Origin of the sequence: Bacteroides cellulosilyticus (assembly GCF_020091405.1) — a bacterium.
Taxonomy (GTDB): Bacteria; Bacteroidota; Bacteroidia; order Bacteroidales; family Bacteroidaceae; genus Bacteroides.
Window position 1 is genome coordinate 6,518,850 of the sequence record NZ_CP081903.1, and the last position, 57,671, is coordinate 6,576,520.

The 57,671-nt window shown below is 45.6% G+C and carries 37 protein-coding genes (2 of these 37 cut by a window edge); 11 read left to right on the plus strand and 26 right to left on the minus strand.

The features are described from left to right. Both K6V21_RS24955 and K6V21_RS24960 read left to right on the plus strand, forming a co-directional pair. A protein-coding gene (locus tag K6V21_RS24955) for a LytR/AlgR family response regulator transcription factor (RefSeq protein WP_224320258.1) crosses the window boundary here: on the plus strand, window positions 1-515 show its 3' portion. The gene continues 250 nt to the left of window position 1, outside the view; only the last 515 of its 765 coding nucleotides appear in the window; its start codon lies beyond the left edge, outside the window; the stop codon is at window positions 513-515. Window positions 516-724: 209 nt separating this feature from the next. Then, complete coding sequence (locus K6V21_RS24960) at window positions 725-1,447, plus strand: hypothetical protein (RefSeq protein ID WP_224320259.1); 723 nt, start codon at window positions 725-727, stop codon at window positions 1,445-1,447. Between the two features lie 34 nt (window positions 1,448-1,481). Here the strand turns inward: K6V21_RS24960 and K6V21_RS24965 are convergent, their stop codons facing one another. From K6V21_RS24965 to K6V21_RS24990, 6 genes are all read right to left on the minus strand, one after another. After that, window positions 1,482-2,570, minus strand: coding sequence for a WG repeat-containing protein (locus K6V21_RS24965; protein WP_224320260.1), 1,089 nt, complete (start codon window positions 2,568-2,570; stop codon window positions 1,482-1,484). A 33-nt stretch (window positions 2,571-2,603) separates the two neighbouring features. Continuing rightward, complete coding sequence (locus tag K6V21_RS24970) at window positions 2,604-3,212, minus strand: hypothetical protein (protein WP_224320261.1); 609 nt, start codon at window positions 3,210-3,212, stop codon at window positions 2,604-2,606. Between the two features lie 31 nt (window positions 3,213-3,243). Then, window positions 3,244-4,383, minus strand: a complete 1,140-nt coding sequence (locus tag K6V21_RS24975; protein WP_224320262.1) for a carboxypeptidase-like regulatory domain-containing protein — start codon at window positions 4,381-4,383, stop codon at window positions 3,244-3,246. Between the two features lie 208 nt (window positions 4,384-4,591). After that, window positions 4,592-7,237: a leucine-rich repeat domain-containing protein gene (locus K6V21_RS24980; protein ID WP_224320263.1), complete on the minus strand. Its 2,646-nt coding sequence runs from the start codon at window positions 7,235-7,237 to the stop codon at window positions 4,592-4,594. Between the two features lie 118 nt (window positions 7,238-7,355). Next, window positions 7,356-8,252 carry a hypothetical protein gene (locus tag K6V21_RS24985; RefSeq protein WP_224320264.1) on the minus strand — a complete coding sequence of 299 codons (897 nt, stop codon included), beginning with the start codon at window positions 8,250-8,252 and terminating at the stop codon, window positions 7,356-7,358. A 112-nt stretch (window positions 8,253-8,364) separates the two neighbouring features. After that, the gene (locus tag K6V21_RS24990) at window positions 8,365-9,567 is read right to left on the minus strand and encodes a hypothetical protein (RefSeq protein ID WP_224320265.1); all 1,203 of its coding nucleotides are present in this window, start codon (window positions 9,565-9,567) and stop codon (window positions 8,365-8,367) included. Window positions 9,568-9,730: 163 nt separating this feature from the next. Here K6V21_RS24990 and K6V21_RS24995 point away from each other — a divergent pair, with 163 nt between their 5' ends. The 3 genes from K6V21_RS24995 (at window position 9,731) to K6V21_RS25005 (ending at window position 14,791) form a co-directional block, all read left to right on the plus strand. Beyond that, window positions 9,731-10,909 carry an ATP-binding protein gene (locus tag K6V21_RS24995; RefSeq protein WP_007217386.1) on the plus strand — a complete coding sequence of 393 codons (1,179 nt, stop codon included), beginning with the start codon at window positions 9,731-9,733 and terminating at the stop codon, window positions 10,907-10,909. Between the two features lie 33 nt (window positions 10,910-10,942). Next, window positions 10,943-14,500 carry a pyruvate:ferredoxin (flavodoxin) oxidoreductase gene (gene nifJ, locus K6V21_RS25000; protein ID WP_118402448.1) on the plus strand — a complete coding sequence of 1,186 codons (3,558 nt, stop codon included), beginning with the start codon at window positions 10,943-10,945 and terminating at the stop codon, window positions 14,498-14,500. A gap of 102 nt (window positions 14,501-14,602) precedes the next feature. Beyond that, window positions 14,603-14,791: a hypothetical protein gene (locus K6V21_RS25005; RefSeq protein ID WP_007214827.1), complete on the plus strand. Its 189-nt coding sequence runs from the start codon at window positions 14,603-14,605 to the stop codon at window positions 14,789-14,791. Between the two features lie 35 nt (window positions 14,792-14,826). Here K6V21_RS25005 and K6V21_RS25010 read toward each other — a convergent pair whose 3' ends face one another. The 5 genes from K6V21_RS25010 to K6V21_RS25030 all read right to left on the minus strand — a co-directional run bounded on the left by K6V21_RS25010 (window position 14,827) and on the right by K6V21_RS25030 (window position 24,072). Then, window positions 14,827-15,714 carry a PfkB family carbohydrate kinase gene (locus tag K6V21_RS25010; RefSeq protein ID WP_217714392.1) on the minus strand — a complete coding sequence of 296 codons (888 nt, stop codon included), beginning with the start codon at window positions 15,712-15,714 and terminating at the stop codon, window positions 14,827-14,829. A 68-nt stretch (window positions 15,715-15,782) separates the two neighbouring features. Continuing rightward, window positions 15,783-18,548, minus strand: a complete 2,766-nt coding sequence (locus K6V21_RS25015) for a substrate-binding domain-containing protein (RefSeq protein WP_224320266.1) — start codon at window positions 18,546-18,548, stop codon at window positions 15,783-15,785. A gap of 34 nt (window positions 18,549-18,582) precedes the next feature. Then, complete coding sequence (locus K6V21_RS25020) at window positions 18,583-19,425, minus strand: hypothetical protein (RefSeq protein WP_224320267.1); 843 nt, start codon at window positions 19,423-19,425, stop codon at window positions 18,583-18,585. 126 nt (window positions 19,426-19,551) lie between these two features. Next, on the minus strand, window positions 19,552-21,741 hold the full coding sequence (locus K6V21_RS25025; protein ID WP_224320268.1) for an alpha-galactosidase: 2,190 nt from the start codon (window positions 21,739-21,741) through the stop codon (window positions 19,552-19,554). Window positions 21,742-21,783: 42 nt separating this feature from the next. Then, window positions 21,784-24,072 (minus strand): TonB-dependent receptor domain-containing protein, encoded by a 2,289-nt coding sequence (locus tag K6V21_RS25030; RefSeq protein WP_224320269.1) that lies wholly within the window; start codon window positions 24,070-24,072, stop codon window positions 21,784-21,786. Between the two features lie 270 nt (window positions 24,073-24,342). Between K6V21_RS25030 and K6V21_RS25035 the strand changes: the two genes are divergently transcribed. Then, the gene (locus K6V21_RS25035; RefSeq protein WP_224320270.1) at window positions 24,343-25,950 is read left to right on the plus strand and encodes a DUF6377 domain-containing protein; all 1,608 of its coding nucleotides are present in this window, start codon (window positions 24,343-24,345) and stop codon (window positions 25,948-25,950) included. Window positions 25,951-26,124: 174 nt separating this feature from the next. Here the strand turns inward: K6V21_RS25035 and K6V21_RS25040 are convergent, their stop codons facing one another. The 12 genes from K6V21_RS25040 to K6V21_RS25095 all read right to left on the minus strand — a co-directional run bounded on the left by K6V21_RS25040 (window position 26,125) and on the right by K6V21_RS25095 (window position 44,152). Next, window positions 26,125-28,056 carry a fimbrial protein gene (locus K6V21_RS25040; RefSeq protein WP_224320271.1) on the minus strand — a complete coding sequence of 644 codons (1,932 nt, stop codon included), beginning with the start codon at window positions 28,054-28,056 and terminating at the stop codon, window positions 26,125-26,127. A gap of 29 nt (window positions 28,057-28,085) precedes the next feature. Then, complete coding sequence (locus K6V21_RS25045; protein WP_224320272.1) at window positions 28,086-29,555, minus strand: hypothetical protein; 1,470 nt, start codon at window positions 29,553-29,555, stop codon at window positions 28,086-28,088. A gap of 973 nt (window positions 29,556-30,528) precedes the next feature. Continuing rightward, complete coding sequence (locus K6V21_RS25050) at window positions 30,529-31,317, minus strand: DUF4469 domain-containing protein (RefSeq protein WP_408912915.1); 789 nt, start codon at window positions 31,315-31,317, stop codon at window positions 30,529-30,531. Between the two features lie 225 nt (window positions 31,318-31,542). After that, on the minus strand, window positions 31,543-33,096 hold the full coding sequence (locus tag K6V21_RS25055; RefSeq protein WP_224320274.1) for an ATP-binding protein: 1,554 nt from the start codon (window positions 33,094-33,096) through the stop codon (window positions 31,543-31,545). Window positions 33,097-33,309: 213 nt separating this feature from the next. After that, window positions 33,310-36,618 carry a hypothetical protein gene (locus K6V21_RS25060; RefSeq protein ID WP_224320275.1) on the minus strand — a complete coding sequence of 1,103 codons (3,309 nt, stop codon included), beginning with the start codon at window positions 36,616-36,618 and terminating at the stop codon, window positions 33,310-33,312. Window positions 36,619-36,643: 25 nt separating this feature from the next. Continuing rightward, window positions 36,644-38,233, minus strand: coding sequence for a DUF3868 domain-containing protein (locus K6V21_RS25065; RefSeq protein ID WP_224320276.1), 1,590 nt, complete (start codon window positions 38,231-38,233; stop codon window positions 36,644-36,646). 64 nt (window positions 38,234-38,297) lie between these two features. Next, a complete protein-coding gene (locus K6V21_RS25070; RefSeq protein ID WP_224320277.1) occupies window positions 38,298-39,239 on the minus strand; it encodes a FimB/Mfa2 family fimbrial subunit in 942 nt (313 codons plus the stop codon). Then, complete coding sequence (locus K6V21_RS25075) at window positions 39,236-39,793, minus strand: DUF3575 domain-containing protein (protein WP_224320278.1); 558 nt, start codon at window positions 39,791-39,793, stop codon at window positions 39,236-39,238. The genes K6V21_RS25070 and K6V21_RS25075 overlap by 4 nt, the downstream gene beginning before the upstream one ends. A gap of 36 nt (window positions 39,794-39,829) precedes the next feature. Continuing rightward, complete coding sequence (locus tag K6V21_RS25080) at window positions 39,830-40,246, minus strand: hypothetical protein (protein WP_224320279.1); 417 nt, start codon at window positions 40,244-40,246, stop codon at window positions 39,830-39,832. A gap of 440 nt (window positions 40,247-40,686) precedes the next feature. After that, a complete protein-coding gene (locus K6V21_RS25085; protein WP_224320280.1) occupies window positions 40,687-41,757 on the minus strand; it encodes a tyrosine-type recombinase/integrase in 1,071 nt (356 codons plus the stop codon). Between the two features lie 319 nt (window positions 41,758-42,076). Then, on the minus strand, window positions 42,077-42,964 hold the full coding sequence (locus K6V21_RS25090) for a carbohydrate kinase family protein (RefSeq protein ID WP_217715375.1): 888 nt from the start codon (window positions 42,962-42,964) through the stop codon (window positions 42,077-42,079). Window positions 42,965-42,991: 27 nt separating this feature from the next. Further along, the gene (locus tag K6V21_RS25095) at window positions 42,992-44,152 is read right to left on the minus strand and encodes an MFS transporter (RefSeq protein WP_224320281.1); all 1,161 of its coding nucleotides are present in this window, start codon (window positions 44,150-44,152) and stop codon (window positions 42,992-42,994) included. Between the two features lie 205 nt (window positions 44,153-44,357). Here K6V21_RS25095 and K6V21_RS25100 point away from each other — a divergent pair, with 205 nt between their 5' ends. Beyond that, window positions 44,358-45,230, plus strand: a complete 873-nt coding sequence (locus tag K6V21_RS25100; RefSeq protein WP_217715373.1) for an aldose 1-epimerase family protein — start codon at window positions 44,358-44,360, stop codon at window positions 45,228-45,230. A 116-nt stretch (window positions 45,231-45,346) separates the two neighbouring features. On the opposite strand, the gene K6V21_RS25105 is transcribed toward K6V21_RS25100, so the two are convergent. Continuing rightward, the gene (locus tag K6V21_RS25105) at window positions 45,347-47,149 is read right to left on the minus strand and encodes a GH32 C-terminal domain-containing protein (RefSeq protein ID WP_217715372.1); all 1,803 of its coding nucleotides are present in this window, start codon (window positions 47,147-47,149) and stop codon (window positions 45,347-45,349) included. 310 nt (window positions 47,150-47,459) lie between these two features. Between K6V21_RS25105 and K6V21_RS25110 the strand changes: the two genes are divergently transcribed. From K6V21_RS25110 to K6V21_RS25125, 4 genes are read left to right on the plus strand one after another with little or no spacing between them, the layout of a single operon-like run. Next, a complete protein-coding gene (locus K6V21_RS25110; protein ID WP_118402457.1) occupies window positions 47,460-50,585 on the plus strand; it encodes a SusC/RagA family TonB-linked outer membrane protein in 3,126 nt (1,041 codons plus the stop codon). A 22-nt stretch (window positions 50,586-50,607) separates the two neighbouring features. Further along, window positions 50,608-52,341, plus strand: a complete 1,734-nt coding sequence (locus K6V21_RS25115; RefSeq protein ID WP_118402458.1) for a RagB/SusD family nutrient uptake outer membrane protein — start codon at window positions 50,608-50,610, stop codon at window positions 52,339-52,341. Between the two features lie 26 nt (window positions 52,342-52,367). After that, window positions 52,368-53,870 (plus strand): DUF4960 domain-containing protein, encoded by a 1,503-nt coding sequence (locus K6V21_RS25120; RefSeq protein WP_118402499.1) that lies wholly within the window; start codon window positions 52,368-52,370, stop codon window positions 53,868-53,870. A 10-nt stretch (window positions 53,871-53,880) separates the two neighbouring features. Further along, window positions 53,881-55,404, plus strand: a complete 1,524-nt coding sequence (locus K6V21_RS25125) for a glycoside hydrolase family 32 protein (protein ID WP_118402459.1) — start codon at window positions 53,881-53,883, stop codon at window positions 55,402-55,404. Between the two features lie 195 nt (window positions 55,405-55,599). Here K6V21_RS25125 and K6V21_RS25130 read toward each other — a convergent pair whose 3' ends face one another. Both K6V21_RS25130 and K6V21_RS25135 read right to left on the minus strand, forming a co-directional pair. Next, window positions 55,600-56,724, minus strand: coding sequence for an AAA family ATPase (locus K6V21_RS25130; RefSeq protein ID WP_181991762.1), 1,125 nt, complete (start codon window positions 56,722-56,724; stop codon window positions 55,600-55,602). A 120-nt stretch (window positions 56,725-56,844) separates the two neighbouring features. Next, window positions 56,845-57,671, minus strand: the 3' portion of a protein-coding gene (locus tag K6V21_RS25135) for a patatin family protein (RefSeq protein WP_044263435.1). 22 nt of this gene lie beyond the right edge of the window; the window shows 827 of its 849 coding nt (coding positions 23-849); its start codon lies off the right edge, out of view — the gene reads right to left on this strand; it ends in the stop codon at window positions 56,845-56,847.

The following is a 57,671-nucleotide window of genomic DNA, read 5'->3' on the forward strand; positions in this document are numbered from 1 at the left end:
TTTTCTACAGTGCTTTCGATCAGTATATGATTGATGCACTCCGTGCCGCTGCCTTCGACTTCCTACTGAAACCCTATCAACCGGAAGAGTTGGCATTCATCATCAACCGCGTGAAGCGTGAATTGGAACTGAACCCGCTGAACTTCGAGCAATCTATGCGCCGCCTGCTCTCCGACGACCGCAAATTCGCCATTCAGACAGTCACCGGCCTGCTGCTACTCAAGCGCTCAGATGTACTCTGTTTCCGCTTCCTCGGCGATACCCACTGCTGGCAAATGATACTGACAGACCGCAACCATTACAAATTACGCAACAGTACCACCGCAAAGGAACTGCTGAACATCAGCAACTCCTTCGCTCAAACCGGGCAAGATTGTATCCTGAACCTCGATTATCTATTGAATATAGAAAACAAATCACTCCGCTGCGTCCTGCATCCGCCGTTTCAGGACATGGAAATTACGGTGTCACGGCGGTACTTTGGAAAGATCAGAGATTTATTGGAGATGATCTAAACAGGGCAAGATACTCTCAAAGCATAAGCAGATTGTAATAATGTACTTATAAAAAAGCACCGCTTAACAATAGTTTTTTTACAGTATATCAACGTTTTCTACAGCATAAGGAAGAAGCCATAAATTCCATCTGGTGCATCATGGATAAAAATCGTAAATTTGGTACGAAACAGTATTATATCACTTAAAAACCAAATTTTATAAAAAGCTTGAATTTTATCTTATTATCCACATTGTTGGTTCTGTTCGCCTCTGCCTGCTCAAAGGATGATGACAGTACGGTTGATCTCAGTAATATCAACGCTACCTATGTGCAGATTGCAGGACCTACACAGAAAACATTCAAAAAAGTCTATACCGGTGGGGTTATTGAAGAGTCTTGGAGTCACGAAGTATACGACTACTTCAGTTCTTCATCACTTCCTAAAACCATGATAAAGATTGGTTCACATAACGCAGGTTCGGATTGGTATCACTACGAAGTCGATGATTATCTATACTGTAGCCAGACTATAGAATTCGAAGAAACAGTGAAAGGCTTTTTAATGTTCGAGGGTAAGGGAACTTGCCATGAAAGAATAGAACGTTACATCAAGGACGCTTTTCTTAGAACCCAATACATCGGTTATAGTTTTAAAAGAGATGCAGAATTGGAAAACAAATACGCAGAAGAACTTCAACTCATAGGTATCACCCAAACCACAGATCTGGATGAATCATCCTTAAACAAAACTCTCTATATCGCTGCGTATTCCGTCAACAATTACCATGGAACTTCGGATAGCGGCGCAGATTCCTTCATGTCGGGGGATGTATACTACATCGACATCTATTTAGGAGAAAACAACACAATCAATCCGATTCAAAAACTACCCAAAGTCTCCGATTGGGGGGTAGAACTGACAACAACTGAAAGCCCCAGCTATTTTTAAGCCTTACTAAATATATATTCCGAATCAGAATAAGCTATTTATAGCCGGTTCCCTGACAATGTGGGCATCTTACCTGAACATGAGTGAGACCAACCGAAAGTAGTTCTTGGCAGTTATTACACCTGTGACGCACTTTTGAGGAATTTCCGTACGTAGGAACGGTTTTCAACTGACACTTCCTGCCTGTCCCGTTACAATAAGGACATACTGTTTTGACTCTTTGATCTTTGTTTTGCTGATTATTAAAGTTTCCCTGATTGCTTGGTATCGTCTGACCACTGTTCGACCCTATTCCATTCTGAAGAGCAGCCAGTCGTTTCTGTGCAAAACTATCCCCTTGCGAAGCTGCCTGCCGGAACCAATAAAGCGCATCTCCATACATTCCATCAAGTTCCAGTGACATCGCCAACACGCATTGCGCAGACGAGTTTCCATTCATTGCCGATAACTTCAACCAAGCCTCCGATTTTACCGGATTTTTCTCCACCCCATTGCCGCTGGAATACATGATCGCTATGCAGCATTGCGCCTCCGCATTATCCAATACTGCCGCTTCTTCATAATATTTCGCCGCATTCACCATATCTTTCTTCTTCTCGTATTCCTTTCCTAACGCCAACAATCTAGCGGCTTTCTCTTGTTGGTTTTCCTGCGCAGTAGCGGAGGGGGATGCCGCGGAAGAGACAATAGTGATAGTACGATTCGGATTCGTCTCTTTCGCAGGAAGCTCAACATCGTTCAATACAAAGAAGCTCTCATGCTCATTATTACGCGCCATAAATTCTCCTCCCGAGTATACAACAGATTCATATTTACAAGGTACCACCTCTTTACCGTTCAAATCACAAGCGCCTCTTTTATCTCCGATCTTCACACCATAATAACCATCATGTAAAGTAACAAGTGAATATTTACCGGGAGCGATGATTTCTTTACCATTCAAATCACAAGCGCCCCATGTTTCTGAATTAGCAACCGAATAATAACCACCGTAACCATCATGATAGCATACACTATATCCCGGATATCTCTCTTCGAGCCGACTTACCAACTCCTTGTTTTCCTGCGCAAAAACGACAGACGAGAACAAGACCGTTATTAAACAAAACAATACTTTTTTCATACGTATATAAATTTAGAATTATTCAAGAAGGTACTAAAAGGTATCATACTCCCTTTGGGGATAATCCCCGTGAGGATTCTTTTTTTCATCAATTACCACTATCCTCGTCCCGGCTTCTTTCTGTATCTTTAATGCGATGTGATTCGTCTTCCGATTGATATAAACCTCGGCAATCAGCGTAAGCCTGCAATCTATTTCGGATATTTTCAGATTCCTTATCAGGGAAAGGAATGTCAGGCGGTTGGAAACACAAGAGAGCCTGGTTAGAGCGGTCAGTTCGGTTACATCCAGATCGATCAGCCGATTATAATCGCAATTAACCACCGCAAGCCGGGGATGGATGCCAAAAGGAATGTACTGTAGTTTATTATAGGCACAAGAGAGTTTCGTAATATTTTTAAAACAAGCTATTTCCTCTACCGCACTAACCCCTCTATTCTCTATATTCAGCTCTCCGGCAAATGAAGTCGCCTCCTTTTCTGATATCCGCCCGTCATTATCCGTATCTATCACCGGATTGTGCGACAGCAATGCCTGCTCAAATTTAATATCTTCAAAATGGAGATATTTATCTTGAGAATAAGCGACAGCGGGAAGCATGACGCATATCAATAGTATAAAAAAAGGACTTTTCTGTCTCATGCTTATTTGACTCAATATTAGAATGTTCTTGTTATTTCAATTTAGACGTACTCACTTGGGAAGTCAAATAAGAAAACCACTCCTCATAATTCCCAAACTCCTGAACATTCACTAATTTTTTGGAGAAGATTTCTCTCAATTTATTTTCGGCATCCTTGCTTCCATTGATCGCGGCCAACGTAAACCATACCAAAGCCCCCTTTTCGTCTTCCGCAGTCCTTTTGTCATTGAAAAGCATATCTCCTAAAGAATACTGAGCGGGAGCAAAATTTTGCTTTCCCGACTCTAACAGCCAATACACCACTTTATCCATATCCGCTTTATTCTTTTCATCAGAACAAAGATAACAAGCACTTAACATGTACTGAGCTTCAGGATTCCCTTTTTCCGCAGCTTTTAGATACCATTCCTTCGCCTTGGCTATATTTCGTTCCACTCCCTTACCATTATAATAACAGGAAGCCAGAGCTATTTCAGATTCCAGAAATCCCTTTTCAGCCGCTTTAGCATACCAATAGAATGCTTGAGAATCATTTTTCAGGCAACCGTAACAAAATCCCAATTGATGCAACGCCAATACCGACCCCCAATCCACCGCTTTTTTATAATATTCAATTGCCTCATTCAGATTCTGTTCTACCCCCTTTCCTGTAATATAAAGAAAGCCCCTGTTTTCATAAGCCTTCAAAGCAATATTCTTCAGGGCAACATTCTTCAGAGCGGCATCCTGTCTTTGTGCGGCCTCACATGCAGCAGATGCTATAGCATAAAATCTTATGGCATTGCCATAATCATTTTGCGCTTCATAATTTTCGGCAACCTTCAATGCTTTGCTTGCCACTTCCAGAAAATCTTCGGTTGGGTCACCGGAATCAGTAGAAGTTGATTGGTTCTCGGCAACCACCTTTCCTCCCATAGTAATTCGGTAGAAATTCTCCCTGCCAATTTTAACCGTCATACTTTTCTCGCCCATGGCACTCACCGAAAGTTCATCTCCCTCTTTTACATTTAAAAGAGTAAAGTTTCCATTCTCATCACTAAGAGAAGCTCTATTGCTTCCCTTAATCATAAGAGTAACACCAGAATACGGTACCCCGGATTTATCCATTACCTGTCCGGATATACTTTTTGTCTGAGCAAGTAATACTCCGGTGCATAGTGTCAGTATCATTACAAGAACAAGTTCCCGAAATCTTCCCGAATGATTTAGTGAATCATTTTTTTGATAACAATTTCTTAAAACCAAGACAGATAACGTACAGCAATCTGTCACCATTTTGTTTTTTATCGTTTTCATAGCCCTACATTTAAAGATTTAATGATGAAACACACGAGAAGAATTAAAAAGACCTCCCATATAGTGTATATTTATCTTCAAGTCACCGGACAAAAACCTTTAAGCATTGGCCTGCAATCTTCAGAATATAAATACCCGTAACTACAAGTATATTAAACCGAGACATCGGAGCTAAAGTACCGGCAGCAACCATTTTTCCGGTAACGTCAAACAATACGTAAGCTTCCGGACTCAACGCCCCTTCCATAACAATTTCACTCTTCAACCCGTATACTTTCAAAGTAGACTCCTTGATAGGAATGAGAAACGTTGGATAATCTTTTTGGATTATATTAACGAAATCACCCCACTGCAATGCGGAAAAATATTTCGCCAACACATCTGTCCCTCTTGGAATACACAAGCAACAAGTCTCTTTGTCAACACCTTCAAAAACAGCGTTTCCCAATGTTGGAGGAACTGTAGCTGCACAAGAGATAGTATCTAATTTATTACAAACACTAAAAGCGGTAGAACCAATCGCATTTAAAGTAGCAGGAAAAGACAAAGATATCAAACCATCACAGTGTGAAAAAGCAGATCTTCCAATAGCAGTCAGCGAGGACGGAAATTGGAATGAAAGTATTTTACTACCCTTAAAAGCCTCATCCGGAATAGAAACAACGTTGGCTTCCGCCATGTCTACAGCATAAAGAAGCGGCATATTAGTATGGATATACTTATAATCGCTTTCATTTAACACTCCTTTAATCATTAATTGAGTGACAACACTGGGATGCTTTCCCGATTGTTGCAATATTGATATTCCCAATGTTCCTGCTTCAGCAACATTTACCGTAACATTCTCTTCCTTATCGATAAATGCCCAATTACCAGAAAACTGTATCCATCCCGATGCTGTTCTATAATCATTCTTTTTCCCCTCCGGAACAAAACAGAATTTAAATTTAGTGTTTTCAAAAGTGTTCGTTGAAATTGTGGGAGGTACTTGACGTAAGCAACGAAGTGCATCCAATTTATCACATTCGGAAAAAGCATATTGTTCTATGATAGTCAACGAGATTGGTAAAGTGAGAATGCCGGTTAATCCGGTACAACCAGAAAAGGCAGAGCGCCCAATGCCTACCAACGAAACAGGTAACACCAAACTTGTTAGATACCTGCAACCCAAAAATGCAATACTACCGATAGTTGTCAACGATGGAGGTAATATCAGCTTATTCAAATAGGTACATCCGCAGAAAGCGCCACTTCCAATCGTTTTCAACGATGTGCAATCTGAAAAATCCAATGAGGTCAAACCGCTACAGTTATTAAAGGCGTCATTGCCAATAGAAGTCAGCCTGCCGCATTGTGAAAAATCAACAGATGTAAAGCCAGTACACTCCTTGAAAGCTTCAGCATCAATGACCGTTAGTCCTGATGGTAGAGACAAGGAGCCCGTCAACCGGGAGCAACAAGTAAAGGCACCTTTTCCAATGGTTTGCATGGAAGCCGGAAGAAGTAACTCACCGCTCAAATTGACACAAACACTAAAGGCAGCTTCACCAATAGTCGTTAACGAAGCGGGTAATATTATTTTTCCTGCCAGGTTAGTACAATTGCAAAAAGCATAATCACCAATGGTTTTCAATGATGTACAACCAGATATATCGACTGACTTCAAAGCTTTACTATTCATAAAAGCTCCATCCCCAATAGTCGTCAGACTGGTACATTTTGATAAATCCAATGATACTATGTTGCTCTCTCTCAACATATCGGCACCAATACATTCCAAATGTATGCAATCTGCCAAATCAATGGAAGACAAACCGCTGCAATACCGGAAAGCCGCCTCACCAATGGTTACTAATGAAGCCGGTAATTTCAAACATCCCGCCAACCCCGGACAAGTCATGAAGGCGCGAGATCCAATACTTGCAAAAGAGCGACAAGCTGAGAAATCAACAGAAGTTATTCCGGAACAACCAGAAAAAGCCGCCTCGTCAATTATTTCAAGTGAAGCAGGAAATATAAGAGTCGCGCTTAAACCGCTACAAAGCCCAAACGCATTCTTGCCAATAGAAATAAGACTTTCCGGAAAGGACAGCGAATGCAAACCACTGCAATAAGAAAAGGACACATCGCCAATGGACACTAATGATGGAGGAAAAGCCACAGAAGTCAAACCTGTACAGCCGGAAAACGTACCGGCACCGGTGTCTGTTAGCGAAAGACATTGGGAATAATCCGCAAAAACGAGCCCTGTACATTTTTGAAATGCAAAAACATCCAAAGTCGTCAATGCAGCGGGGAACACCAATGTACCCGACAATCCCGCACATCCAGAAAAAGCATAAGCACCGATAGAACTTACTGATTGTGGTAGACGCAAAATCCCGCTCATATTGCGGCAACCGGAAAATGCATCATCTTCAATCGCTTCCAATGAGGGTGGAAAAGCCGGCACTTGCGCCAATCCTACGCAATTAGAGAATGCATGTTTGCCAATAGACTTAAGAGTCGTCACTTTACTGAAATCAATCGCTTTAAGCGTCTCATCCAAAACCGAACTGTAAAGTCTTCCAAGTACTTTATTAACTTCCATTGGATCAACTTCACTACCACTCCCTGAAATATGGAGTGTCCCGGTAACGTAATCAAACGAATAGCTAAGCTGACTCCAGCTTACCACAGAACCACCCAACAAAAACAGCAATACAGCCAAACGTAATTTCCACTTCATAATTCCCATTTTTAAGTTCATGCCTCGTAACAAATGTACAAAAAAGACAGGTTAAAAGGAAAGCCCTTTAAGCCACATTCATACTAAACGTCAGATTTCACTTCCATGCGGTAATTAATCAATGCCATATTGCATTTTTATCGCCAAGCGATGGTCTTCCCCGAACATTATGCCGACCACCAGTCGAAAAATTACGCCAGCGATACCCCTTCCACTCACACTTCCTTTGCCACACTTCAACACCCCCAATGCCACACCTGAACAGTGGAAATGCCACATTTGAACAGCCGTGAAGTGTGGCATCGGAGACGTCGAGATGTGGCGTTTCACCCGCTAAGGTGTGGCATTGGGGGCGATGAAGTGTGGCATCCAGCCAACAAAGTCCCGCAACTGGACAATGAAGTTCAGCATTAGAAAAATCAACATCATCAGCAACAGCGTTTTTTTCTTTTTCTTTTTCTGCTGTTGTTGTTATTATATCTTTTATATTCTCTTTATTAGCTGCATTGATATTTTTGATAACAACACTATCGCCCAGCACTTTAGCTAAATTTTCAGCGTTTTCTCCAGCGTTTTCCTTCGACGTTTTTTGCTGTTTTTCGTCATTTTTTGACTCAAAAATCGACGATTCCGATGCACTTTTGAACGTTTTTGATTTTTTTTCCCGAACCGTTTTCTCCGGTTTTTCATCTTCATTCCCATCTGTTTCCTTCCGTACCTGAACCCGTTGGCCTATCGGATTCAGTTCGGCAGGCATGAAAGAACCGTCCTCTTCAAAATCGAAAAGTCCGTAACCGAAGATAATCTTTTTGACATAGGCAAAAGAAATTTTATAGAGCTTACAGAAAGGGCGCAGATATTTCATATCGCCGCATGAGTCGGGCAGCATAGCCAGTTTCTCAATAACAAACCAATAAGCCCCTGTTCCCTTAAGCTTTTCCTTCTCCAGCAGATATTCCATCCTGGGGTCGCACATCGCCATCAAGGGATGTTGCAAATAAAAATTCCTTTTCATCTTTTCTTTATGTTTTAGTTTAAAGCCATAAAGATAAGAATAGCATGTGAGACAGTCGGAGGTTCCGTGAGGTTATGTGAGGTTTCGTGAGGTTAAATGAGGTTCCGTGAGGTTAACACACCTCCACCCGCACGTAAGCCCGATATCTGCTTTGAGGAGTAACCGGCACCAAGGACAAATAGCCGGAAACAATCCTTCCATCCTCCACTACCAATGGATAATCCCTCATGTCCTGTTCATGTTGCGCCCGCAAAGCTTCGGCAGAAGGGAAATTGTCGACATTAAAGATTCCTTTGCTACCGGGAGCGACGAAATTATCATAAAGCTGACGGGCAACCATCCCCATAGTCATGCGCACATTAACTTCAACATGTGGATAAATGGCGTACGGATATCCTCTCTGATCCGGACAGATCATCATATCTATCCCCATAGGACCGGAATAATACCTGCCATAAATTCCTTCTATAACTTTCTGCAAATACTCACGAATGCCCACAAATGCTTCCAAAGGGATATACCGTAGAATCCACTGTTCCACTTCCTCATTAGAAACCAACATATTACCACGATAAACACCTTTCTCATCCGTAATAAAATGCGAGTAGCCGCTAAACAGTACCTTCCCCCTGCCATTGGAGTAAAATTCCATGGCAAAATCTCCCTCCTTTTTATATATAGGTTCCAGTACAAGAGCTCCGTATTTCGCTAATTCCCGACGACACCAATCAGCCGTAGATTTCGCCAGCCCGCGGCGACACCAACGTAACCCCTTTCCGCTGCCCGACCACACGGACTTGAACAGGTAGCCGTCCTTAAAATCATCGACTATATCCGGAACGCGGAATTCCTTGCCCTCCCCTGATATCAGAAAATGGCGTCCACAAGCACATTTGAGGGTTTTATTCAGTTCAAACGTCAGAGCAAGAGCCATCCCATACGCACGGGAAGAGAGCATACGACACTTGCGCAACTCTGCTTCCGTAGGAAGTTTATGTTCGGCAATACCGGCTTTCTGCATACGCTTGCGGAAAGCGCGGTTCCATCCCCAAGGTACAATTTGGGATTCCGCATAATCGGGTAATTCCGGTTCAGTGACCAATTGCGCGGAAAGAGGAAACAATTGTTTCATTTTCTGCAAATAATCTGCATTATAAGCTGATGGGGCAAGTACCGCACTACCGGGCTGAACATACCAAACAGGTAATAAGGCGAGATCCTGAGCCATTCGGCGGGCAGATGCAGGAGCTATATAATTCTCTTCATTACTAGCAAGTGCCATGTCCGTGTCTGAGTTAAATACATAGAGTTTCATAACTATTACAGTTCTTTATTAATTAAGGCCACAAAATTACAGAGAAAAACAAGGCAAAGCAAATATATAAACTTCACTAACAAAAAAGATATTTTGCCATCTCTACTTTGCAATTCTATAAAAAAGACGTATATTTGTCGCCCGATAAACCGAATTTAACAGCATGGAAGCATTCTACCGCACACACGCCTATCTTGTTGAGCATACCAATGCCCCCGTTCGCCGTGACCTCATGGATGAGATCAACTGGAACGACCGTCTTATCGGTATTAAAGGAACGCGTGGTGTAGGCAAAACCACATTTCTGTTGCAATACGCTAAAGAGAAATTCGGCACTGACCGTTCCTGCCTCTTTATCAATATGAACAATTTCTACTTTTCTTATTTCAGCATCGTTGATTTCGCTTATGAATTCCAACGCCGCGGCGGAAAAGTATTGCTGATAGACCAGGTATTCAAACATCCGGACTGGAGCAGGGAACTGAGAATGTGTTACGACCGCTTTCCAAACCTCAAAATCGTGTTTACCGGTTCGTCCGTGATGCGACTGAAAGAGGAAAACCTGGAACTGCGTGATATAGTGAAGAGTTATAACCTGCGCGGCTTCTCCTTCCGTGAGTATCTGAACCTGCAAACAGGCATGAAGTTCCGTGCTTATACACTGGAAGAAATTTTGAGCAACCACGAACAGATTGCCAAAGGCATCCTTTCGAAGGTACGCCCACTGGATTACTTGCAGGACTATCTGCACCACGGTTTCTATCCGTTCTTTCTGGAGAAACGCAATTTCTCGGAGAATCTGCTGAAGACCATGAATATGATGGTAGAAGTAGACATCCTGCTCATCAAACAGATTGAACTGAAATATCTTTCAAAAATCAAGAAATTGCTTTATATGCTGGCAGTAGACGGTCCGAAAGCCCCGAACGTAAGCCAGTTGGCAAACGACATACAAACATCCCGTGCCACGGTGATGAACTACATCAAATATTTGGCAGATGCACGCCTTATCAATATGGTATATCCGAAGGGAGAAGAATTCCCCAAGAAACCATCGAAGATTATGATGCACAACTCTAACCTGATGTACTCCATCTATCCCGTGAAAGTGGAAGAACTAGATGTGCTGGACACTTTCTTCGCAAATTCCTTGTGGAAAGATCACAAGGTGAACAAAGGCGACAAGAATATGTCGTTCCTGGTGGACGATGTGATGCCTTTCAAGATTTGTCCGGAAGGAATGAAGATTAAGAACAATCCCGGCGTCACCTACGCCCTGCACAAAGCGGAAATAGGAAGGGGGAATCAGATTCCACTCTGGATGTTCGGCTTTTTATATTGAGATTTATTCACTTAATAATAATTCAATTTAGTTATGACTAAACAGAAGAAATTCATTACTTGTGATGGTAACCAGGCTGCTGCGCATATCTCGTATATGTTCTCTGAAGTAGCTGCTATCTATCCCATCACTCCCTCTTCTACGATGGCTGAGTACGTAGACGAATGGGCTGCCGCAGGACGCAAAAACATCTTCGGCGAAACAGTATTGGTACAGGAAATGCAATCGGAAGCCGGTGCTGCCGGAGCCGTTCACGGTTCATTGCAAGCCGGTGCGTTGACTTCAACGTACACTGCATCTCAAGGTCTGCTGCTGATGATCCCGAATATGTACAAGATTGCCGGTGAATTCCTGCCTTGCGTATTCCACGTATCAGCCCGTACACTGGCTTCTCACGCTCTGTGTATCTTCGGTGACCACCAGGATGTTATGTCAACCCGTATGACAGGTTTCGCTATGTTGGCAGAAGGTTCTGTACAGGAAGTTATGGACCTCTCCGGTGTTGCTCACTTGTCAACTATCAAAGCTCGTGTACCGTTCGTTAATTTCTTCGACGGCTTCCGTACTTCTCACGAAATCCAGAAGATCGAGATGCTGGAAAATGACGATCTCGCTCCGCTGCTTGACCAGGAAGCTTTGGCTGAATTCCGTGCCCGCGCATTGAATCCGATGAATCCGGTTGCCCGTGGTATGGCTGAAAACCCCGACCACTTCTTCCAGCACCGTGAATCATGCAACAACTACTACGAAGCAGTTCCTGCTATTGTAGAAGAATACATGAATGAAATTTCTAAAATCACAGGACGTAAATACGGCTTGTTCGATTACTATGGTGCTGAAGACGCAGAACGCGTAATCATCGCTATGGGTTCTGTAACCGAAGCTGCCCGCGAAGCTATCGACCACTTGATGGCTAATGGCGAAAAGGTAGGTATGGTTGCCGTACACCTGTATCGTCCATTCTCTGCTAAGCACTTCCTGGCTGCTGTGCCTAAGACTGCTAAGACTATTGCAGTTCTTGACCGTACGAAGGAACCGGGTGCTAACGGCGAACCGTTGTACCTCGATGTAAAAGACTGCTACTATGGTACAGCCGATGCTCCGGTAATCGTAGGCGGTCGTTACGGTTTGGGTTCTAAGGATACCACTCCTGCTCAGATCATTGCCGTATTCAAGAATCTGGCTATGCCGATGCCGAAGAACCACTTCACTATCGGTATCGTAGACGACGTAACCTTCACTTCACTTCCTCAGGAAGAAGAAATCGCATTGGGCGGCGCAAGCATGTTCGAGGCTAAATTCTACGGACTGGGTGCTGATGGTACAGTAGGTGCTAACAAGAACTCTGTGAAAATCATCGGTGACAATACCGACAAACACTGCCAGGCTTACTTCTCTTACGACTCAAAGAAGTCAGGTGGTTTCACTTGTTCTCACTTGCGTTTCGGTGATACTCCGATCCGTTCTACATACTTGGTAAACACTCCGAACTTTGTGGCTTGCCACGTTCAGGCTTACCTGCACATGTATGATGTAACCCGCGGTTTGCGCAAGAACGGTACATTCCTGCTGAATACAATCTGGGAAGGCGAAGAACTGGCTAAGAACCTGCCTACCCGCGTGAAGAAGTATTTTGCTAAGAACAATATCTCTGTATACTATATCAACGCAACTCAGATTGCACAGGAAATCGGTTTGGGTAACCGTACCAATACAATCCTGCAATCTGCATTCTTCCGTATCACAGGTGTAATTCCTGTTGACCTGGCTGTAGAACAGATGAAGAAATTCATCCAGAAGTCTTACGGTAAGAAGGGTGAAGATATCGTAAACAAGAACTATGCTGCCGTTGACCGTGGTGGTGAATACAAGCAATTGACTGTTGATCCTGCTTGGGTTAATCTGGCTGACGACGCTAAGACTGAAAACAATGATCCTGCATTCATCAACGAAGTAGTTCGTCCGATCAACGCACAAGATGGTGACTTGCTGCCGGTATCTGCATTCAAGGGCATCGAAGACGGTACTTGGTATCAAGGTACAGCTAAATACGAAAAACGTGGTGTAGCTGCTTTCGTTCCCGAATGGAATGCTGAAAACTGTATCCAGTGTAACAAGTGTGCTTATGTTTGTCCTCACGCTTCTATCCGTCCGTTCGTTCTGGATGCTGAAGAGCAGAAGGGTGCAAACTTCGAGATGCTGAAAGCTGTAGGTAAAGTATTCGACGGTATGACATTCCGTATCCAGGTTGATGTTCTCGACTGTCTGGGTTGCGGTAACTGTGCCGACATCTGTCCGGGTAATCCGAAGAAGGGTGGCAAAGCCTTGACTATGAAACATCTGGAAAGCCAGTTGAACCAAGTTCCTAACTGGGATTACTGCGCTGAAAAGGTAGCAAGCAAGCAACATCTGGTTGATGTTAAAGCTAACGTAAAGAACTCTCAGTTCGCTACTCCGTTGTTTGAATTCTCAGGCGCTTGCTCCGGTTGTGGTGAAACTCCGTATGTGAAGTTGATCACTCAGTTGTTCGGTGACCGCGAAATGGTAGCCAATGCAACAGGATGTTCTTCTATCTACTCCGGTTCAGTACCTTCTACTCCTTATACTAAGAACGAAAAAGGTCAAGGTCCTGCTTGGGCAAACTCTTTGTTCGAAGACTTCTGTGAGTTTGGTTTGGGTATGGAACTCGCTAATGAAAAGATGCGCGACCGTATCGTGAAACTGTTTAACCAGATTCTGGAAGGCGAAAATGCTCCTGCTGAAGCTAAGGAAGTATTGAAAGCATGGATTGAAAACATGTACGATGCAGACAAGACTAAAGAACTTGCACCTCAGATCGAGGCTATCATCGAGCAAGGCATCGCTGCCGGCTGCCCGATCAGCAAGGAACTGAAAGGCTTGACTCAATATTTAGTAAAACGCAGCCAGTGGATCATCGGTGGTGACGGTGCTTCTTACGATATCGGTTACGGTGGTCTCGACCATGTAATCGCCAGCGGTAAGGACGTTAACATCCTGGTTCTGGATACTGAGGTTTACTCTAACACAGGTGGTCAGTCTTCTAAGGCTACTCCGGTGGGTGCTATCGCTAAATTTGCTGCTGCCGGCAAGCGTGTACGTAAGAAAGACCTCGGTTTGATGGCTACTACTTACGGTTACGTTTACGTAGCTCAGATTGCTATGGGTGCCGACCAGGCTCAGACTCTGAAAGCAATCCGCGAAGCTGAAGCTTATCCCGGACCGTCACTCATCATCGCTTACGCTCCGTGTATCAACCACGGTCTGAAGCTGGGTATGGGCAAGAGCCAGGCTGAGGAAGAAAAGGCTGTTAAGTGCGGTTACTGGCACTTGTGGCGTTACAACCCGGCTTTGGAAGCTGAAGGCAAGAATCCGTTCCAGTTGGATAGCAAAGAACCGGATTGGGCTGGATTCCAGGACTTCCTGAAGAGCGAGGTTCGTTACTCTTCTGTAATGAAACAATATCCTTCAGAAGCTGCTGAACTGTTCCAAGCTGCCGAAGACAATGCCAAGTGGCGTTATAACAGCTACAAGCGTCTGTCCAAAGGAAACTGGGGTGCTGATGCCGAATAATTTCGATTATTTAAATAGTAAATAATAAACTCTGAAAAATGAAGGCTGCACCGTGAACCGGATGCAGCCTTTATTTGTTTTCAAACAAAAGCAACGAACATTATGATTGGATTTATTATTTGGATTATAGGCCTGATACTTGCTATCAAAGCCGTATTGGAGATTATGCAATGGAAGGTAGATGGCGTCAAGAAGCTATTGGTCGCTATTCTTGTATTGCTCACCAGTTGGATCGGACTGATCTTTTATTATTTCTGGGGAAGAGACAATTTACCTTCAATGTTGAAATAAACAGATCTATCTGTATAAAAAAGAAAATGCCGTACTTAAATTACGGCATTTTCTTTTTTTATTAAGCTATGTACGTCTTCCTCCGTTCCACCGAACGGACCGTAGCTCTGTAGTTTGACGGAACACATGGCAGCGGCAAAACAACCGGCTTCCTGATAAGATGCTCCTCTTTTACGCATATACAGATAGCCCGCCATATACGTATCCCCACAACCGGTAGCATCGGCAACATTCTCTACCGGATATGCCGGAATTTCATAGAATCGTTCATCAACATAAATAAGTGAGCCTTTGTCTCCCAAAGTCAGCAAGACTTCCTTCACTCCCCAGTCCGCCAATTTAACAGCAGCATCATAAGGATCTGAGCATTGCGTAAGTACCTCCATTTCGTGTTCATTAGCTTTCAGGATATGGATATATTTCAAGGCTTCTGCCTTTTCAGCCCAGTCCACCGCCAATACTTCTTCGTTCTGTACTTCACGCAAATAACCCTGTACATCAAGAGAAAGTAATCCTTTCCCGGCAAGATATTTGATAACATCCAGTGAAAAATCATCCGCCAGTAAACTACCCAAATGAAAAATCCGGGCATTTACATCCTGCAAACCTTCAATCGTAAAAGGATCAGCCTTAGCAGTAACCCGCTGCTTTCTTTCATTGGTATCCTCGCCATAAATATTCTCAAAGCAGATGGAATGGATGCTGGGGAGTACTTTCACTTCAATGCCGTCTATCCTCAAATCATCCACCACCGGCATCTCGCTATCAGCCAAGGCGGTGACAAGTTGGAATCCTTCCGTACTCAGGTGTTTGATGGCATGCGCAAAATAGAAAGAGGTTCCTCCGGGCATGTGCACAGTTTTCTGCGGAGTAACTACTTTATCCAAAGTAATATATCCGATACAACAAAGATCGTATTTCATAAAATATTCAGTTCCATTTTTCAGACTGCAAAAATAGCCAATAATTATCGTTTCTTCCCCCTGCAACGCTATAAATTCTTCCGTTTTAAGAAATCCGTCGGACTTTCACCGAATTGTTCCTTATAACACTTCGTGAAATAAGACGGAGAAGAGAAACCGACTTCATAAGCAATTTCCGCAACCGTCATTTCTGAAGAAGCCAACAGGGAAATTGCTTTTTTAAGGCGTGCCTGGCGCAGCAATTCATTGGGAGCATAGTTAGTGAGTGACTTCAGTTTACGGTAGAGTTGCACGCGGCTCAGTCCCATATCTTTGCCTAAGTCTTCCACATTCAGTTCCGGATCTCTCATTTTCTCTTCCACAAGAGCCTTGAAGCGGGAAACGAAATCCTTATCCATATCGCTGATATTCTCTTTCGCCAACGTCTGGTTATCACCAAAAAACTGTCGAAGCTGACGACGGGAATCTATCAGATTACGGATACGGGACAAGAGCAATTGCGAATTGAAAGGCTTGGAGATATAAGAGTCCGCACCTCCATTGTATCCCTGGATGCGTTGCTCATCAAGCGAACAGGCAGTGAGAAGGATGACAGGGATATGGCAAGTCTGCAATTCCGTTTTCAGACGGCGGCAACACTCCACACCATCCATACCGGGCATCATTACATCGGAAACAATCACATCGGGGACGTACTTCATGGCAAGGCGTATGCCTGTAGCCGCTTCCGGTGCATCCAATACATGATATTCTTCGGCGAGCAGCGTCTTTACATAATGACGGATATCGGCATTATCATCAATAACCAATACTGTGGGACGTCCCGTTGCTCCTGCCTCCTCTTCATCAGCCGATAACTCGCTTTCTACTAACGTAGCGGAAACTTCCGTCTCTTCGGCAGGCAGCGTCACCACGGTAGGATGATATTGGGAAATGCTCTGAGCCGGAAGAAGGACGGCAAATGTCGTTCCCTTCTCATCACTCTGAGCAGTGATTTGCCCGCCATGCATCTCCACAAAGGCGCGTACAAGAGCCAGTCCGATGCCTGTGCCCGCCTGATGACCATCTATCTGATAGAAACGCTCAAAGATGGCATCCACTTCCTGGGAAGAAACGTAGCTGCCGGAGTTGAAGACGGAGAAGCGAAGACTCACGACATCGGCTTGCAGGCTCACGACTATCTTTCCATTCTCAGGGGTATACTTCACGGCATTGGACAACAGATTGAAGTAGATGCGCTCCATCTTCTCGCAGTCCGCCATGATGCGGAAATCCGCATCGGGCATGGCTTCGAAGGAGAAAGATATATGCTTTTTCAGGAGAGCCATGCGGAAGGAATCATTCCAGCTACGGAAATTGCTCAACAGGTCGAAAGGCTCCAGATGAAGTTCCATGCGCCCGTTCTCTACTTTGCGGAAATCAAGGATTTGATTGACGAGACGAAGAAGGATATTAACGTTCTTCTTCATCAGTTCCAATAACTGACGGGAATGTTCCCCGAGGGATTTATCAGCAAGAAGCTGGTTTATGGGGTCAGCAATCAGAGTCAGCGGAGTACGGAAATCATGAGAAACATTGGTAAAGAACACCAGCTTGGCGTGAGTGGCTGCTTCCAATTCATGGGAAAGTTGTTCCAACTGCTCCTTTTGCTGGATAAGTTGCTCCTTCTGTTGCGTCAACTGTTGCTTCTGCGCTTCCAGTATCTCCTTCTGGCGGGAAAGTTCCCGGTTCAGACGGTTCTTAGTGCGCAACGAAAGATAAACGGCAACCAACAGGCCGACAACCAGCAGGAGCACTAACAGACTACCAAACAGCACTACCTGTTGCGTGGCGTAACGGTCAAGATAATGATTCATCTTTCCGTTTAGCGTCTCTATTTTTCCGTCAAGGGTGGCAATATGCGTGGTCTGCATCTGCATAATCTGGGCATTGGTACTGTCCACAACAGAGGTATTTAATATCGTTTCGCGCGGGAAATCACGTTTATTCAGAATGTCCATTGCTATCTGTATCACCCGGTCGCCACCGGTGGGATAAATAAATGTGGCATCCAGTTCGCCTTTCAGCACCTGTTCCACACCATATCCTTCGCCGGACAGGGCATCCGTACCAATGAAACGCATCTCTCCTGCCCTACCTTTCTGTCGGACAACAGCATAAGCGCCTGCAGCCATCCGGTCATTCTGCGCATACACCACATCTATCTGAGGGAAGTGCGTCAGCAGCGTATCCATCTTCTGTCCTGCCTCGGAACGTAACCATCCGGCATCTTCGCGAGCCAGAAGCTTGATGCCGGGGTAAGGGGAAATGGCAGAGACAAAGCCCTGATGGCGGTCCATCGCCGGCGTGGAACCGGTCAGACCGGATATCTCCACTACATTGCCTTGTCCGTGAAGCATATTAGCCACATAATGCCCGATGGCTTTTCCTAATTCATAATTGTCGGCACCGATATAAGCGGTGTATTTATCGGAAAGTATCTTGCGGTCGAAGACAATGACAGGGATGCCGCGGTCGTATGCTTCTTCCACTACCGGAGTGATGGGGGCGGCTTCGTTGGGGGCAATGACCAGTAAGTCCACGCCTTCCTCGATGAAATTGCGGATGTCCTCTATCTGACGGGCATTATCATCCTTCACGGTGCGGATGTCGATTTCCACTTCATCATAGAAGAGTGCTTCGCGCAGCATCTCGTTATTCATCTGGTGACGCCACTCATCGTCGCTGCACTGGGATACCCCGATACGGAAACGAGGTTCATGCCGGGCGCACGAAGCTGCCAATCCAAAGAGGGAAAGTAAAGTTAGCAACAAATAAACATTGTATCTTCTCATTGTCTTTTCGGTTGTTTTAAGTATCATAGAGAAATCAGAAACTCAGTCCTTTTTCACGACCGTGATTATAGACGTCTTCCAATCCGTTGCCTGCAATGGTATAGAAATCGACTCCCATCTCTTTCAAATCATGGTCAGGCTTTATAAAACGGATGGTGGAGTCATTAATCCGGGCAGGAATTTCTTCTTCTGAGAAGAGATCAAAAGTCACTTTTTCTTTTTCTGTGCAGATGCAAACTATCTCTTTGTATCCCAATTCAGAAAGAGGAACAACGGGACAAATGGAAGTGTAACTACCGTCTACGTACGGTTTATTATTGATAAATGCGGGAATGTTCCAAGCATGAAGCATGCGGGTGGTGGCATAGGCCACTTCATCCAGGTTTTCTTTGGTCAGTAGCTCAGTCCGCTCATCAGAATGGGTATCGAACATCTGCAATTCGAGATTCTGGTTTTTCCATTCCGGTTTATGACGCAGGGCGTTTATCAGCAGCATTTGTCCCAGCCGCCTAGCTCCGTCCGATTGGGTGACTTGGGCAGCTTCTTCTGTTTTCACAAAACTGGTTGCCACCAACAGGCGGGCGGCTTGCGGGTTCCACAGATTGTTTTTAATCTCTGTCGATAGCCGTTGAATAGATTGCAGCATGGCACCGCTTTGGTTACCTTCGGCCTGACTCGTTGCATATCCGTCGCTCCACAAGGAAAGGCCCAGTGCACTCACTTTATTAAATGCTGCAAAGGCTGCTATCAAAACGGAAGAAGAGCAGGATGCATACGCTTTCGCCCTTATTCCTTTCTCCTCAAAAGCTCCCAGAACGCCATGAGTGAACACATTCTTATATCCACCCGACATACAACAAATAGCGATATCATCCATATTTTTTAGGGTATTAGTATCGCAAATATAAAAATAAATTGCACTATAACAGTGCAATTTATTGAATATTCTGCACTATGACAGTGCAAATCAAGATAATGAAAGAAAAACTTCGTCAGCCGCCTATCATTGAGCAGTCAGCTCAATAACACGGCTTTGAGTTTGCCCTAAACCAAATACATCCAACCCGACTTTCATCAGATAATCACCGGAATATACTTTTCCATTAGCGACCAATCCGGAACTTGCAGCAGGCATCAGGTTGATTTCCTCCACTTTATACTGTTTGTTCGGGTCCAGACCTTGCAATTTCACTGCCAGCAGCTTTTCCTGAAAGCGCGGATGAATGTCATAAGCAAACAGAACCGCCTTGTTTGCATCCTTGCTTACATAATTCAGTGCCATGTGATTGCCCTCATACGGAGACACCAAACGATATTGATCACCATCCATTATAGCGTTTTGGAGACGTTTCCAGTTGGCTACCGCTGTCTGGCAATAAGTCAGTTCATCAGCGGTAAGTTCTTTCAGACCGATATCGAAACCAAGTTTGCACATGGAGGCCACGTCGGTGCGGAACTTTATGGAAGTCGCCTTGTTCCAGCTCGTCACATGGGCATCCATAGCCTTTGCGGGGAAGAACTGGGAGAAACCCCACTGGATATAAATACGTTCCACCGGGTCGGTATTGTCACTGCACCAGAATTCCGTGAAGTACTTCAATGCTTCGTAATCGCAACGCGCACCGCCACCGGAGCAAAGCATCATCGGTACATTGGGATAATTCGCCTTTACACGTTTCAGAACATTGTATATACCACGCACATGGTCTATATAAAGTTGTCCCTGTTTGTCTTTCAGATAAGCGGAATAGATATTGGTGATGGGGCTGTTGCAATCCCACTTGAAGAAAGCGACATCGGGATTTTCTTTCATAATGTTTTCTACAACACCATATACATGGTCCTGCACTTTCGGGTTGCTGAGATCCAGTACCAACTGATTGCGGTAATAATACGTTTCACGGTTAGGCAAATGGATGGCCCAGTCCGGATGTTTCTCAAAGAGTTCGCTCTTGGGGTTCACCATTTCCGGTTCAATCCAGATGCCGAACTTCACATCCGCATCTTTGGCAGCTTTTACTAAGGCAGGAATACCACCGGGCAGTTTATCGTGAGTTACTTCCCAATCGCCCAAACCGGCATGGTCATTCTTACGCGGGTATTTATTGGCAAACCAGCCGTCGTCCAACAGGAACATATCCACTCCCAAATGCTTGGCTTCCTTCATCAGTTCGGCAAGTATCTCCTGATCGAAATTGAAACCTGTATTTTCCCAGTTATTCAAAAGGGTCAGACGGCTGCCTTTACCATCTTTCAGACTATAGTTGCGCGCCCATTCGTGCAGATTGCGACTGCCTTGCGAGGCACCATCATAACTTAAAGTGAAAATGAATTCGGGAGTGGTGAACACTTCATTCGGTTTCAGTTCGTAGTTCGATGCATAAGGGTTGATGGCAGGGATTACGCGGAGATTACCCACATTGTCCACTTCGAAAGTGAAACGGAAGTTGCCCGTCCAGCCCAGTGTACCCATCAAGACGTCGCCCTGGTGTTCGTTCACCGGTTGGTCCAGTCCCACTTCAAAGAAGGGATGGGTGTGCATGGCAGCACGGCTTCCCAGCTTCGTGTCAATCACTTTCTTGCCAAACTGCAATTGCTGACTGCTCATCTGCGCTTCTTTCGCCCAGTCACTGCTGAACTCGGTCAGGTAATAGCTGGAATTATTGAAGTAGAGCATGGTGGAGGCATAAGTGGAGAGCATGACAGGTTTCTTCTCCTGATGCTTTATCTCGCTCCACGTCTTGATGACGTTCTCTTTGGGATAGGCCACATAATGCAGTGCCACGTCTACCGGATACTGGTTATCGCGCAGGTTTATCACGGTTTCCGTACCACCTTCTACAGGCTTGAATGAGGAAGAAACGTAATAAAGAATCGTTGACGGATTGCCGTCATTATGAGTGATGGCGATGGCAGGTTCAAAGTAATCTTCATTGCCGGAACCGCTATACACTTCCCAGCCGCGCTTGCTCACACTACCGTCCGACCCGGCATGTATATTCCAACGGAAGTTCTGCAAATCCTGCTGGTGCAAGAGTTTCTCGCCCAGATACGTTTGATACAAGCGACCGTTTTCGCCTACCTGGAGCACCAGGTCGGTGTTGTCCGTAGAAATGCGGATAGTTTCTTTTTCCGCTGCATGGGCATACGTCAGGGATGCGAATGCAAAGAGAGTTACGAGTAAATTTTTCATGGTGTACGATGAATTTAGTTACAAAAATAGATTAAATATAATTTAGAATGAAAGACTTGCGCTGAATTCCAGAGTGAGCGGGCGTAAATAATTACCACTCATATAGTGATCCTTGAACTTTCCGGCTTCTTCCTTGCTCAACAGTTCGGCACCGTTGATAGTGCCGCTGGCACCCTTCTGATTCAGGAAGTTCACAACCGTAGCTCCCAATGAGAGATGCTTGTTCACCTTCCAGTTCACGCCGCCGAAGGTTTCCCAACGGCCGTTGAAGTAGAGGGCATTGGTCAGATTGGCATACGTCTTTCCGAAATAACGGAAGCTGAGCCATACGCGCAGGTCGGGAGTGATGTTGTAGCTGGGATCTATTTCAGCAAGTACCTGCGGAATTTCTTTCACGATGTTGCCGTTGGCATTCAGGTCGGGCACTCCTTCAAAGGGAGACTTGATGAAATAGTTGTTATAAGTCGGCTTCTGGTAAGTGAACAGGGCGTGCAGGTGGAAACCTTTGAACGGATTGATTTCTGCCGAGGTAGTCCAGCCCAGGGTCTTGATGTCGTATATTAATAAGGTGGTTTTGGATTGCGTCGTACCGGGTTTCGTTACATTCTGCTGGTCGATATTGTTCGACTTGGAGATATACGTAATCATGGAAGTCAGATTTATCCAGTTGTTATGATAAAACAATCCGCCACGCAGCAAAGGGATGGTGACACGCTTGTACTGTTCCTCGGTGGGACCTGTTCCGGCATATTCGTTGATGCGGGGGAAACGGGTGGCAACAGTTCCATCGGCTGTAAGACCGAAGTTCTTCGTTATCTTATAGGTGAATTGCGCGGTTGCTGCATAATTCAGCTTGTCTTTTATCACTTTATGGGGTTCTATCTTTTCAGTAGAAAGTATGTTGCCGTCATTGTCCGTATATGAATGGGTATCGCCGATGTGGAAACCGGCATAACGTCCGTAAGGTATCTGGTCGGCAGACATACGGTAGTATTCCAGGCGGGCACCGTAATAAACATTAAGCTTCGGAGTGACCTGCCAGTTGTCCGTGAAGTAGGCAGCCAGTTTGTTTTCAGTTCCTTTGGTATATTCCGGACTTAGTTCATTGAAGCCTCTGAACTTATTGGTGCTTCCATCGGCTTCCCGGCGATTCAGTATCTGCGGGTATTCAGTAACGGTTCCTATCCACTGGAAAGAAGAAGAATGATAATCCAGATGGTAGTACCACTCGTTCAATCCTAACCTCATATCGTGGTTGCCCACTTTCTTTTTCAGTTCGGAAGTAAGCAAGGCATTCTTCACTTTTCCGAAGTGCAACCAAGTGCGTCTTCCTTCCACCAAGCCGGTATAGGCTTCTTTGGAGTCATCCAGGAAAAGACCGTCTGTTACAGTCGCCTCGCTGATATTACTACCGCCAAAGTCCACATAGTTTGCTTCGGGGGCATTCATGAATTTGGCGTTAAGTGTCCAGTTCAGATTATTGCGGAAAGTATAGTCGAATAACATAGCTACTTCGTGCGCCTTGTTTCCGGTGAAATCGCCGAAGCGTCCGCTTTTCATCTTACCATCCGTCACGTCCATGTACTGAAAGCGTCCACCTTCGGGAGCATACGAGGAAGTACCCAGCTTGAAGCCCGGAATTTCTTTCACACTGCCATCACCCACATAAATAAAGGGAGCCGCATTAATCATTGAGCCGAGCGCATTGCTTTTCGAGAATTTATAAATGACGGAGAACTTCCCACGGTTGTTATTGAACAACCGGGTCAATCCGGCGTGATAGAGCTGAGTACGGTCGCTGAAGTTTTCAAACTTAGGGGCGAAGCTGCCCGGATCGAAATTCTGATAAATGCTGGCGGTATACAACCAATGGTCGCCAATGCCACCGGATACATTCATATCCACATTTTGCCAGCCGAAGTGATTGGTATGGTAATTCAGCACTCCTTTGAATTCCTTCTGCCCCAACTTGGAGAAAGCATTCACTGAGTAAGCGATGTTTCCGGTAGTGATGGCAGATTCGGACGGGTTCATCAGTCCCACTTCTCCCAGACTGGCATCGCTGCGCCAATGGGTAGCCAGTTTGTGTACAGCCGAAGAGTATACGGCAGGTAGTCCGTTCTCATATACATTCACATCCTCACTGGGGAGTCCGATTTGAATTTCACGGGGTTTGTTGGCATCCAAAGCATTCAGCATCACATTGCGTTCACTGCCTTCCGATTTCTTTGTACTAATGGTGTCGTTTACTTCCACCGGATTGCTTGCCATTGCAGAAGAAGCGAATGAGAAGATCGCCGACATGACGCAGGAAAAGAGATTGAGTTTCATACTATTCATTGATTTAAAATTAAACATTCTGAAGAAGGAACCAGAGAGGATTTCACTCCTTGTCTTTCAACGAGGGCAAAGTTAGGGGGTATAATAACGCACTGTTTCCGCAGGTAGTCGTCAGGTAGATTGGCAGGAGCATCGCGCAAGGAATAAACCATTCAGAATAAGTCACTTACTAACATCCATTTTAGAAATACAAGTAGACATACCCGTTTACCGGAAAGTTTTAATAACTTTGCATTTGTCTACTTTTAATGAATATACACTATGAAGAAATGCTTGTTATCGGGATTATTCCTGTTGTTCGTTCTCCTGCCTTTCCGTGCTGCAAACAAAGTTGACTTGTCCGGAGAGTTGGAAGCCGCCCTGAAACTGCGCAATCAATATTCACTCCGGAAGGAGGCACGGATTGACAGCCTCAAGCATTTACTCTATCCGGCCATGGGCGACGATGCACGTTTCCAATTATACAATGCCATTTATGAGGAATATTATACGTACCGTTTCGATTCGGCCATGCTTTACGTAGACCGGGAAGAACAAGTGGCTATGAAACTCTCCAACCCCGCATACCGCAATCTGAGCATTATTCACCGCTCCATCCTCCTCTCCACTTCGGGGTATTTCAGCGAATCCATTCAAAACCTGGAACAGATAGACAGCCGCATACTGGACGATGCATTGCGAATAGAATACTATACGGCTTACGAATGGGCATACAGCATGTGGGCCGAATATTCCAATGATAAAGTATACGCTCCCCGCTATTATGAAAAGGAGATGCTTTATCAGGATTCACTTATCAGTGTCCTGCCCGCCAGTTCACCGCTGCATCATTATTGGAAAGGTGAAAATCTCTATCGCCACCGCAGGTATGCCGAAGCGGAAGATTGCTATAAAAAGGCATTGGAAGGGTTGCCTGTCAATGTCCGATTGTATGCTATGGTGACTTACGGACTGGCATTAGTGTACTCACAAACCAATAATTGGGAAGAATATGAAAATTACCTGATAATGGCAGCCATCTCCGACCAGGTATGCCCATTGAAAGAGAATCTGGCTTTACAGGAACTGGCCCTATATATTTTCAAGAACAGAAGCGGAGAAGTTTCACGTGCCAACCGTTACTTAAACCATTCTCTGGAAGATGCCATGTTCTACAACAACCGCCTGCGTATGCTCGAAATAGCGAGGAAGTTCCCCTCCATCGTGCTTTCCTATCAGGAACAGAATCTTATCAAAAGTCAAAGATTGCAATGGTCGCTGATATGTATCAGTCTCTTGTCTATCGGACTGGTGGTTTCCCTGGTTTATATTTACCGGCAGATGAACCAGTTGCATAAGCGGAGAAAGATATTGGCGGATATGAACCAGGAACTGCAACATCTGAATAAAGCGTTGGTAGATACGAATCATACGCGCGAGGAGTATGTGAGTCTGTTTATGGATTTATGTGCCGCCTACATAGATAAACTGAATAAATACCAGGATTTAGTGAAGCGCAAGGTAAAGGCAAAGCAAACGGACGATTTACTGAGACTGGTCAATGCAACCAAGCTTTCGGACACGGATGCCAAGGAGTTCTTTATGAACTTCGATACGGCTTTCCTAAATCTGTATCCTAACTTTATAAAGGAATTCAATTCCCTGTTGCGCGAAGGAGAAGAGATTATGCCCAAGCGGGGGGAAATCCTGACTACGGAACTTCGGATATTCGCTTTAATACGGATGGGGATTAAGGATAGCTCCAAGATAGCCACTCTCCTGTTCTATTCTCCGCAGACGATTTATAATCATCGGAGTGTGGTGAAGAATAAGGCAAAGATGAGGGATAGTTTCGAGAAACAGGTGGAGGAGCTTTGTGCGGTGATGTAAATTCATTCATCCCGATTAAGATTATCTTCTATCCTTATCTATTTGAAGAAGGTTAGCCTTAAAACAAGAGTAGGAAGAAAACCCCTTCGTTTCCTTCCTACCCGATTCTTTATTCTCAAAAGTTTTTTCTTATGTAACAAAGATCTTTTTTTATCTTTCTTTGTCCTTTCTCTCTTACGGTACTATCGCCGCTTCCGTCACATTCACCGTTACCGTCACCTTCTTTGACGCATCCGACAGATTCTGGATTTCAAAGGTTGCAGCCCCGTTTGCCGGGAATGCTGTTGGGAAATCCTTCGCATTCTGATCCAGCGTCAGGGTGTAGTCCACGGCTTCGGTGGCATGTCCCACCGCCTTGTCAGCATTCAGCCAGGCGGGCAGACCGGAAAGCTTGCTGCCACCTTTGGCGGTCACGGTAAGTTTCATGGACGAGGTGGTTCCGGAACTCGCCTGTTTCTGCATGCTGAGTACTCCGGTTGTCACATCCGGTGATTCAGTACCCGCAGTGTAGGTATTGGCGCCGGTCGGTTCCGACGGAGTACTTGCCGCAGCAACAATTGTGGGCACTCCGACTGAGGCCTTCACCACAATCTGACTCTCTTCACGTCCCGCCTTGCTGCGCAGGATAATGATAGCCTTCGGGAACTGATTACCCGCATACCCAGACTTTTTTGACACCTTGCAGGTGTAAGAGGTAGAACCGGAACGGGTCACCACATCTTTCGCGATTGCTGTTTCCAACCATTCGGCGGCACCGCCCGCAGAACCGGTATAGACAATGCTGCATTCCGCTTCCGAGTTGCTGGTGAAAGGGATGTTGAAGTAAGTTGTTTCATCCGGAGAGACGGTGGCTTCATTGTTGCCCGCAATAGTGGTTGCTCCCGATTCTACCAGCGTCCCGATGGCCAGTTCATTTTCCGGCTGGTACTCAAAATCGCCGCCGTCCGTCCAGTCCGTGACGGTGATGTTCACATCCAGTTTGAACGGGTCGGCATCCGTGATGCGGACCGTGTAGCGATGGTTGGGTTTCACTTCGATGTATCCGCCTGTACCCGCTACCGATTGCTCAAATTCCACCATGTAACTCACTTCCTGCGGCACGTCCGTCATGTTCAGCGCATACTTGCCCTTGATAATCAGGTAGCCATTGTCCGCAATCGGACTGGGGTAACTGTAGAAAGCACCTTTCTGAGTGCCCTTGTTGGCATCGGCGCCGTCAAAGTCACGGTCGGGATAGGTGATGAGCGTTTGGGCGGGGATAGCATCATCCACCGGAACCACCGGGAAGAAGGTAACTCCCTTGCGGCCGTGGCCCATCGATACGCTGGTGATGGTGAGATGCGACAATTTCGCATCATTGATAATATCGAAACGGGAGACGATACGCGAAAGTGTCATGTTGATGCGGGTACGGGAACCCATACTGATGTCCCGCAGGTCGAGTGCGGGGCTATAAGAACCTACCATGGGCAGGGGCGTCAGCAGCACGTCTGTGGTTTCAGTAGGGTCCAGCAATGGGGTGGTAAAGGTGAGGAAGTCCGTTTCGGTGGGGACTCCCGCCTTAGTCACCAGATTATAATCCGTACCCGGGGAGTTTTGTTCCAGCGGGGTGAAGAGGGTGTATTCCGCTCCGGCTTTCAGCAATTTGGGCTGGTTGGCAATGCAGTAGAACTTGGTGAACAGGCCCTTTTGGGGGCGCAGAGTAGCCAGTGCCACGTTGTCGCCTTCCATGGTCAGCACAATCTTGGTGGCGCCAACCACGGTGGAACCGTCAGCACGGTAGCAGAAACGCTCCTGATAGGTGTAGGGGCCTTCTTCTTTGTCCGAGGAGAATACGTAGATGTCCAGTGTGGAGATTTCATTCTCTTCGGTGGTGGCGATGGGGGCGTCGGCACGGGTGGTGCCCGTTGTCTTAGGGGTGCCCGCCGTCTTTATGCTCAGCTTGTTCTGGAAGCCCAGGATGACTTCGCGGCGCGTGGGGTCACTGGCCAGCGGGTCATCGCCGGGAGTGGTTGACGGCAGAACTTCCGCTTCGCTGCAACCCGCAAGGGACAGGGCAAGCAAGCCTATCAACCAAGCGGAAAACTGTTTTCTGTTTTTAATCATGATCTTATTGTTATTAATTGATTACTTAATTAAGGAACAACGGGCGCAGGGCTTACCAGTACGGTCACGTCTTCCATGCCCGAGATGTTGTTTTTCAGCACAATCGGAGCGGCGGTGAAGTCGGTGACGGAATTCTTCACGGTCAGGGTGAAGGTCTGGGTGCCGGTGGCATCCGTCGCATTGGTTCGTGTAAAGGCGGCAGTCTCGGCAACGGTGAACCAGGAGGACAAGGTACTGGCCGTTACGCCTTGCGGAGAAGTTACTTCCACTACGACGGTGGTGGCGTCGGCACGCGGCACGTCGGTAATCTTATAATTGTTGTAAGTGGCTCCGCCCGGGGTACCCGTCAGTTCAATCGTTGTGATGGCAGGGTCAAGCAACTCTACCGTCAGTTCCAGTTTCTTGGCGGCATCGCCCAGACTGATGATCTCGAACTTACTGTCCACACCGCTGGTTGCCGTCACGTCTTTCAGTGTGAGCGTGTAGTACTCTTCTACCGGGGTATCAAGGGAAACATCCGTGGAGGGAGTGCCCGAGGTGCTTGGTGTGGGGCCTGTTTTACTTTTCGAGACTTCCAGCCATGGCATTTGGCTGTTCAACACCAGCTTTGTGCCGAAGAGACAGCTTGCTCCGAGTGTGATGTTGCTCTTATTCGTCTTATACATAGTGAGTTTGTTGTTTGCCACATCATACAGGTTGAAGTTCCCCGTAGCCGCATCCGGCGTAGCGAAGTCCAGTGCCGGGGCTATGGCGGGAGGCACAATGGTCAGTTTGGTGTACACCGATTCATCCTGTGAAGCCGATTCATTGGCAAGTGTCAGCGTGATGGGAACATAAGGCTTGGCGGCGTCCAGCGTGTAATTGAAGGTCATGGTAGTGGTGGTTACTCCATCCACAACTTCCGACTTGTAGTCGGCAGTCTTGTGCGTCAGCCAGTCGATGTCCCATCCGGTGGTGGTGCTGAATCTTGGCTGCACCTTGCCACTGGCTGTGGCGGTCAGCGTGATGGTTTTCTCCGCACCGTCGGCGGTTACACTGATTTCCTTGGTGGTGACGTCCTTGTCGGCTCCTTCCACATTCAGTGCAGTCACTACGGGTGCCGCGTTATCGGGTTTGATGATGACTCCGCCACCACTGGTCCAGTCCACGATTTCGAAGAAAGCGGTGATGGTGGCTTCCATCACTTCCTTGATGTGCAGGGTGTAGCGGGTATTGGCTACTACGTCCATGAACGTGGCAGCCCCGCCACCATCGGGAACACGTTGTATATCAAGATGGTACTCCACCGGAACGGGGTCTTTCTGCATCGGGTTCTGGTATTTGCCCTTGATGATGAGGAATGCCTTGTCCGTATCCTTGAGCGGATAGGTGTAGAGGGCGCTCTCCGTCAATCCCTGATTGGCTTTAGGTAGCATCAGGTAGCTGCCTTCGGCGGTGGGATACTGGATGAGGTTGGTGGCGCGATCAGGGTCGCTAAGGTCAGCCAGCGTGCCCGGCATTACTGTGGACTGATTGCGGCCGTTGCCCAGCGAGACGCTTTCGATAATCAGTCCCGTCTTGGCGGATTCGTTGTCGATGTCGAAACGGCTCACGCGGCGTTTGAGTTCGATGTTCACCGTGGCGATGTTGCCCAGTATCTTCGTAGTACCACTTCCGGTCATCACCAGCGGGGTGCCCAGAGCGGTGCCTGTCGGGAGGAGTTTGGAGGTGAAGTACTTTTCGAAATCCTCGTCCTTTGTGCCTGTGGTTACAATAGCTCCGGTGGCGGCATTGGTGGTCACCGCTGTCAGGGGATCGATGGCGGTTCCGTCAGTCTTGTAGAGCGTTGTACTGTTTGCCACGCAATACAGTTTCAGGTTGGGGATGCCTTTGAGTTCCGTGGGGAAGATGGAGGCTTTCCGGTCAGTACCGGCACCGCTCAGTTTGAAAGTCTTGGCTGCGGTGTTGTCATCCGCGGCAGCCGTCCACTTTTCAAGATACTGGTAATCACCGCCGTCGGCGGTGGCGGCGAATACATAGATGTCCAGATTATCGATCTGGTTTTCACTCTCGGAAGCGATGGCGCGGGTGTATTCCTGCGACTCACCTCCGCCACTAAATACGAGACGGATCTCTTTGCCTTGCGCTCCACCGATGGGAGTGTCGTCAGGTTCAAGCTCTGCCTGGCTGCATCCTGCAAGCAGGGCAAGCAAGGCGGGCATCCAAAGCATGTTCTTCTTTTTCATCATTTGTCTATACTTTTATTTGAAAGTTAATAAATTAATTATAAGCTATTTAGCCGGCCGTACTGTTACGGCACCCGTAAACGGTCAGTTACGCCAGTCGTAATAGTACTGTTACGGCACCCGTAAACGGTCAGTTACGCCGGTCGTAATAGTACTGTTACGGTACCCGTAAACGGTCAGTTACGCCGGTCGTAATAGTACTGTTACGGCACCCGTAACAGTACGGCTACCGGTTGCTGTTGTTTTTTTATCCCAACGGGTTCTCATCCAGGCCACCTTCTCCGCCACTACCACTACCGCTGCCCCCTCCTGAAGGTGCCGTGCCGATATAAATGGTCTTCACCACACTGCGCGGGACTTTCAGCAGCGTCTTACTGTTGCCGCTAAACTGTGTGGTTACTTTCAGTTCATACGTTCCGTCAGCCAGCTCGGCGGGGATAATGAATGTCAGTTTCGAAGGATCGTTCGTTACCCAGAGGTCTTCGGTCACTTTGGTTTCCTTGTTCTTGCTACTTGTCAGGGTAATACCCACCGTCGGGTCGGTTCCCGCTACTTTCAGCCTGCCGCCTGTTAGTGTGAAGGCACGTCCTGCCGTGGCTGAGGCGTCCAGTGCGCGGGTGGAGGCATCCTGCACGCCGCCGATGTACATGGCGCTGCCTTTCTCGCCGATAATGCCCACGGTGGTTTGCTTGATGGCTTCACGCAGGTCGGCGCCTACGTTGAAGTTCACCACGATGGAATTCTTCTCCGGGTTCCAGGTGGAACCCTCTATTATACCCCGGAAGTTGACGGAAGCGTAGTATAACCCTGTGTTCACACTCACTCCGGTCATCAGCAACCGCTTGATGACACGCTTCTGCAAGTCGAAGACGTGACGGATCGTTTCTTCGCGCAGACCGGAGTCTTCGGCTTTCAATTCGGCAATGATGCGGTTTTCATCCGCGTTGCCGATGGATACAGGGACAAGAATCACATCCTCCTTGTTGTCTACGGTCACGGTGTTGTCCGCCAGCTGACCGTTGATTTGATACTTGATTTCGTTTGCCATAATCTCTATGTTTTTATAATTAGTAATGTCGGTAAAACCAGAGTTCTGCCGGGTTAATAAATTCGATAATTAGGGCATGAGGAATGAGTTTCTTGGAGAAAAGCCGGGAGGGAATTCCACAAAAAAATCATTCCAACATGTCAAAGTACGAAAGTTCGTTTGACATGTTGGAATGATTAAAATATAGGGGGATGCTTAGCCTTTAAGCGTCAATTAAGATTCAACTATCCACTTCTCGATATTCCGGGTTTTCGCGCTGAAGTTTATTCCTATCTTAAGAAGCTTTCGCCCGTCGGCTGCAAAGGGAAGTGCATATTGCTTGTCGTTGATTTGCTGCAAAGCCTCTTCGGCAGTGCCATCCAGTTTGAATTCCATTATATAAATAAACTTGTCCGTCTTCAACACGAGGTCTACGCGGCCATTGTTCGTTTTATACTCTACTTGGGTATAGAAGCCTACCAGCTTGAAGACGATGAAGAGCACATTTTCGTAATGCAGTTCCTGCTCGCGGATTACTTCGTAAGTGGTATCGGCAAAGAAACTCTGCAAGCGGCGGAAGAAGGAGTCGTAATCGCCCGATTCCACTTCACGAACAAACTTCTGAATCTCAAACGGGGTTTCCACCTTACTTACGTTGGTATAGAAAGGCACAAGGAAACGGATAAATCCTTCCTCTACTTCCTTGTTGGGGAAACCTAAATGATACGTGCCGAAACGTTCATCATACCCCTTTATGGTAAGATATCCGCTCTGATAAATCACCGGAATGGGGTTCGTGGATTCAGAATCTACGCTGTTCAGCACCTGGACGTCAGTTTCTTCGTGCGCCATCCGTTCCAGGTCATAGTGGTGTTTTTTCAATAACTTCACCAGATAAGTGGGAGTTCCGGTTTCAAACCAGTAACTGTTGAACTCTTTGCGTTTGAAGGCGTTGAGCAGGCTGAACGGGTTATAAATACCAATAGAATTGTGCGTGAAATGGTAACCGTCATAGTTCTCCTTGAGTTCAGCACAGATTTTATCGTATGTCACTCCCCGGGCAGCGGCAAATTCATGCAGTTCGGCTTCCAGGTTCTCGTGAATCTCCCGTTCGCTGATTCCGCAGATCTCAATGTATTCGTTCCACATGGAAATGTCATCCAGATTATTCAGGTCGCTGAATACGCTGACTTTGCCGAATTTGGTTACACCTGTCAGCAGAGCGAACTTGATATAACCGTCTTTCGTCTTGAGTGCTCCATAAAAAGGTTTCAGGGTATCGCGGAATTGCTTTTGCAGTTCTTCGTTCCCGATAGCTTGCAGCATGGGTTTGTCGTACTCGTCCACGAGGATAACTACGCGTTGTCCCGTCTGCTCACAAGCTCGCTGAATGATGCCGGCAAAACGCAGGGAGAAGGAAGTCTCGGTCGGTCGGGTGCCATACAGACTTTCCCAATAGGCCAGATTATCATTCAGGATTTTCTCCAGGCTCTCCAAAGTGTCATACTTCTCTATGTTGAGGTCCAGGTGCAGTATGGGGTGCGTTATCCAATCCTTTTCCAGCTTTTCCACGGCCAGTCCGTTGAACAGCTCCTTCTTTCCCTGGAAGTAGGCTTCCAACGTAGAGATGAGCAGGCTCTTGCCAAAACGGCGCGGACGACTGATAAAGTAGTAACGTCCGGTTTTCACCATTTGATAAATCAATGCCGTTTTATCAATATAGAAATAGCCATCCTCACGAAGACTTTCGAAATTCTGGATGCCGATGGGAAAAATCTTATCGCTCATATTCTTCTACTTTTATACATCAATACACAAAAGTACTGATTTCTGTTTTATTCCCAATCGTAGAAGAGGTATTTATTTAAAAAGAAATCATTCCAACATGTCAAAGAACGAATGTGCTGTTGCCAGCTATGCCCAATGAAGGGATTGTCATTTCAAACGGTATTTGTTCAAGCAGATTTACAAATCCGCTGGAACGTACAGAATTATATATCTTTAGAGGCTAATCAGAACCACATTGCGTTTAATACTTTCCTGATACCAATCCCAATCTCGTCCCCATTGCCCATTTGGCCGGTTGAATTCAATTCTATAGTAGGGATCATTAGTGGTACATTTCACTTGTTCATTCGGAATGATATCAGTAAGGATGTTACTTATGCCTTGTGGAAAATTATGCCAACCCTCATCGTCAGACCAGTCACCAATAAAAGCTTTCCACTCATCCTGAGTAGGGAGTCTCCATCCACTGTATGCATTTCTTGCCCAACTGTCTGTCAGATTAGCAAAAGTTTCTGTAGTTTCTCCGGCATTTGCCCAGAACTTACCTGTATTATTATCCTTTCTGGCGAAGTATCCTTTGCAAATGGGCAGATAATTAATCATTTTAAGCGTATAATCCGGAAAATAGGCTGACTGATTACTTTTCAATACAATATTACCTATTGGTGTGTCGCCCCCTTTGCCTCCAAGGCAATAGTTATAACCACTAATATTGAAACGAAAGGTATCATAAGGTGCACCGGTAGTCCAGCTGCCGGTATGAGTGACACTAATAGCTCCGAAACTACTTGTTCCGGTAATATTGACACCTGCCGGAGAGTATACTTTGAAGGAGAAGTCATGTTTTCCGTATAAATTAGCGTTATCCATCACATCAAAGTAGCACCAGGTATTTGTCGCTTCATTGAAACGTACACAACTATAATCACTTGAGAAAGTGGGACGTGCCGCATCTTGAGCTAACGTAGCGGTAAGTTGTTTGCTATCGTCGGCGGCATTCTTTAGGTAGCAAGTGCTATTATTAGTTGCACCAAGCTGATCGCCGTTTCCATCCCAATAAATTTCGTATATCTTCTCGTAATTATTGGGAGCACTTATCACCCGCTGATAACACCAACTTCCGGGTGTAGTCAACGTGCTTCCTCCCAGCGAATAAACCTTTATCTGAGCTTTGGACTGCTTCCCAGTCGCGACACGATACATGTGTAGGGTATTGCCGCTTAGAGAATTCACGCTGGGTTCCATCGTGCCGGTGGCTGTTATCACAGGTGCCTGAAATTCTCTCGTGATATTTACTGTCATTCCTGTACCTCCGGCAGTGTTCGTGAACACGATTTGGGTATCACTGAAATTCGCCGCATCCTCTATCAGCTTGAAGGTAAAACTTATTGTTTTACTCTCCGGTGCGCTTCGTGTGGTTAGTGGTGTGGTGTTTTCCAACCACGACGGACATTTATTTACGGTCGGCTTGCTATAACTATCCATTGTTAGCGTGAATTGCCGCTCCTTGATGATGGGCATGGTAAGCGTGGCGGTGGTAGCCGTTATGGCTGATAGACTAATACCCTCTCCCTGGTCAGTTATCTGCAAGTTATTGATTCGGTTAGGCAGCAATTTCACCGTGATATTCCCGGCCTTCGCTTCCATTGTATTGTTTTTCAGGGTCACGGTAATATTTTTTTCCGTCAGGTCGGTGGCATCCGTACCTGCCCACCGGAAGGTATATTCCTGCGTAGTGTTCGTGCTTGAAGCCGGGGTGACGGTGATGCCCGCATTCTCAGGAATCTCTATCTTACTGCCGCCAATGGCTGTGACGGTTATCTTACCTGTGGATGCTCCGGAACTGAGTGTCTGTACCAGATAGAGTGTATTATCTGCCATGTCCCATTTGTTTATTCCATCGGGACTCATCGCGCCGCCTGTGGGTTTTACGATGGGGACGTCCAAAGTCGCATCTATATCTATCAGTATCACTTCCTCGCCACCTCCCGCTTTGTCCTTCAGGCAGAGGATGCCGCGGGGATAGTTGTCGCCTGTGTAACTCTCATCAAGAGTCACTTTATATTTCACTTGTTGCGTGGCACCTATATGTGCGGTGGTGATGGGGATTTCTTCCAGTTTCAGCCAGCCGTCCGCAGAGTTATCGCCATAGTAGCTTAGTTGCGCTTCGACTCCGGCATTGGAGCCGGTGGTGGCGGTAAAACTACTTCCTGTTTTAAGTGCCAGCGTAACAACACTAGTGTTAACGTCGTAAGTCGTTTCATCTACAGGCAACAGATTGGCTACGATGACAGCGTCGAGTCCGTTCTCAGGTTCGTAATCGTCTATATAGTCTCCCGTTTCCCAGTCCACCAGTCGGATGTTGGCTGTCAGTTCGAAGGGGTCGGCTTCGGTGATCTGCACTGTGTAGCGGTGGTTATGGTTTATTTCGATACGTGCCCCGTTACCATCGGACACGCGTTCGAAGGGGATGCGGTAAGACACCTCTTTCTTTTCATCCGTCAGGTTCATGGCATAAAGTCCTTTCAAAATCAGAAATCCTTCATCTGTCGCTTTGCAAGGATAGCAGTAGAAGGCTTTGGTGGTGGTGCCGACGTTAGCGTTCAGTCCGTCGAAGGCGCGGTAAGGGTACGTAATGAGTTGTCCGGGTGCGGCGGGAACATCGCCTGTGGGGCGGATGGGGAACAGCGTTACCCCTTGTCGCCCGTTGCCCATGGCAATGTCGGTAATGGTGAAATGAGATTTGGCGGCATCGTTCACCACATCGAAGCGTGCCACGGCACGGCTGAGCGAGACGTTCAGCCGCACAAATGTTCCCATGCTGTATTCCCGCAAGTCGACGGGCTGGCTGTTGGCACCGGACATGGGTAACGGGGTGAGCAGGATGCCGGCATTGAAACCGGTGGGCTCTAACAACGGGGTGCTTAGTTTGGTGAAGTCATTCTCGGTAGGGATGCCGGGTGCTATTACTGCATCTCCCGGTGTTCCTGCCTGATGTTGCGAACTTTGTTGCAGCGACGTATAATCGGTATACGCATGCCCTGCGGCATCATGCATGGCGGGTTGGTTTGCCACGCAATAAAATTTGGTAAACAAACCCTTGCGGGGATAGAACACCACATTCACTTTTCCGGCGGCTTCGTCCGATTTCAATTCAAGCGGGGAAGCACCCACGGGCAGTGTCCCGACTTCCGAACGATAGGTGAACCGTTCCTGAAATGTGTAAGGTCCTTCTTCCTTATCGCTGCCGAATGCATAAATATCAAAACTTTCAATGCGATTCTCATCCTCTTCGGCTATGCCGTCGCGGGGCGTAGCACGGCTTTCCGGTGTACCGTTCACCAGAATCAGCTTGTTCTGCAGTGAGATTACCACCGAGCGGCGGTTAGGGTCATTTGCCAGCGGGTTCTCCGGTTTTTCGGGAATTCCGCCTATGGTTTCCACCTCCGAGGTGCATCCTGCCGTCAGGCATGGCAGAAGCACCAATGAGAGGCGTAGAAAGAACTTAGCTAATGATTTCATTCCTTGTAGCATTTTTATGCAGTTACTATTTATTTTCATTCTTCATTTTCTTCAGGTTTTTCCTCGCCTTTTCCGGCTCTATGCCCAATGCCTTACGGAACCATTCCTCGGCTTTCTTCCGGTCACCTTCCAGATACGCCAGTACGCCGAAGTCATTCCACGCACGCGGCTCGTCCGCCACCTTATCCAGATATTGCCGGGCGCTTATCGGGTCGCCCGCCATGATCACCGCCGAAGCGACATTGATGTTTGCCAATGCATCGTCCGGGAAGTGATAAGCGGCTATCTCATAGACTTCACGGTATTGCTCCGTGCCGGGACGGTAGAAAGCCGCTACACGGTACATCTCCTGCAATGACAGCAGGCGGGGATGTGTATATATCAGGCTTGCCGCCTCTTCGATATTGAAAGCGCGGGCTTCATAACCCACCGTAACCCGTATGCGTCTCAACTGCGGGAAATAGTCTTTCAGGAGTTCCCGGTAGACAGTTCCCCCGTACATATCCATCAACTGCTTTTCACGTCCTTCAAAAATGCCTGTGCGTGAAATAAGAGTCAATATCTCGTCACCATGTTTCATGGGATACTGTTTCAGCAGTTCCACCAGCCCGTCCCAATCTTCGGGTATGGAAGATACTTTATAAAGGTTGTGCCCCGGTGCATACGTTGCGCACATATATTCCTTGAAACAGCGGGCGCGGTTGGAGGCAAGTTTTTCATTGTCTTTGTATGTCCCATCGGGTGAAGCGTAGCCGCAAATGGAAATTTCAGAGATGCTTGCCAGATTTCCTTTGGTGAGCGGACGCATCAGGCTGTCCAGCTTCTCCAGTTCCGAACGGTTGTTGTGGAACTCACGGCGGACATCATAAATTCCAGTAGGGTAGTCTATATATAAGGTGGCGCTTTCCGAACGGTGTTTCTGGGTTTCCATCTCAGGGGTGAGGTAAGTCACCATTGCCGTACATTCGGCGCAAGGCATACACTCCGGGCTGCTTTTCGTTTTCCGGTGGTCGGTGACGGTTTCACGTCTTTCTTCAACTGCCTGTGGAACGGCAAGTTGCTCCTGTGCAATCATTACCTGTTTTTGCGGAGCAACTATCTGTTTTTGTGAGCTTACTATCTGTCCCTGCGGAACCTTGAAAGGACTGTTCACGGCAAGGTCTGCTATCAACGGTTCTACTCCGAGAATCTTCATCCGGCAACAATCCCGTTGCTCGCGCATCAGCACCAGCGAGGCGTGTTCCATCCACGGACTGTAAGCGACGGACACATGATAGCCGATACTGTCTTTCCGGTTCCGGGCATAAAGTGTGCGGTAAGGAGGAATATAACCGGGTGCGGGTTGGAGCACCTGCTGCCTGTGGTCAGCACGGGCACGCCGACGTCCGCTCACCACCACTGCCGGGAGTTCCTGCAAGCGTCCTGCACTGCGCAGCACGGGCGTAAAGCGGTAAGCCTCCGCATTCCCTGCTTTTGTATCATCCAGATTCAACAGCAGTTCTATATGAAGACTGTCCCCTTGCGTAAAGACATGCGAACTGAGTACCGGAGTTCCGCCCGCCCATGCTTCCGCAGCCAGCAGTACCCCAACCAAGCCTCCTATTATATATTCCATCCCTTTCATTCTTTCACTCTTTCATTTTTTAATTCCTTCATTCCTTCATTTTTTCATTCTTAGCCTACCCCAGTCCTCCTCCTTCCGTCCAGTCCGACGCATTCATTTGCGTCACCACAATCGTCCGCCCTATGGTTACCAGCAGGTCGAATTCTTGTTCCGTGTTCTCATCCAGACTGACAGGCAGTTTGCGAAAGAATAGTTGCAGGTCTATCTCCTTCATAATCCTTTCATTTCCCCGGTAGATACTCAGCAACGGGTGCGAACCCGATGTCAGGCGGTACGTCACCAGTTCCCCCGTCAGTTCGTCATTGTAGTTCATTGCCGCCCGGGTCTGGTGCCACGTCACCGGACTGCCTATGGAGGGGAATGTGAAAGCCCCGTCACCCACAGCCAGCGGTATGTCGTAACCTGCCGGAAAACCGTATTCGCAAGGCACGCCCCGCATACGGAGCGTATATCCGCCCGTTCCTTCCGCAGGATAGTAACCGTCTTCCCAATGTACGGTTATCCGGAGTACGGCGTGGCAGTGTGTCAGGTATACGGTCCTGTTCACTGAAACCCCTGTGGCGGGAACTTCGAATGTGCCATATCCGTAATAGAGCCGTTCGGTATTGGTCCGGTATCCTCCTGAGGGTGTTCCCGTGGCCGAGGTCATTACCAGTTCACGGACTTTTGTCACACCGGGTTGCGGCGGGGGTAGTATATCGCTTTCATATCTCCAGTTCCCCCATGACACGAGGGTGTAGCGTCCGGGAGATAATTCTCCCTGCCAGTATTCCAGACTGTCGCCCTGCAACATCCGGGTATCCACCAGCACCCCGTCCGCATCGAAAAGGAACTGCCGGATATTATCCACATACATGGCGAGCTGTCCGGCATCGGGTCTTCCGGCATAGCGGTAATTCAGCCGTACATTGTAGGGACACACTCCCGGCTCGTCAAAATCGAACGTGCAGGAGGTGCAGAACCAGAGTATGCAGCAGAGAATTACCATAACTTTCATCGTATGAAATAAATGAGTGACACCCCGGCCCGTGTAGGCCCGAAATAATTCCTTTTATAATGTCCCATGCGCTCGCCGCAGCCCGCGCACCGGTATTTGTCGTATTCCATGCGGGCGTAGCCGCCACCTATCACGGCCTCCACGGAGAAGCGGTCGCCCAGTACCCAGTGATAACCGTAGGTGATGCCCCCGCCATACAGGTCACCCCGGTAAATGATGTCTTCCATGCCCGAAAAGAAGGGAATCTGCCCCACATTATAATAAGCGTAATGTCCGTGCACGCCGAAGAAATGCCCCTCGAATTTGCGGCAGGGCCAGTAGCGCAACTCCGGTTGCACCAGATAAAGGTTCAGTTTCATGTCATTGCCGAATTTCCATGCGTTGTAAGCGCCGTTCAGTACCATTGTGAAATGACGGTTGATGCTGGTTTCCACCCCTGCATTCGGGGTGGTGGTTCCCCATAACAGCAGGTCGGTGCGCAATGCCACACGTTGGGCAAAGGCAACGATACCCACTGGGCAAAGTAACAGGATTAGCATATAAAGTCGTTTCATGGGTAATCAGGATTTATAATAGGAGTCGGATGTGGGTTATGGCATGGTTATAGCATTGTTGCCCATTAGGAATTCACTGAGGGGGAGTTCGGCTATGGAAATCTCCATCAGATAGACGCGTGTCATTTGGTTGATGATACCCAGTTTACGGGCTGTTGTCCCGTAGCAGGAATAGAAATCCTCATCGCTGGGACGGTTGAAGTAGATACCTTCGCCCAATGCTTCAAGAATGGAGAGGAGGTTGATTTTGTGATATTCGCAGGCGAGGCGGTAAGATTCGGGCAGGTTGTCCGGCTGGTTCTCCGCCAGCATAATCAGATGTCCTTTTGAGAGAGCCTGCAACAGATAGGCTATTTCGGAAGGGGAATAATTGAAGGAAGTGCTCAACTGATAATCCTTATATTGGATGTCGTGTAGTACTGCCAGGGCGAGTTTGGTTCTGAGTGTTAACATAGCGCTTGCTTTTTATGTAGATTATTGTCTGTTTTGTTAAGGATGTTCCGATTCCCGGTAGGAAACGGAACAAGCGGCGGCGTAAGCATAGGACAGGCGGATAATACTCATCTTCCATTTTAAAAAGGCGGACAATTCTTCGTTTTTCCTCCTTGTATTCTTCAATTTAATAATGAGCTTCCCCCATATTGAGGTATGGGTAAGGGGAGTCGTATCTCCAAACAAAAAAAGTGAAAGCTTTTTAATCTATACAAAGACCTTTTGAAGCAGTATATCATATTATTACAATAATATCCTATTTTTTGACATGACTTTTTAAGACAAAATCTAACTTTCAGGATAAGAGAGTTGTTTTTGTCGTGTCTGATGTTGTAAACTAACCGATTTTTTACAGAAAAGAGGGAAACTTCGATAAGTATTTCCAGTTTTCCTTGTTTATCTCAATTGAAAACAGTTCCTTTACCACCGGAATCGTTCCGTTTCCTACCGGGAATCGGAACGCCTGTATGAAGCTCATTTTTAGATATTTTTCTTTCTTTATCGTTCCTATTTCCTTTTCCCTTTTCTTTTTCTTTCCTCTTCCATTCCTTTTCTGCCATCGGATTAACCAATGCTGCCATCTGCAAGTTCACCACCGCCAGTTGTTCTGTAGAAAACGAGCGCAGATAAGTATGCGTAATCTCTTCCGAAGCATGGCTCAACCCCGCACTAATCTTAGACACCGGAATATCCTCATTATACGCCAATGTCGCCCACGTATGTCGTGCTACATAAGAAGTCAGCCTCACCCCCAATCCCAACCGGATAGACAACCGGTATAAATGCTTATTATAAAGCCGCAAAGCACTCTCATACTGTCGTCTCTCTTCTGGAATACTCCCCGGATTCCGAATAATTCTCAGCAGATAAGGTGAATCCGGATTCTCACACCTATACCTCTCAATAATCTCCCACATCCACGGCTCCAGCGTAATACTCAGCACCCTTCCCGTCTTACTCCGGTGATAGTACAGCACATTATCATGAATATCCGTCTTCCTCAAATAAGCCAAATCAATAAAAGGAATCCCCCTCAGATAATAAGAAAGAATAAACAGGTCCCGTGCCATCCCCAACCTCGGTGCATCCTTCAAATCCGCCTCCGCCACCGCCCGAAGCTGTTCAATATTCAACGCCCGTTTCCTTGTCTCCTCATACCCCATAAAAATCCCGTTAAAAAGCTGCCGTGTATCCTTCAACAACTTTTCCTTTTCAGCCTGCCGGCAAATAGCCCGCAGTGACCGAAAATAACACGCCGAAGTATTCGGTGAACACCCCGAAGCCAACAAATAGTGTTCAAAACTCAGGAAAACACCCGCTGTCAGATTCCTAAAATCCAACAATTCCATATCCGTAAACCTCTCCAAACTATGCAGCATACTACGGCACGTATGTTCTGCAGAGAACTTGAACAAATCGTCCAAAGTTTCCGCATGAGCTATAATAAACTCCTTCAATGTCTTAATTCTCATTCCAGTGTTCTTTTAATTAATGGTTATTTCCTCCCCAACCCCACTCTACATCATTTGTTTTGGGGTGAGAAAAGAGATAAACGTCAAAAGTAAGAACAGGAGGAAAGGATGCTTGTTATGAAACACGCATAAATGATTGTTGTTATGCTACAGAGGGCAAAAAAAGGAATATGGAAGAAAAAGGAAATTCAAAAAACAGGCACTGCATATTATACAATATATACCGAGTTATCTATAAACAATCAATCTCCTTTACCATTACCATATCAGAACAGTAATGATAAAGGAGAAAATAATCTAATTGTAACCTCTCAGGAGCTCACTCCAACCGACTCTTAAAAGCAGCCGGCAACTCCGGCATAGCCCCGCTCTGTGTACAGACATAAGCCGAGACTTCCACCGCCAACTTATGAGCCTCGGGCACCGGCTTTCCGCTAAGTATGGCAGACGTGAAAGCCGCAGTAAATGAATCTCCCGCACCAACGGTATCGGCAACCGGAACCCGTGGTGTATCCTGGAAAGATACAACGCCCGGAGTAAACACATAACTGCCGTTCGTACCGCAAGTCAGAATCAACATTTTCAGGTTATATTTAGCCAGGAGTATCCAGCATTTATCCTGCAAGTCAATCCCCGGATAGCCGAAGATACGGCTGATAGTAACCAGCTCCTCATCATTGATTTTAAGAATGTTGCAACGGCTCATAGACTCGCAAAGAATCTCTTTCGTATAGAATCCCTGACGGAGATTGATATCGAAAATCTTTATCTGTTCATCCCCATCGGGCATCGTGTCCAGAAAACGTTGAATAGTAGCACGACTCACGGGACTGCGCTGAGCCAGCGAACCGAAGCAAACAGCACGGGTAGAAAGAGCCAGACGCTTCAGTTCATCCGTAAAAGGAATGTTGTCCCAAGCCACATCTTCCTTGATTTCATAACAGGGAACACCTACGGCATCAAGAGTAACCTGCACCGTACCTGTAGGATAATCCACCTGCTCTATCTGACAAGTCAGTTTCTTTTGGGCAAAAACATCCAATATTTCCTGTCCGTCAGCATCACGTCCCACTGCACTCACTACACGACTATCAAAACCAAACTGTGATACATGATAAGCGAAATTGGCAGGCGCACCACCTATTTTCTTTCCTTCGGGCAGCACATCCCAGAGTGCTTCCCCCATTCCTACGATAATTTTATTCATGATATGATTTATGATTTATGAAAACTATTATTTCTTTATCTTCAAAGTATAGTACAGCAAATAAAGTACTCCGATAGTCATCACGGCTACTGCACCACTTTGTCCTACGGCATCACTTGCCAATCCCATTGCCAACGGAAAAACAGTTCCACCAAAAAGTCCCATTATCATCAGCCCGGAAACTTCATTCTTCTTGCCGGGCATATACAGCAACGCCTGTGAGAAGACAATCGAAAAGATATTCGAGTTTCCGTAACCTATCAGCGCAATGCAAATATAAATAGATGTTTTTGAATGGAAAGCAAAAAGTCCAATCATTGCCAGTAACATCATAAAACTACTGATAGCAAAGAACAATTTAGCATTCATCCTCCTCAAAATAAAAGAACCTGTGAAGCAACCTGCCGTACGGAAAATGAAGTAGAGACTGGTAGCAAACGCAGCGTCATCCAATCCCATACCCAAACGCTCCATTAGAATCTTAGGAGCAGTAGTATTCGTACCTACATCGATTCCTACATGGCACATGATACCGATGAAAGAAAGCAAAACAAACGGCTTACCCAATAAAGCCAAACACTCACCGAACGTAGAAGGTTTTCCTTCCTCTTTCTCCTCGGCAATCTGTGTCTGTCCCAACAATAAAACGGCTATCACAGCTATCACCATATAAATAGGGAACAGCACACGCCAACCCAAACCGAACGACGGAATGGCCTGTGTAGCTCCCCACATAGCAATGTAAGGTGCAAGAAACGAAGCAATCGCCTTTACAAATTGTCCGAAGGTAAGGCTACTTGCCAGCCGGTCACCTCTCACGATGTTGGAAAGCAGCGGATTCAGTGAAGTCTGCATCAATGCATTGCCGATACCTAATAAAGAGAAAGAAAGCAGCATCAACGTATAGCTATCACCAAAAACAGGCAATAGCAACGAAGCAAAGGTCACAACCAAACTAAGTAGTACCGTCTTTTTTTGTCCGATACGGCTCATCAACATACCTGTCGGCACAGAGAAGATCAGGAACCAAAAGAAAACCAGCGAGGGAAAGATGTTAGCCTGAGAATCAGTCAGACCCAAATCTGCTTTTACATAGTTGGAGGCGATGCCCACCAGATCCACAAATCCCATAGCGAAAAAGCAGAGCATCACAGGGATCAGCTTGGATAACGAAGAATTAGATTTCATTGTTGTATGGTATTAATTTAAGTATTTCTTGCTCGGGAAAGCACGTTGCAAAGGAAGCGAATATCAAGGCAACAGGATAACAATCTTGTTACAAAGAGTGGCAATTATGATACAAGAATGTTTTTTAAGCGCATTTCAAGGGCATTATTTCTCTTTTTAGCTACATTTGTGGAAAATTATCCAAAGAAACTTTTTAAACAACAATATGGAAACACTCTTTAATGGACGACTCAGCATTGAAGTCTCTGCACATGGAGCAGAGCTATGCAGTATTTTTTCTAACGGAAAAGAATATCTATGGCAGGCAGATCCTGCATTCTGGAAACGCCATTCGCCAGTACTCTTCCCGATTGTAGGAAGCGTATGGGAGAATAAATATCGAAACGAAGGCACCACTTATGTCCTCACTCAGCATGGATTTGCCCGCGACATGGAGTTCACACTGATATCCGAGGAAAACGATGAAGTCCGCTACCAGCTTGTCAGCAACGAAGAAACGCTCAAGAAATATCCTTTCCCATTCCGTCTCACCATCGGCTATCGCATTCGCGAGAAGAAGGTCGATGTCATGTGGGAAGTAGAGAATACCGGGGAGAAGGAAATGCACTTCCAGATTGGTGCACATCCGGCATTCTACTATCCGGATTTCGATGCCGAAACGCAAGAACGGGGGTTCTTCGGTTTCAATAAGAAAAGCGGACTGAAATACATACTTATTTCTGAAAAAGGATGTGCCGACCCGGACACCCAATATCCTCTGAAACTGACAAACGATTTGTTGCCATTGGATACACATACATTTGACAAAGATGCACTTATATTGGAGGGAAGCCAGGTGCGGCGGGTTACTCTATATAACAAGGAAAAATCCCCTTATCTCAGCCTCCATTTCGATGCACCTGTTGTCGGACTGTGGTCGCCACCTGCCAAAAATGCCCCGTTTGTCTGTATTGAACCATGGTACGGTCGTTGCGACAAAGCACATTATACAGGAGAGTATAAAGATAAGGATTGGATACAGCATCTGCAACCCGAAGAGATATTCAGGGGAAAATATACCATTGAAATAGAAGAGTAAAGGAGAAGCCGTACCTGGTCCGTATCTGGTCCAAACGCTTAGGTACGGAGCAGCTACGGAGCGGGTACGGCTTTGATAAAATTCGGGAACAGAAAAGGAGGAAATATAGACCAATCTTATTTCAACTTATAAACCTTGAATGAACTTACCGCATAGCTACCACCTTTGGCATAGAAGCTGATACGGTTGTAAGGTTCCGAAGGAAACACAAGGTTTGTCATTGCGAAACGTCCGTCATCGCCAAACGCTTCAATACTTGATTTATCAACGAAAAGACGTAGCGTCATTTCCGAATTGCCTTCTATCGGGGCAAGAGTCAGCACCGGAAAGTCCGGACTGAATGATACGATTCCGCTCTTACTACGATCCATCGCAAACTTCTTCTCTACCAGATTATAGTAAATATCCACTTCTTCTCCTTTTGAATTGAAAAGTTGGAAGCCAATGACTTCTGCATTTCTGTTCTTAATCGTCATTTCAATTTCATACGTACCTGTATTATCCGAAAGCAGTTTGTCCATATTATAAGTACGGTCCACCTTGAAGGAATGCTTCTTTTCTTCTTTTCCACGCAGTTTCAGCAGTTCTCGCGAAGGGGAAGATTTCAAATAGGTCTCACCCGCCGAAGTATAGAGGCTCAGATCACGGGGAACAGAATTTGCACTACGATATTGCATGGTAGGCACATCATTGGCATACTGCCAGTTGCTCATCCATGCCAATGCGATATGTCGTCCTTCAGGTGCATTACTCCAGGTTACAGCAGCATAATGATCTTTTCCCCAGTCCATCCATTTCGTCATTTTCGGAGATTCATTTACGAATGTTTTTCCATCAAACATTCCTACAAAGTACTGGGCAGCACTACCACCGAAAGGTCCTCCCGGATTAATATTACATATCAATACCCATTTTTTCAGTTCCGTGCCTTCAATAGGTAATTCAATCAGGTCGGGGCATTCCCAAACGCCTCCATGAGCTCCCTGTCCTTCACCGAAACTACTTTCATAAGTCCAGTCTTTCAGATTGGCCGAAGAGTAGAACTGCATTTCCTGTCCCACAGCAAGAACCATAATCCATTTGTCAGTAGTATCATGCCAGAATACTTTCGGATCGCGAAAGTCTCGCTGTGTAGAAGTCAGAATCGGATTACGCGCATACTTTTTGAAAGTCTTTCCATTATCAAGGCTATAAGCCATGCTCTGCACCTGGCGTTCGCTTGCCGAAGTATAGAAAGCGATGATGGCTCCGGCACCGAAACCAGCCGTATTATCCTTATCTACTACGCAAGAACCGCTGAAGATAGCACCGAGTGCATCGGGGGCGATAGCTACAGGCTGATGTTCCCAGGAAACGAGGTCGGTGCTGGTGGTATGTCCCCAGCTCAGGTTTCCCCAGAATGAACCATACGGATTGTATTGATAGAACAAATGATAAACGCCATCTTTATATACCATACCATTCGGATCATTCATCCAGCCATATTGAGGAGTGAAGTGATAAAGCGGACGGAAACTCTCGCGATTGGATGTATCAAACTCATTGGAAAGTTTCATTTCATCCCAGCAAACAGCCGTATCGGGTATCAACTGAAAGTTGAAGGAAAGTGATTTATCATCAAATCCTGAGAGATCTACCGGAACAAAATAGTCCACCTTATTTATAGCCAGACGAACATTCATATTGCGCACTACGTCATTATCTGCTATCATATACAGTTTTGCTTCCGGAGAAGCCTCTTCCACGGGAAGCAACAAAAATTTCTTCTGGTTCTCAATCTGGACAATACTCTGTCCGTCACCTAAATGTTTAATCACGAAAGGAGGATTAATAGCCTGACACGAAAAGACAGACCAGATTGTACCTATTATAAAGGTAAGGGTCCATCGCACAGTCCACAAATTGTTTTTTAAATTCATAATGTTTTTGGGTATTACATTTAATTAATAATGGGTTGCTCGAGAAAGCACTTTGCAAAGGAAGCGAATAAAAGGGAAATAGTCTGTCATTTATGTTTCAGAAGCTAACAAAATTGATACAGGAAGAAAAAAAGGGATATTCAAATATAATTTTGTATCAAAATTACCAGTATCCGAAACATAAATTATACTTCCTGTCACATAAATTCCCTTTCTTTGCAACATCAAAACACTACTCGGGAAAGCATGTTTTGAGAGGTAATCCTCAGCGATTACAAAATGAAAAGCATATTAATTAAAATCTAAAAACATGGAAGGCATAAAAAAAATACTTCTATTTGTACTTGTACTTCTCCTTACAAGTATCACTTCATTTGCCCAACAGATTCAAGTGAAAGGTACTATTGTTGATAAATTGAATGGCGAGTCCATTATCGGTGCTTCTGTTGTGGAAGTTGGTCCTGTCAGTAATGGAACGATTACAGACATTGACGGCAATTTCACATTATCCGTTACTTCGGGAAGCACATTATCTATCTCTTATATAGGATATAAAACGATTGCAGTAAAAGCTCAGCCAACTTTACGTATTGAGTTGGAAGAAGATTCACAACTTATTGACGAAGTAGTGGTGACCGGTTATTCTACCCAGCGTAAAGCAGATTTGACAGGTTCGGTTACCGTAGTATCTACCAAATCGTTGAAAGCGACATCAAGCACTGATCCAATGAAAGCTTTGCAAGGTAAGGTGCCGGGCATGACAATTACATCAGACGGCTCGCCAAGCGGTGTCGGTACGGTACGCATTCGTGGTATCGGTTCTTTCAATTCTTCTCAAGATCCTTTGTATGTGATTGACGGTGTACCGACCAATGCTACACTCAATTCACTGAATACTAATGACATTGAAAGTATGCAGGTGCTGAAGGATGCAGCTTCGGCCAGTATTTATGGTTCGCGCGCCGCTAATGGTGTTATTATTATAACCACTAAACAAGGTAAAAAAGGCGATAAAGTTAAAGTAGACTTTTCCGCTAACTTAACGGCTCAGTTCTATACTCCACAGTCCATGATGGAATTATGCAGTACTCCGGAGTATGCTACAGCTATGGCACAGGCTGCTTTAAATGATGGTTTAGATCCTGTGGCCTATGCCAGTAACTACGGTCTGAACCTGAATGCTAAAACCGGAATGGGCATTTCCGTTTATAATCCGGCAACCAAACAATATCAGGATTATGTAGTGAACGGCCTCTATGACGGCTATATCAACCAGTCTAAAACAATGAAATGTTCGAATACGGATTGGCTGGATACGATTTCCCGGATTGGCTTTTCTCAGATTTACGATATTTCATTGTCTCATGCCACAGACAAGCGTTCATCCATGTTTTCATTAGGTTACAAAAAGAATACCGGTATTTTGAAGTATACTGACTTTGAAAATATTTCGGCCCGTATGAATTCTACATATCATGTGAACAAGCATATCAGCGTAGGTGAGAATTTCACAGTGACTTATACAAATCAGGTCAATTCTTCACCAATGGAGAATGCATTAAAGATGGCGCCTACCGTACCGGTTTATGAAACGGATGGAATGACATTTGCCGGACCTGTAGGCGGCATGAGTGACCGCCAGAACCCTTTACGAGAACTCTATCAAAATCGTGACAACCGTTTAGAGGTATGGCGTCTGTTCGGTAATGCTTACGTAGATATCAAACCTGTTACAGGGCTGGTTCTTCGTTCCAATTTCGGTTTGGACTATGATGCCGCATTCATTCATTCAATGGGATATACCTTTCAGTCGGACATCGTGAAGAATGATACGCCAAGTACTACTGTATCTCAAGCCAATGACTTAAAATGGACTTGGTCCAATACAGCCAATTATAATTTCAAATTAGGAACAGGCCATAGCTTTACCTTGCTTGCCGGCATGGAACTTTTCCGTCAGAAACGCGTGGATATGTCCGGATATGCCGAAGACTTTGCTATAGAAAACCCTGACTATATGTGGCCGGATGCGTCTACCGGAGTTCAGAAAGCTACCGGCATTGAGAACGGATATTCCTTAGTGTCTTTTTTCGGAAAGGTTGACTATAATTGGCAAGACTTGTTATTGGCTTCATTTACTATTCGCCGCGATGGTTCCAGCCGTTTCGGTAAAAACAATCGCTATGGCACATTTCCGGCAGCGACATTAGGATATCGCATTTCGAAGATGTTGAATGAGGAATGGATTGATGATCTGAAATTGCGTGTTTCTTGGGGTAAAACCGGTAATCAAGCCATTTCAAATACAGCCCGTTATTCTATCTTTATAGCCGACTATGGACAAGACCGGGTAACTTCTACTGCTTACGACTTATATCTGCAAGGATCAGGCAACTTTCCTTCAGGCTTTCGTACCAGCCAGGCTGCCAACAACAATTTAAAGTGGGAAACTGCCGTCCAATATAATATTGGTCTTGACTTTGCTTGCTTTCAAAATAGTTTGTATGGTTCAGTAGACGGTTACATCAAAGATGTAGAGGATATGCTGATTTCTCCGGCTTATTTGGGAGCTATGGGAGAAGGAGGCGCTTCATGGTCCAATGGTCCTTCATTGCGAAATTGGGGTATGGAGTTCGCCTTGGGTTATCGCAATTCCTTAAAATGCGGTTTAGGCTATAACATCAATGCAAACCTTGACTTCTTCCGCAACAAAGTTACTTATCTTCCTTCCACGGCTACAGGCTCGTATGCACATACCACAAAAGAGAATCTGGTAGAAGCCGGTGTGCCTTACGGTTCCATAGTGGGTTATGTAGTGGATGGTCTGTATCAGAATAAAGAAGAAGTTTTAGCCTCCGGTCAGGAAAATGCCCGTGTAGGCGGTCTGAAATATGCGGATCTTGATGGTAACGGTGTGATTAATTCAGATGACCAAACTTGGATATTCAACCCGGTTCCGGACTTTTCTTATGGTCTGAATATCGAATTGAACTATAAGAATTTTGACCTGGCAATGTTCTGGCAAGGAGTATGCGGACAAGACGTATATAATAACCAAAAGTACCAAACTGATTTTTGGAGTTTGACAGACGCTGGTTCCAATAAGGGTAGCCGGTTATTGGAAGCATGGACTGCCGACAATACAAGTTCTACCATTCCTGCACTGACCACCAACAATACAGGTGACGAAGGACGCGCTTCCAGTTATTTCGTGGAAAACGGTTCATACCTCAAACTACGCTCTTTGCAGTTAGGATACAATGTACCTACATCTTTTCTGTCCAAATTCAAAATGAGTAGCGCCCGTTTCTATGTATCGGGGCAGAATTTACTGACAATCAAAAGTAAATCACTGACTTGTGCTGATCCAGAAAACTCCAATTGGGCCTATCCGTTAGCTACTTCCATTTCATTTGGTATTCAATTAGGTTTCTAATATTTAATATATAGATCAGATTATGAAAAAGATTTCTATTATAACCATGATAGCTGTATTCGGCTTTCTATTCAGCAATTGCGATGATTTTATTAATGTTTCTCCGAGTGGTGTCATTGATGATGAAATAGCTTACTCCAGTCCAGAGGAAATGGTAACGGCAGCATACGCCATGCTGGGCAATTGTTGGTATTCCTATCCGTTCAATTTATGGCCTTATGGTGACGTATCTTCCGACGACTGTTTGAAAGGCGGGTCAGGAACTACAGATACGGGGTATCATCCTATGGAGATATGGTCTACGTTGACCGCTACTCCCGGTGAATTGGATGAATTGTGGTATCGTCTTTACTGTAATATATCCCGTTGTAACCGTGCTTTGATTTCCTTGGAACAATACGGCAACGAAAAATTAGGAGCCGATACTAAAGCAATCCGCATTGGAGAGATAAAATTTCTGCGCGCTCACAATTATTTTAAATTGGTGACTATGTTCCGTCAAGTGCCTTGGATTGATGAACAAATACTACAGAATGGTTTGCACGAACAGACCCGCAATGATGAATTTACGTATGGGGAACTGTTTGATAAGATTATCCAAGATTTTCAGAATGCATACGATGTTCTGCCCAAAGAGCAAGCTGACGGAGGCCGCGTGCACAAAGTGGCTGCCGCCGCCTATCTGGCAAAGTGCTATTTAACTTTGGCATGGGGTGACGGCTACGAACCCACCAATGGTTTGAACCACATCAATAATGAATATATGCAGAAGGTAGTGGACTACACCGATGATGTAGTGAATTCTAAATATAATTATGCGGCCGATTATGGAGATATCTTTTTACCGGAACATAAAAACAGTGAAGAATCTGTTTTTGCAGTGCAATGCTCCGATTACCAGGACGACAATACAAAATTCGGACGTGCCAACTGGTCCAACATGCTAAATGGTTGTTGGGGAATCTGGTCTTGCGGTTGGGATTTCCATAAACCGTCACAGAACTTAGTGAATGCTTTCAAAACCCAAGACGGTCTGCCAATGTTTACAGATTACAACAAGGAAACAAATTATCCGATAAACGGAAAAGTGACAGGGCAGAAGTGGGATCCCCGCTTGTTCCACACGGTAGGTATGCCTACATTCCCTTATAAATATGAGACGGAATACACGCTTACCAAAGAAAATTCCAGAACACCGAATACGTATGGATATTATACCTCACTAAAAGAAGTGCCGCAACGTTCCAAAGGAGAAACTTATAATGGTTCCTGGCAGGCCTTTGCCATGAACGATTATATATTCCGCTATACTGACGTGATGTTAATGCGTGCCGAAGCTCTCGTAGAATTAAACCGCCTTGCCGAAGCCGGACAGATTATCAATGACATCCGCCAGCGTGCCGCCAATTCTGTCAATAAGCACATTGCTTATGCCGCAGAACAATGTGAAATAGCACTTTACCCAAGTACGTATTTCCAAGATAAAGAGACTACACGCAAATGCTTACGCTGGGAACGACGTCTAGAAATGGCTATGGAAAATGGACGTTATTTTGACTTAAAGCGTTGGGGCATCGCTTCCGAAACATTGAATGCATATTTCCAATCGGAGAAAGCTTCTGTCTACGAAGGGCAATCATATGGTCAATATTATAATGATGCATATTACACTGCCAACAAAAATGAATTTTACCCGATTCCATATAATCAGTTGTATTATGTGCCGGGACTTTATGTTCAGAACAAAGGTTATTAAAAACAACTATATAAATGCATACAACCATGAGAAATATATATTATTTATTTTCTTTGTTTACCCTGATCCTCATTTCAAGTGCCTGTCAAGATAAAGACATAGAGAGAGAGGGAATGAAACTGAATGCCATTGATGAAAAAGATATTATCGGTGAATTACAAGGTGACAATTACATCTGGACCTGGCCGGAACAAGATAATTTGCAAATGCAGGTTACAACTTATACCAACGGCACCAAAGGCGGAACCATATTAGTTCAAGGAAACAGCTATACGCATACTGCGGTAGATACCAACATTGAATATATGTATGTATTCAAATTAACAGATGGTAGCAACTACTCCACAGGTATAGTAAAAAATTACATGCGAAAAGGAGCTACCCAAGTTACGGGTGTCTCAATGGTACAAGTTGACAAGCCGGGAGGATATGACGCAAAAGTGGAGTGGTCAGCTCCCACAGACGCAGAGAACATAACCTTCAGCGCAACAAACGGCAAACGTACTATAAACGAGACACTGGCAGGCAATATCACGGAATATCTCATTATGGATGTGAAAGTGGATGACGTCTGGAATGTTTCGTTGACAGCCGTCAATGCCAAAGGAACTTCCTTATCCGCTACCGTTTCTTTGAAAATAGGCAAAACAGCCATTGGCTTTCTTAGCGCTTATGCCACTCCCGAAGAGTTGCTGAAGACCGGTGACGATGATGAAGCTTCGGCTTGGTTGTGGCTGAAAAACGAATATCCTACAGCAGAATACATTTATTTTGGTGACATTGTTTCTGCCGGACAGCTTGATCTATACCGCGTTCTCTTCTGGATGCGTGACTTGGAAGGAGTCGGAGAAAACGAAGTATGGAACATGCCTCAGGTTGCAATAGATGCAGTAGAACCCATTAAAGCATGGTACGCTGCCGGAGGCAGTTTACTGCTGTGGAGTCATGCCATTCCCTATATCACCAACTTGGGACGCATTGATGCTGAGATATTACGTAACAATGACCGTGCCATCGGTACAGGTTTCGGAGGATGGAACGGTGATGCATGGTCTATGGCGGTTCAGCTACATCCCGGAAGTAAATTCAAGAAAGATTTTTCCACACATCCTATATACAGGGGGCTTGATGTCGTAACAACAGACCGCACGAAATTGATAGCTTTCAAAGGTGCCGGCTGGACGGAAGATCATAACTGTTTGTTCTTCAACCTACCTTCCATCCTTACAGGACTGGGCAATCAAGAAGAAGCCTGTTATTCTTTACTGACAGAACAGTATGGAATTTATCCACTTGGCATTTGGGACTCACAAATAGACTGGGTGTCACAATTGAACGTATGGGAAGCACAACAGGGTAACACCGAATTCAAGGGAACTATCCTTTGCATAGGAAATGGAGGCTGTGAATTTTCCATGAGAAATCCGGACGGCACACCCGATATCAGTGCCTATCCACAAAATAACATCTATCAAGACAATGTCTTAAAACTGGCTAAGAATAGTTTGGAATATCTGAAAACCCGATAATTTTAATAGTATGAAAAAACATTTATACCTCTTTGAATTAATTGCTGTCTTATCAGCATTCGCCATACTTTCTTGTACTGATAGCAAGTTTGATGAGCAACCCCAACTTCCTCCAATTGAAGAAGATGGTGGTAAAGGAGAAATACCCGTAAGTGGATATGACGAACCATATCGCCCACTGATACATTATACACCTGCCAAGAATTGGGTAAATGACCCGAATGGAATGGTTTATGTTGATGGTGTGTATCACCTTTTTTACCAATATAACCCGCAAGGCAACGAATGGGGAAATCTGAGTTGGGGACATGCCACCAGCACCGATCTTATCAAATGGAAAGAGCAACCGGTAGCACTGACAAGAGATGAATTGGGAGATATATTTTCCGGTTCTGCCGTATATGACAAAAACAATACAGCAGGCTTCGGAACAAGTACCATTGTGGCTATCTACACTTCCAGCGGACAGTATCAGCAACAGAGCTTGGCTTATAGTACAGACGGACAAACTTTCACTAAATATACTCAAAATCCAATTATTGCTAATAGCACTGAACCTGATTTCCGTGACCCGAAAGTATTCTGGCATGAAGAAAGCCAACGCTGGATCATGGCCTTGGCTATGGGATGGAAATATGCCATTGAATTTTGGAGTTCTCCCGATCTGAAGAACTGGACCAGGCTCAGCTCCTTCTCCACTGATATAGTCTCGTGTAATCGCGGTCAGTGGGAATGCCCTGATTTGCTGCGTATGGAATATAACGGCAAGGAAAAATGGGTACTGATTGTCAGTGTCAACCCGGGAGGTCCGGTTTCCGGTTCCGGAATACAATATTTTATCGGAGACTTCGATGGGAGGCAGTTTGTTGCTGATAGTTATAATTATCCTTTATGGTTAGACTATGGCATGGATAATTATGCCGGCGTGACTTGGAGCAATACGGCTAACAGGACTATCCTTATAGGTTGGATGAACAACTGGAATTATGCCGGTGTTGTGCCTACATCTCCTTGGCGATCAGCTATGACCCTCCCACGTGAATTAAAACTTATAGAATACGACGGGAAACCACTTTTAGCGAATACTGTAGTGCGTGAAATTGAGACTATTGCCGGAGAATGGCAAAACGTAACATCGGAATCATTGAATATCAGCGGGCCTTATCAGCTACGTCTGGAAATTGATATTACCAAAGACGGTACTTTTTCATTGGCCAATGAAAGCGGTGAGTATTTGGAAATATTTGTCAGTGCAACTACCGGAAAGTTGGTAACCCGTCGCACCGGTAATACGGGACTAATATCCTTTGCTTCCAATTATGCCATTCCTACTATCAAATCGCCATTCAATACTGAAGGAGACAAAATTATACTTGATATTTTTGTCGACCAGTCTTCAGTAGAGATATTTACCCAAAACGGTTCGATGGCTCAAACCAATCTTATATTTCCACGCAGTATATACAATCGTTTACAAACTACTGATATGGAACTAAAAGCACAAATACGTCCACTTGATAATATCTGGATGTAACATAGCCGGAACAGAGCTTAAGATAGTCCAAGAGGTACTTTTTAATCTCCTCTTGGACTATTATGCTTTTCCATTTTCTATAAATTAACCATCCCTATTTCTCTATAAATCAGTTAAAGTGTATTCAATCCTCCCCCTGCATTTACGAATGCCGGAAAAACGCTACATTCCGCATGATTTCCTTATATCAATGAATTAATGCTCCTCCTTAGACAGCCAGATACTAAAGAAAAGGTCGTACACCTGATAAGAGTCACGTTCTTTTGTGATGAAATCCTTATCAAGCAATCCCGCCAACGCTGAGCGCACAGAACTGGGAGATACCAATCCATGACGTTTAGAAAAGGCACCGGAAACTACATTACGCGCCTGTCCTTCCCGATTGATGGCAATCAGCACCTGTTTCTGTTTTTCGGGCAGTTGGTATAATAATTCGGCATAAGTATCTGCTGTGAAATTAACAATGTAGTTGATAGCGTCTTCTATCATTTCCATACCACATATAGCTCCCTCAGGAGTTTTCAGAAAAAGGATATTCATTATTTTCTGCAAGTAGAAAGTCCCGCCATGAAAACGGTCGTAAAGCACATTCACCACCTCGGGCAAAAGTACCTTTTTATATTCTCGAAAATGACAGATAGCAAACTCTGTATACTTTTCAAGAGGGATAGGAGGCAAATTCATGATAGTGACACTCTGGTAAAACGGCCGTGAGGGAGAGGTGAAAATAGTCCCCATCAGATGACGCTGTGAGCCGGAAAAAACGAAGCGGGCATTACTACAATATTGCACATAGGTACGTAATGTAGCCTCAATAGTATCTTCCGGATACTTCCCTATCTGCTGAAATTCATCAATAGCTATCAAGCATGGACGGTCAGCATGCTGCAAATAATGGAATATCTCATCAAGAGAAGCGGCAGGATTGGTTATGTCGCCAAGTCCTATGTTCCAGGAAGGAACTCCACCTATATCATAAGTGATACCTGCCTGTAAAGAAGCAATAGCATTCACAAAAATCTCCCAGACTTTACGCCCCCGCGGTTTCAAAGCATCCAGAATAACCTTTCCGAACTTGTTCACGAAATCACGCAACGAACGGGTAGCATAAACATCTACTATAAAAGTATAATAGTGTTCCTCTACCTCAGGTTGGGAAAAACAATGACGAATCAAATCCGTCTTTCCATAACGACGGGGAGAAATAAGTGCTATGTTATTTCCGTTAAGCAGCAACGTTGTAATATCTTTAGTCTCTGTTTCCCGGTCGCAGAAATACTTTGGAGAAACATAACCGTTAGTTACAAATGGATTATTCATATCAGACTTACTAAAGTTTGTAGTCCGACAAAGATAAGAATAAAGAAGCGCATTGCCAAATGATGATTGCCACTTTATAGCAATCATCATTTGGCAATGCGTTTACAATATTTTGATTAATCACTGAAAGTCATACTTCGCCGCACATGCATAACCTTCTTCATACAAATCAGTCAATTTCCTGATATCCCGTTCGATACGGTCGACCGTTACAGGTTTCTGCGGACGGATTACAGTAATCTCTCCTGCCGCTTCCATACGTTCCACCATCTCCAACTGCTCGTTGTATACACGGCAACGGCGGCTTAAAGCCTCACGCATCTTTGGGTATTTACGGTACAGGAAAGAAGGTATATGCATATCCTTCGCTTCTTTACGATATCCTTGATTACGGGTAAGCACTACCACATTATGAGTAAATCCCTCACTCCTGGCACGCATCAGAGGAATACTGTCGACAATACCTCCGTCAAGCATCGGCTCATTATCCACATAAGCAATAGGGCAGACAAAAGGCAGGCTGCTTGAAGCACGCACAATGTCAATCACACGATGCTTGTCCCGTTTCTCCTCAAAATAGTTAGCCTCGCCCGTCACACAATTTGTAGTCACCATTTCATAGCGCTCCGGGCAAGAGAAATATGCTTCATAATCATAAGGAAGAATATGCTCGGGGAATTCCTGGAACAGCAGATCGAAGTCCATAATATTACGTTTCTTCAACAAATATTTCAACCCGATATACTGATATTTCTCCAGTAAGTCAATGTTACTGTACTTGGCACGTCCGCGCTGACCGGACATATAAGAAAGTCCATTGCATGCTCCGGCACTGACTCCGATAGTATAGGGGAAGCGGATGCCACGGTCCATAAAGCTGTCCAGCACGCCACAAGTGAAGACACCACGCATGCCGCCGCCTTCAAGAACCAATCCTGTCTGGGGGT

Excerpts from the sequence above, each read along its gene's own strand:
- K6V21_RS25075 (WP_224320278.1), bottom strand. The coding sequence starts at position 39,793 with ATGAAACGACTTTATATGCTAATCCTGTTACTTTGCCCAGTGGGTATC.
- K6V21_RS24990 (WP_224320265.1), bottom strand. The coding sequence starts at position 9,567 with ATGAAACTCTATGTATTTAACTCAGACACGGACATGGCACTTGCTAGT.
- K6V21_RS24980 (WP_224320263.1), bottom strand. The coding sequence starts at position 7,237 with ATGAAGTGGAAATTACGTTTGGCTGTATTGCTGTTTTTGTTGGGTGGT.
- K6V21_RS25095 (WP_224320281.1), bottom strand. The coding sequence starts at position 44,152 with ATGAAATCTAATTCTTCGTTATCCAAGCTGATCCCTGTGATGCTCTGC.
- K6V21_RS24995 (WP_007217386.1), top strand. The coding sequence starts at position 9,731 with ATGGAAGCATTCTACCGCACACACGCCTATCTTGTTGAGCATACCAAT.
- K6V21_RS25010 (WP_217714392.1), bottom strand. The coding sequence starts at position 15,714 with ATGAAATACGATCTTTGTTGTATCGGATATATTACTTTGGATAAAGTA.
- K6V21_RS25090 (WP_217715375.1), bottom strand. The coding sequence starts at position 42,964 with ATGAATAAAATTATCGTAGGAATGGGGGAAGCACTCTGGGATGTGCTG.
- K6V21_RS25130 (WP_181991762.1), bottom strand. The coding sequence starts at position 56,724 with ATGAATAATCCATTTGTAACTAACGGTTATGTTTCTCCAAAGTATTTC.
- K6V21_RS25125 (WP_118402459.1), top strand. The coding sequence starts at position 53,881 with ATGAAAAAACATTTATACCTCTTTGAATTAATTGCTGTCTTATCAGCA.
- K6V21_RS25100 (WP_217715373.1), top strand. The coding sequence starts at position 44,358 with ATGGAAACACTCTTTAATGGACGACTCAGCATTGAAGTCTCTGCACAT.
- K6V21_RS25015 (WP_224320266.1), bottom strand. The coding sequence starts at position 18,548 with ATGAGAAGATACAATGTTTATTTGTTGCTAACTTTACTTTCCCTCTTT.
- K6V21_RS25085 (WP_224320280.1), bottom strand. The coding sequence starts at position 41,757 with ATGAGAATTAAGACATTGAAGGAGTTTATTATAGCTCATGCGGAAACT.
- K6V21_RS25055 (WP_224320274.1), bottom strand. The coding sequence starts at position 33,096 with ATGAGCGATAAGATTTTTCCCATCGGCATCCAGAATTTCGAAAGTCTT.
- K6V21_RS25040 (WP_224320271.1), bottom strand. The coding sequence starts at position 28,056 with ATGATTAAAAACAGAAAACAGTTTTCCGCTTGGTTGATAGGCTTGCTT.
- K6V21_RS25005 (WP_007214827.1), top strand. The coding sequence starts at position 14,603 with ATGATTGGATTTATTATTTGGATTATAGGCCTGATACTTGCTATCAAA.
- K6V21_RS25115 (WP_118402458.1), top strand. The coding sequence starts at position 50,608 with ATGAAAAAGATTTCTATTATAACCATGATAGCTGTATTCGGCTTTCTA.
- K6V21_RS25065 (WP_224320276.1), bottom strand. The coding sequence starts at position 38,233 with ATGGAATATATAATAGGAGGCTTGGTTGGGGTACTGCTGGCTGCGGAA.
- K6V21_RS25120 (WP_118402499.1), top strand. The coding sequence starts at position 52,368 with ATGAGAAATATATATTATTTATTTTCTTTGTTTACCCTGATCCTCATT.
- K6V21_RS24970 (WP_224320261.1), bottom strand. The coding sequence starts at position 3,212 with ATGAGACAGAAAAGTCCTTTTTTTATACTATTGATATGCGTCATGCTT.
- K6V21_RS24965 (WP_224320260.1), bottom strand. The coding sequence starts at position 2,570 with ATGAAAAAAGTATTGTTTTGTTTAATAACGGTCTTGTTCTCGTCTGTC.
- K6V21_RS25025 (WP_224320268.1), bottom strand. The coding sequence starts at position 21,741 with ATGAAAAATTTACTCGTAACTCTCTTTGCATTCGCATCCCTGACGTAT.
- K6V21_RS25110 (WP_118402457.1), top strand. The coding sequence starts at position 47,460 with ATGGAAGGCATAAAAAAAATACTTCTATTTGTACTTGTACTTCTCCTT.
- K6V21_RS24985 (WP_224320264.1), bottom strand. The coding sequence starts at position 8,252 with ATGAAAAGGAATTTTTATTTGCAACATCCCTTGATGGCGATGTGCGAC.
- K6V21_RS25105 (WP_217715372.1), bottom strand. The coding sequence starts at position 47,149 with ATGAATTTAAAAAACAATTTGTGGACTGTGCGATGGACCCTTACCTTT.
- K6V21_RS25020 (WP_224320267.1), bottom strand. The coding sequence starts at position 19,425 with ATGGATGATATCGCTATTTGTTGTATGTCGGGTGGATATAAGAATGTG.
- K6V21_RS25060 (WP_224320275.1), bottom strand. The coding sequence starts at position 36,618 with ATGAAATCATTAGCTAAGTTCTTTCTACGCCTCTCATTGGTGCTTCTG.
- K6V21_RS24975 (WP_224320262.1), bottom strand. The coding sequence starts at position 4,383 with ATGATACTGACACTATGCACCGGAGTATTACTTGCTCAGACAAAAAGT.
- nifJ (WP_118402448.1), top strand. The coding sequence starts at position 10,943 with ATGACTAAACAGAAGAAATTCATTACTTGTGATGGTAACCAGGCTGCT.
- K6V21_RS25070 (WP_224320277.1), bottom strand. The coding sequence starts at position 39,239 with ATGAAAGTTATGGTAATTCTCTGCTGCATACTCTGGTTCTGCACCTCC.
- K6V21_RS25030 (WP_224320269.1), bottom strand. The coding sequence starts at position 24,072 with ATGAAACTCAATCTCTTTTCCTGCGTCATGTCGGCGATCTTCTCATTC.
- K6V21_RS25080 (WP_224320279.1), bottom strand. The coding sequence starts at position 40,246 with ATGTTAACACTCAGAACCAAACTCGCCCTGGCAGTACTACACGACATC.
- K6V21_RS25045 (WP_224320272.1), bottom strand. The coding sequence starts at position 29,555 with ATGCCGGGCACGCTGGCTGACCTTAGCGACCCTGATCGCGCCACCAAC.
- K6V21_RS25035 (WP_224320270.1), top strand. The coding sequence starts at position 24,343 with ATGAAGAAATGCTTGTTATCGGGATTATTCCTGTTGTTCGTTCTCCTG.